At 63.6% G+C, this 55,975-nt stretch carries 54 protein-coding genes and 1 riboswitch (2 of these 55 cut by a window edge); of the genes, 20 read left to right on the top strand and 34 right to left on the bottom strand.

Going from position 1 to position 55,975, the window contains the following annotated elements; genetic code table 11:
* The 5 genes in view from ligD to CAF70_RS12670 are tightly spaced (at most 31 nt apart) and all read left to right on the top strand, a layout consistent with a single transcriptional unit that may run on beyond the window.
* On the top strand, positions 1–1,831 hold the 3' portion of the coding sequence (gene ligD / locus CAF70_RS12690; protein ID WP_085625046.1) for a DNA ligase D. It extends 662 nt beyond the left edge of the window; 1,831 of the gene's 2,493 nt are visible here — the last part of the coding sequence; the start codon falls outside the window, past its left edge; it ends in the stop codon at positions 1,829–1,831.
* Positions 1,832–1,862: 31 nt separating this feature from the next.
* Positions 1,863–2,906: an acyl-CoA dehydrogenase family protein gene (locus tag CAF70_RS12685; protein WP_085625044.1), complete on the top strand. Its 1,044-nt coding sequence runs from the start codon at positions 1,863–1,865 to the stop codon at positions 2,904–2,906.
* A complete protein-coding gene (locus CAF70_RS12680; protein ID WP_085625042.1) occupies positions 2,903–3,658 on the top strand; it encodes a PIG-L deacetylase family protein in 756 nt (251 codons plus the stop codon). The genes CAF70_RS12685 and CAF70_RS12680 overlap by 4 nt, the downstream gene beginning before the upstream one ends.
* Before the next feature lie 11 nt (positions 3,659–3,669).
* The gene (locus CAF70_RS12675; protein ID WP_085625040.1) at positions 3,670–4,269 is read left to right on the top strand and encodes a bifunctional 2-polyprenyl-6-hydroxyphenol methylase/3-demethylubiquinol 3-O-methyltransferase UbiG; all 600 of its coding nucleotides are present in this window, start codon (positions 3,670–3,672) and stop codon (positions 4,267–4,269) included.
* Entirely contained in the window at positions 4,266–4,925 is a 660-nt protein-coding gene (locus CAF70_RS12670) for a glycosyltransferase family 2 protein (RefSeq protein ID WP_085625038.1), read from the top strand. The genes CAF70_RS12675 and CAF70_RS12670 overlap by 4 nt, the downstream gene beginning before the upstream one ends.
* Before the next feature lie 144 nt (positions 4,926–5,069).
* Here the strand turns inward: CAF70_RS12670 and CAF70_RS12665 are convergent, their stop codons facing one another.
* The 11 genes from CAF70_RS12665 to CAF70_RS12615 form a co-directional block, all read right to left on the bottom strand.
* The gene (locus tag CAF70_RS12665) at positions 5,070–5,891 is read right to left on the bottom strand and encodes a Ku protein (RefSeq protein ID WP_085625036.1); all 822 of its coding nucleotides are present in this window, start codon (positions 5,889–5,891) and stop codon (positions 5,070–5,072) included.
* A 74-nt stretch (positions 5,892–5,965) separates the two neighbouring features.
* The gene (locus CAF70_RS12660) at positions 5,966–6,871 is read right to left on the bottom strand and encodes an SDR family oxidoreductase (RefSeq protein WP_085625034.1); all 906 of its coding nucleotides are present in this window, start codon (positions 6,869–6,871) and stop codon (positions 5,966–5,968) included.
* Positions 6,872–7,096: 225 nt separating this feature from the next.
* Positions 7,097–7,684 (bottom strand): nucleosidase, encoded by a 588-nt coding sequence (locus CAF70_RS12655; RefSeq protein WP_085625032.1) that lies wholly within the window; start codon positions 7,682–7,684, stop codon positions 7,097–7,099.
* 56 nt (positions 7,685–7,740) lie between these two features.
* On the bottom strand, positions 7,741–8,847 hold the full coding sequence (locus CAF70_RS12650) for a carboxylate-amine ligase (protein WP_085625030.1): 1,107 nt from the start codon (positions 8,845–8,847) through the stop codon (positions 7,741–7,743).
* Between the two features lie 6 nt (positions 8,848–8,853).
* Positions 8,854–9,807, bottom strand: a complete 954-nt coding sequence (locus CAF70_RS12645; RefSeq protein WP_085625028.1) for a class I SAM-dependent methyltransferase — start codon at positions 9,805–9,807, stop codon at positions 8,854–8,856.
* Complete coding sequence (locus CAF70_RS12640) at positions 9,807–11,141, bottom strand: iron-containing redox enzyme family protein (protein WP_085625026.1); 1,335 nt, start codon at positions 11,139–11,141, stop codon at positions 9,807–9,809. Before CAF70_RS12640 ends, CAF70_RS12645 begins: the two co-directional genes overlap by 1 nt.
* Positions 11,142–11,162: 21 nt before the next feature.
* Positions 11,163–11,360 (bottom strand): hypothetical protein, encoded by a 198-nt coding sequence (locus CAF70_RS27920; RefSeq protein ID WP_085625024.1) that lies wholly within the window; start codon positions 11,358–11,360, stop codon positions 11,163–11,165.
* A 60-nt stretch (positions 11,361–11,420) separates the two neighbouring features.
* Entirely contained in the window at positions 11,421–11,597 is a 177-nt protein-coding gene (locus CAF70_RS12630; RefSeq protein WP_085625022.1) for a general stress protein, read from the bottom strand.
* Positions 11,598–11,745: 148 nt separating this feature from the next.
* Positions 11,746–13,029: an NTP/NDP exchange transporter gene (locus CAF70_RS12625; protein WP_085625020.1), complete on the bottom strand. Its 1,284-nt coding sequence runs from the start codon at positions 13,027–13,029 to the stop codon at positions 11,746–11,748.
* Between the two features lie 4 nt (positions 13,030–13,033).
* Positions 13,034–13,942: an aldo/keto reductase gene (locus CAF70_RS12620; RefSeq protein WP_085625019.1), complete on the bottom strand. Its 909-nt coding sequence runs from the start codon at positions 13,940–13,942 to the stop codon at positions 13,034–13,036.
* Positions 13,943–14,031: 89 nt separating this feature from the next.
* A complete protein-coding gene (locus CAF70_RS12615) occupies positions 14,032–14,895 on the bottom strand; it encodes a Dyp-type peroxidase (protein WP_085625017.1) in 864 nt (287 codons plus the stop codon).
* A 184-nt stretch (positions 14,896–15,079) separates the two neighbouring features.
* On the opposite strand from CAF70_RS12615, the gene CAF70_RS12610 reads away from it, so the two are divergent.
* Positions 15,080–15,973, top strand: coding sequence for a bile acid:sodium symporter family protein (locus tag CAF70_RS12610; RefSeq protein WP_085625015.1), 894 nt, complete (start codon positions 15,080–15,082; stop codon positions 15,971–15,973).
* 25 nt (positions 15,974–15,998) lie between these two features.
* Here the strand turns inward: CAF70_RS12610 and CAF70_RS12605 are convergent, their stop codons facing one another.
* The gene (locus CAF70_RS12605) at positions 15,999–16,466 is read right to left on the bottom strand and encodes a sterol desaturase family protein (RefSeq protein WP_085625013.1); all 468 of its coding nucleotides are present in this window, start codon (positions 16,464–16,466) and stop codon (positions 15,999–16,001) included.
* A gap of 129 nt (positions 16,467–16,595) precedes the next feature.
* Between CAF70_RS12605 and CAF70_RS12600 the strand changes: the two genes are divergently transcribed.
* Complete coding sequence (locus CAF70_RS12600) at positions 16,596–17,165, top strand: GNAT family N-acetyltransferase (protein WP_085625011.1); 570 nt, start codon at positions 16,596–16,598, stop codon at positions 17,163–17,165.
* Positions 17,166–17,234: 69 nt separating this feature from the next.
* Here CAF70_RS12600 and CAF70_RS12595 read toward each other — a convergent pair whose 3' ends face one another.
* Entirely contained in the window at positions 17,235–18,803 is a 1,569-nt protein-coding gene (locus CAF70_RS12595; RefSeq protein WP_085625009.1) for a sensor domain-containing diguanylate cyclase, read from the bottom strand.
* 152 nt (positions 18,804–18,955) lie between these two features.
* Here CAF70_RS12595 and CAF70_RS12590 point away from each other — a divergent pair, with 152 nt between their 5' ends.
* Entirely contained in the window at positions 18,956–19,456 is a 501-nt protein-coding gene (locus tag CAF70_RS12590) for a DUF4142 domain-containing protein (RefSeq protein ID WP_085625007.1), read from the top strand.
* An 8-nt stretch (positions 19,457–19,464) separates the two neighbouring features.
* The gene (locus tag CAF70_RS12585; protein WP_013972652.1) at positions 19,465–19,716 is read left to right on the top strand and encodes a hypothetical protein; all 252 of its coding nucleotides are present in this window, start codon (positions 19,465–19,467) and stop codon (positions 19,714–19,716) included.
* 105 nt (positions 19,717–19,821) lie between these two features.
* On the opposite strand, the gene CAF70_RS27915 is transcribed toward CAF70_RS12585, so the two are convergent.
* Both CAF70_RS27915 and CAF70_RS12580 read right to left on the bottom strand, forming a co-directional pair.
* Positions 19,822–19,992: a DUF6021 family protein gene (locus CAF70_RS27915; RefSeq protein WP_256573284.1), complete on the bottom strand. Its 171-nt coding sequence runs from the start codon at positions 19,990–19,992 to the stop codon at positions 19,822–19,824.
* A 55-nt stretch (positions 19,993–20,047) separates the two neighbouring features.
* Complete coding sequence (locus CAF70_RS12580) at positions 20,048–21,034, bottom strand: DNA-binding protein (protein ID WP_085625005.1); 987 nt, start codon at positions 21,032–21,034, stop codon at positions 20,048–20,050.
* 238 nt (positions 21,035–21,272) lie between these two features.
* Here CAF70_RS12580 and CAF70_RS12575 point away from each other — a divergent pair, with 238 nt between their 5' ends.
* From CAF70_RS12575 to CAF70_RS12565, 3 genes are all read left to right on the top strand, one after another.
* The gene (locus tag CAF70_RS12575; protein WP_085625003.1) at positions 21,273–21,878 is read left to right on the top strand and encodes a transcriptional regulator; all 606 of its coding nucleotides are present in this window, start codon (positions 21,273–21,275) and stop codon (positions 21,876–21,878) included.
* A 135-nt stretch (positions 21,879–22,013) separates the two neighbouring features.
* Positions 22,014–23,015, top strand: coding sequence for a threonine/serine dehydratase (locus CAF70_RS12570; protein WP_085625001.1), 1,002 nt, complete (start codon positions 22,014–22,016; stop codon positions 23,013–23,015).
* Positions 23,012–23,959 carry an ornithine cyclodeaminase family protein gene (locus tag CAF70_RS12565; RefSeq protein WP_085624999.1) on the top strand — a complete coding sequence of 316 codons (948 nt, stop codon included), beginning with the start codon at positions 23,012–23,014 and terminating at the stop codon, positions 23,957–23,959. The genes CAF70_RS12570 and CAF70_RS12565 overlap by 4 nt, the downstream gene beginning before the upstream one ends.
* Before the next feature lie 13 nt (positions 23,960–23,972).
* Here CAF70_RS12565 and codA read toward each other — a convergent pair whose 3' ends face one another.
* The 3 genes from codA to CAF70_RS12550 form a co-directional block, all read right to left on the bottom strand.
* Positions 23,973–25,214 (bottom strand): cytosine deaminase, encoded by a 1,242-nt coding sequence (gene codA / locus CAF70_RS12560; RefSeq protein ID WP_085624997.1) that lies wholly within the window; start codon positions 25,212–25,214, stop codon positions 23,973–23,975.
* 87 nt (positions 25,215–25,301) lie between these two features.
* On the bottom strand, positions 25,302–25,964 hold the full coding sequence (gene tenA / locus CAF70_RS12555) for a thiaminase II (protein WP_085624993.1): 663 nt from the start codon (positions 25,962–25,964) through the stop codon (positions 25,302–25,304).
* Positions 25,961–26,608, bottom strand: a complete 648-nt coding sequence (locus tag CAF70_RS12550) for a TenA family protein (RefSeq protein ID WP_085624991.1) — start codon at positions 26,606–26,608, stop codon at positions 25,961–25,963. The genes tenA and CAF70_RS12550 overlap by 4 nt, the downstream gene beginning before the upstream one ends.
* 78 nt (positions 26,609–26,686) lie before the next feature.
* Positions 26,687–26,802, bottom strand: a riboswitch (TPP riboswitch).
* Positions 26,803–27,041: 239 nt separating this feature from the next.
* Here CAF70_RS12550 and CAF70_RS12545 point away from each other — a divergent pair.
* The 4 genes from CAF70_RS12545 (at position 27,042) to CAF70_RS28150 (ending at position 33,487) form a co-directional block, all read left to right on the top strand.
* Entirely contained in the window at positions 27,042–30,431 is a 3,390-nt protein-coding gene (locus CAF70_RS12545) for an Ig-like domain-containing protein (protein WP_085624989.1), read from the top strand.
* Positions 30,432–30,602: 171 nt separating this feature from the next.
* Positions 30,603–31,586, top strand: coding sequence for an SCO family protein (locus CAF70_RS12540; protein ID WP_085625185.1), 984 nt, complete (start codon positions 30,603–30,605; stop codon positions 31,584–31,586).
* Between the two features lie 94 nt (positions 31,587–31,680).
* Positions 31,681–32,631, top strand: coding sequence for a site-specific integrase (locus CAF70_RS12535; protein WP_143491589.1), 951 nt, complete (start codon positions 31,681–31,683; stop codon positions 32,629–32,631).
* A 157-nt stretch (positions 32,632–32,788) separates the two neighbouring features.
* Positions 32,789–33,487, top strand: coding sequence for an RHS repeat-associated core domain-containing protein (locus CAF70_RS28150; protein ID WP_085624985.1), 699 nt, complete (start codon positions 32,789–32,791; stop codon positions 33,485–33,487).
* A gap of 60 nt (positions 33,488–33,547) precedes the next feature.
* Here the strand turns inward: CAF70_RS28150 and CAF70_RS12525 are convergent, their stop codons facing one another.
* Positions 33,548–34,687: a glycerate kinase gene (locus tag CAF70_RS12525; protein WP_085624983.1), complete on the bottom strand. Its 1,140-nt coding sequence runs from the start codon at positions 34,685–34,687 to the stop codon at positions 33,548–33,550.
* A 128-nt stretch (positions 34,688–34,815) separates the two neighbouring features.
* Positions 34,816–35,913: a sugar diacid recognition domain-containing protein gene (locus CAF70_RS12520; RefSeq protein ID WP_085624981.1), complete on the bottom strand. Its 1,098-nt coding sequence runs from the start codon at positions 35,911–35,913 to the stop codon at positions 34,816–34,818.
* Between the two features lie 163 nt (positions 35,914–36,076).
* On the opposite strand from CAF70_RS12520, the gene CAF70_RS12515 reads away from it, so the two are divergent.
* The 3 genes from CAF70_RS12515 to CAF70_RS12505 all read left to right on the top strand — a co-directional run bounded on the left by CAF70_RS12515 (position 36,077) and on the right by CAF70_RS12505 (position 40,206).
* Positions 36,077–37,405: an MFS transporter gene (locus CAF70_RS12515; RefSeq protein ID WP_085624979.1), complete on the top strand. Its 1,329-nt coding sequence runs from the start codon at positions 36,077–36,079 to the stop codon at positions 37,403–37,405.
* A gap of 198 nt (positions 37,406–37,603) precedes the next feature.
* Complete coding sequence (locus CAF70_RS12510; RefSeq protein WP_085624977.1) at positions 37,604–39,124, top strand: FAD-dependent oxidoreductase; 1,521 nt, start codon at positions 37,604–37,606, stop codon at positions 39,122–39,124.
* Positions 39,125–39,195: 71 nt separating this feature from the next.
* On the top strand, positions 39,196–40,206 hold the full coding sequence (locus CAF70_RS12505) for an aldo/keto reductase (protein WP_085624975.1): 1,011 nt from the start codon (positions 39,196–39,198) through the stop codon (positions 40,204–40,206).
* A gap of 195 nt (positions 40,207–40,401) precedes the next feature.
* On the opposite strand, the gene CAF70_RS12500 is transcribed toward CAF70_RS12505, so the two are convergent.
* From CAF70_RS12500 to hisN, 14 genes are all read right to left on the bottom strand, one after another.
* Positions 40,402–41,094 carry a TraX family protein gene (locus CAF70_RS12500; protein ID WP_085624973.1) on the bottom strand — a complete coding sequence of 231 codons (693 nt, stop codon included), beginning with the start codon at positions 41,092–41,094 and terminating at the stop codon, positions 40,402–40,404.
* A 3-nt stretch (positions 41,095–41,097) separates the two neighbouring features.
* Entirely contained in the window at positions 41,098–42,174 is a 1,077-nt protein-coding gene (locus tag CAF70_RS12495; RefSeq protein WP_085624971.1) for a metal-dependent hydrolase, read from the bottom strand.
* Positions 42,175–42,305: 131 nt separating this feature from the next.
* Positions 42,306–43,556, bottom strand: coding sequence for an OprD family porin (locus tag CAF70_RS12490; protein WP_085624969.1), 1,251 nt, complete (start codon positions 43,554–43,556; stop codon positions 42,306–42,308).
* Between the two features lie 54 nt (positions 43,557–43,610).
* Entirely contained in the window at positions 43,611–44,810 is a 1,200-nt protein-coding gene (locus CAF70_RS12485; RefSeq protein WP_085624967.1) for a benzoate/H(+) symporter BenE family transporter, read from the bottom strand.
* A gap of 137 nt (positions 44,811–44,947) precedes the next feature.
* Entirely contained in the window at positions 44,948–45,862 is a 915-nt protein-coding gene (gene catA / locus CAF70_RS12480) for a catechol 1,2-dioxygenase (protein ID WP_085624965.1), read from the bottom strand.
* A 29-nt stretch (positions 45,863–45,891) separates the two neighbouring features.
* Positions 45,892–47,220 (bottom strand): MFS transporter, encoded by a 1,329-nt coding sequence (locus tag CAF70_RS12475; protein WP_085624963.1) that lies wholly within the window; start codon positions 47,218–47,220, stop codon positions 45,892–45,894.
* Positions 47,221–47,276: 56 nt separating this feature from the next.
* Positions 47,277–48,038 carry a 1,6-dihydroxycyclohexa-2,4-diene-1-carboxylate dehydrogenase gene (locus tag CAF70_RS12470; protein WP_085625184.1) on the bottom strand — a complete coding sequence of 254 codons (762 nt, stop codon included), beginning with the start codon at positions 48,036–48,038 and terminating at the stop codon, positions 47,277–47,279.
* A 144-nt stretch (positions 48,039–48,182) separates the two neighbouring features.
* Positions 48,183–49,193 carry a benzoate 1,2-dioxygenase electron transfer component BenC gene (gene benC / locus CAF70_RS12465; RefSeq protein ID WP_085624961.1) on the bottom strand — a complete coding sequence of 337 codons (1,011 nt, stop codon included), beginning with the start codon at positions 49,191–49,193 and terminating at the stop codon, positions 48,183–48,185.
* A gap of 72 nt (positions 49,194–49,265) precedes the next feature.
* On the bottom strand, positions 49,266–49,751 hold the full coding sequence (benB, locus tag CAF70_RS12460; RefSeq protein ID WP_004374327.1) for a benzoate 1,2-dioxygenase small subunit: 486 nt from the start codon (positions 49,749–49,751) through the stop codon (positions 49,266–49,268).
* Positions 49,748–51,106: a benzoate 1,2-dioxygenase large subunit gene (benA, locus tag CAF70_RS12455; protein ID WP_085624959.1), complete on the bottom strand. Its 1,359-nt coding sequence runs from the start codon at positions 51,104–51,106 to the stop codon at positions 49,748–49,750. The genes benB and benA overlap by 4 nt, the downstream gene beginning before the upstream one ends.
* Before the next feature lie 337 nt (positions 51,107–51,443).
* Positions 51,444–52,400, bottom strand: coding sequence for a benABC operon transcriptional activator BenR (gene benR / locus CAF70_RS12450; protein WP_085624957.1), 957 nt, complete (start codon positions 52,398–52,400; stop codon positions 51,444–51,446).
* Positions 52,401–52,866: 466 nt separating this feature from the next.
* Positions 52,867–53,619, bottom strand: coding sequence for an RHS repeat-associated core domain-containing protein (locus tag CAF70_RS28145; RefSeq protein WP_371915951.1), 753 nt, complete (start codon positions 53,617–53,619; stop codon positions 52,867–52,869).
* A gap of 167 nt (positions 53,620–53,786) precedes the next feature.
* On the bottom strand, positions 53,787–54,518 hold the full coding sequence (locus tag CAF70_RS12440) for a hypothetical protein (protein ID WP_085624953.1): 732 nt from the start codon (positions 54,516–54,518) through the stop codon (positions 53,787–53,789).
* A gap of 225 nt (positions 54,519–54,743) precedes the next feature.
* Positions 54,744–55,535 carry a histidinol-phosphatase gene (gene hisN, locus CAF70_RS12435; RefSeq protein ID WP_085624951.1) on the bottom strand — a complete coding sequence of 264 codons (792 nt, stop codon included), beginning with the start codon at positions 55,533–55,535 and terminating at the stop codon, positions 54,744–54,746.
* 147 nt (positions 55,536–55,682) lie between these two features.
* Here hisN and CAF70_RS12430 point away from each other — a divergent pair, with 147 nt between their 5' ends.
* Positions 55,683–55,975 carry the start of a universal stress protein gene (locus CAF70_RS12430; RefSeq protein ID WP_085624949.1) on the top strand. The gene runs 598 nt beyond the window's last position, so the window shows 293 of its 891 coding nt (coding positions 1–293); it begins with the start codon at positions 55,683–55,685; the stop codon falls past the right edge of the window.

Genomic DNA, 55,975 nt, shown 5'->3' with positions numbered 1-55,975 from the left:
CTTGGTCGACTCCCCGCCCAGTGGCGACTGGCGCTACGAGGTCAAGTTCGACGGCTATCGCATCCTGGCCCGCGTCGACGGTGACGATGTGCGCCTGTTCACCCGCAATGGCCATGACTGGAGCAGCAAGATGCCTCGGCAGGTTGCCGCCTTGCGTGCGTTAGGCATCGATTCGGGCTGGTTCGACGGCGAGGTGGTGGTGGCGGACGAAAACGGCGCGGCGGACTTCCAGGCGCTGCAGAACGCTTTCGACACCGAGCGTGACGAGCACATCACCTATTACCTGTTCGACCTGCCATTCCTCGGTGGCCAGGACCTGCGTCAGTTACCATTGCAGGACCGGCGTAGCACCTTGCAGCGCTTGCTCGAGCACAGTGAATCGGACGTACTCAAGTACTCCGCCGACTTTGACCAGCCCGTCGAATCCCTGCTCGACAGCGCCTGCCGGTTACAACTCGAAGGCCTGATCGGCAAGCGTGTCGACAGCCCCTACAGTGGCCGCCGCAGTCCCGACTGGATCAAGCTCAAGTGCAAGCAGCGCCAGGAGTTCGTGATCGTCGGCTACACCGACCCCAAGGGCAGCCGCAGCGGTTTCGGTGCCCTGCTGCTAGCCTTGCACGACAACGATAGCGGCGAGTTGCGCTATGCCGGCAAGGTCGGCACCGGCTTCAGTGCCACCACGCTGGCCAGCATCCACGCCCGGCTTGAACCGTTGGAAGTCGACAGGCCGGCCTTGCCCAAACCGCCTACCGGCGCCGAAGCCCGCGGCGTGCACTGGCTGAAGCCACAACTACTGGCCGAAGTCGCCTATGCCCAGATGACCCGTGACGGCATCGTGCGCCACTCGGTATTCCACGGCCTGCGCGATGACAAACCGGCTACCGCCATCGACCTGGAGCGCAGCATGCCCACCAAGCCCCTGCCCAAGCGCAAGCAGGCCAAGGCACCGGAAGCCTTGGGCGAGCTGCGCCTGACCCACCCCGAGCGGGTAATCGACGCCACCAGCGGCGTGACCAAGCGCGAGGTCGCCGAGTACTACGCCGCCGTCAGCCAGTGGCTACTGCCCCAGTTAAAGAACCGCCCGGTAGCGCTGGTGCGCGCGCCGGATGGCCTGGCCGGCGAGTTGTTCTTCCAGAAGAACGCCGGCCAACTGCATCTGCCCAACGTTCTCAGCTACGACAAGGCCGAGGCTGGCCAGGCGGCGATGGTCATCAACCGCGCCGACACCCTGCTGGGTGCCGTGCAGATGAACATGCTCGAACTGCACACCTGGAACGCCACCGACAAGGATTTCGACAAGCCTGACCGCTTCGTCCTCGATCTCGACCCGGACCCGGCACTGCCGTGGAAGGCCATGCTCGAAGCCACCCAACTGGCCCTGACACTTCTGGATGAACTGGGCTTGAAAGTGTTTCTCAAGACCAGTGGTGGCAAAGGCATGCACCTGGTCGTGCCGCTGACCCGGCGGGCTGACTGGGATGAAGTGAAGGCGTTCAGCCACGCCATCGTCGATTACCTGGCCAGGCTGTTCCCCGACAGACTAAGTGCCGTTTCCGGGCCGAAAAACCGCGTCGGGCGCATCTTCATCGATTACCTGCGCAATGGCAAAGGTGCGACCACCGCCTGTGCGTACAGCCTGCGCGCCCGCGAAGGCCTGCCGGTATCCGTGCCGATCTGGCGCGAGGAACTGCCGCAACTCAAGGGCGCCAACCAGTGGAACATCGGCAACGTGCTCGAACGCCTGGGTGATGTGAACGACCCCTGGGCCGATTATGGCAAGACAAGGCAATCGATCACCGTGGCCATGCGCAAGCAGCTGGGGCTGGCCTGATGAAGGCTAGCCTGACCAAGGAGCCGAGCCCATGAGCATTGTCCAGGATTTTGACCTGACCAACCTCGATCGCCTGCTGCGCGCGTTCGGCGAGCGGCAGCAACCGCTCAACCTGGATACCCAGTTGCCGCAGCTGATCCAGGCACTGCAAGCCGACCACCTCGACCTGTTACCCCTGCCCGGCCAGGGCAATACGCTGCGGCGCTGGCAAACCCTGGCCCGGGTGGCAGGCTGTGACCTGGCCTTGGCCAAGCTGTACGAGGGCCACACCGACGCGCTGGCGATCCTTGCCGAATGTGCTGCCGCACACCACGCTGCCGAAGGCATATGGGCCGTGTGGGCCGCCGAACCGCCGGATGCCCGCGCTTGCATCGTGGACCGTGATGGCGACCAGGTTCGCTTGTCGGGACGCAAGGCCTGGTGTTCGGGCGCACTGCAGATCGACCGGGCACTGATCACGGCCTGGGACCAGCACGACAAACCACAGCTGGTGGCCATCGAACTGTCCCATCCCAGCCAGGGCCTTGCCATTGAACGCTGGCAGGCTGTCGGTATGGCCACGACGGCCAGCGTCGAAATCGAATTCGACCACACCCCTGGCATCGCCATCGGCCGCCCCGGGCAATACCTGTCGCGCCCAGGGTTCTGGCACGGCGGTGCTGGGATTGCGGCCTGCTGGTACGGCGCTGCCGAAGCCCTGGCCGATTACCTGCGCGAACACTGCCGCAACCCCCGCCCCGACCCACATGCCGATGCTCACCTCGGGGCGGTCGACGCCGCCTTGTACGGTGCCAGGGCAGCGCTGCGCGAATGCGCGGCATGGATCGACCGCCAACCGGGCGCAGACGCCAGCTTCGAAGTACGCCGCACCCGCGCCCAGGTGGAACAGGCCGTGGAGCAGGTGATCCATCATGTGGGTCGGGCGCTGGGCGCTTCGCCTTTCTGCCGCAACAACCACTTTGCCCGGCTGAGCGCCGATTTGCCGGTGTTCCTGCGCCAGAGCCATGCCGAACGCGACCTGGCGGCGCTAGGCGAGCAGTCGGCGCAACAGCCCGCAGGCGTCTGGCAACTATGAGCGAGAACCTGATCCAGGCGAGCAGCGGCACGCCGTGGACGGCTTGGCAGCAGGCCGCGCACCTGGCCAGGGCGACCTGGATTACCCCGCAGCAGCTGTGCCCGCCGGGCCGCCGCCTGGTACTGCTCGCGCCGCATCCCGATGACGAGATTCTCATGGCCGGCGGGCTGCTGGCGGGCTTCCGTGGCCGGGAAAACGAGTTGGTACTGATCTCTGCGACCGATGGCGAAGCGAGCCACCCCGGCTCTCGCCACTGGAGCGAACACCGTCTGCGCCGGCAAAGGCCGCTGGAAAGCCGCCATGCGCTGCAACAGCTTGACCTCGACCTCGGCCACCTGGATTGGCGGCGGCTCCACCTCAAGGACGGCGCCTTGCCACGTGACGAGGCGTTTCTGCTCAACCATCTGAACCAGTTGCTCAGGCCTGACGATCTGCTGATGGCCACCTGGAGCGGCGACGGCCACTGTGACCACGAGGCGGTGGGCCGGGCTGCGGTGCAGGCGGCGCGGATGCGCAAGGCGCAATGCCTGGAGGTACCCGTATGGGCCTGGCACTGGGCACAACCGGACGACCCGCGCCTGCCTTGGCAGCGGGCCCACCGCATCCAGCTCGACGAGGCCAGCCTGGCCCGCAAGCGCAAGGCCTTGGCCGCCCATGTCAGCCAGCTCGAGCCGGATGGCCCGCGCCCGCCCGTACTGCCGCCGAACTTGCAGGAGTGTTTGCTGCAACCTTTCGAACTGGTGTTCCTGTAATTGGAGTTGTCATGAGCCTTGACTCACAGTATTTCGCCGACCTGTACGCCACCAGTGAAGACCCTTGGGCATTTCGTACCCGCTGGTACGAAAAGCGCAAGCGCGAGCTGGTCATGGCCAGCCTGCCGCGCCAGTGCTATCAGCGCGTTTTCGAGCCGGCTTGCGCCAATGGCGAGCTCAGCGCCTTGCTGGCCGAGCGTTGTGCCAACCTGTTGTGCCAGGACCTGGACCCTACTGCGATAGCACTGGCCAGTGAGCGCTTGGCCCAGCTGGGTAATGTCTCGGTGGAGCAGGCGCGGCTGCCGGCGGACTGGCCGGGCGGGAGTTTCGACCTGATCGTGCTGAGCGAGGTGGGATACTACCTCGACCCGACCGACTGGCTGCAGGTGATCGAACAGTCGGTGGCCAGCCTGACCTACGACGGCGGGCTGCTGGCCTGCCATTGGAAGCATCCTATTGCCGGTTGCCCGCAGGACGGGCGTGAAGTGCATCGCATGCTGGCCCGACACCTGCCGCTGCATCTGCAGTTGCAACATGACGAGGCGGACTTCGTGCTGGAATACTGGTCTTCTCAGCCCAGCGTGGTCGACCTTGACGAGACCTGCCCATGATTGCCGTTGTTATCCCGGCGCACAACGAGGCCCGGCGCCTTGGGCGCTGCCTGCGGGCAGTACTGGCGGCCGCCCGGCAGGCGCAGCAGGTGGGGTACCAGGTGGAGGTGCTGGTGGTGCTGGACCGCTGCAGCGATGGCAGTGCCGCCGTGGCAAGCCGTTTCGGTGTAACGGCGCTGACGGTGGATACCGGCAACGTCGGCATGGCGCGCCGGGTGGGTGCGGCATACATGGTCGAGCGCGGCGCGCAGTGGCTGGCATGCACCGATGCCGACAGCCGGGTGCCAGCGCACTGGCTGTTGTCGCAACTGGCCTGCAGGGCCGAGGTGGTGTGCGGAACGGTGCATGTCGAGTGCTGGCAGCCCTGGCAGACAGCGGCCTTGCGCAAGCTGTACCACAGCCGCTACCACGCACGTGAGGGGCATCGGCATGTGCATGGGGCCAATCTGGGGGTTTGTGCCGACGCCTATAATCGGGTGGGCGGCTTCAAGCCCCTGGCGGCGCATGAGGATGTGCAACTGGTCAGCGACCTGCAGGCCAGTGGCGCGCATATCGTATGGACCGCCAGGCATAGCGTGGCCACCAGCAGCCGGCGCGACAGCCGCGCCCGCGGAGGGTTTGGCGATTATCTGGTGGGGTTGCAGACACAGATCTGATGCTAGTTCGCACGCGGCGCGTACCCTGTGGGAGCGGCTTTAGCCGCGAAGAATTCAACTCGGTGCATGGCACCGGCTGCGCCGGTGTTCGCGGCTAAAGCCGCTCCCACAGGTACCTCGCTAATTCAATGAGTCATGAACATTTCAGGACGCCTTGCGTGTCTTCTTCGCCGGTTTCTTGCCACCCAGGCTGCGCTTGAGCAGTTCGGTAAGGTCGAGGATGTCCGCGCCTTTCCCAGCTTCCGTCGCCTCGCCCTTCTCCACGGTTTCGATCTTGCCCTTACTGGCCTTCTCTTCCACCAGGTCCATGATGGTCTGGCGAAACACATCCTGGTAGTCCGCCGGTTTCCACGGCCCGCTCATGTCTTCCACCAGCCGCTTGGCCATGTCCAGCTCGCGCTTGTCCACCTTGGCCTCGGTCACACTGCTGTCCAGTTCCAGTGTTTCCAGCCCGCGCACTTCCTCCGGCCAGCGCAGGGTGATCATCACCAACGCGTCTTCCAGCGGCCGCAGCAGCGCCAGGTGCTGGCGGGTGTGCAGCACCACCGTGGCCAGCGCCACCTTGTCGGTCTTGGCCAGGGTTTCGCGCAGCAAGGCGTACACCTTGCCGCCACGACGGTCGGGGGTAAGGTAGTACGGTGTGTCAAAATACTGCAGCGGGATCTCACCGGCTTCGACGAAGGAAAAGATGTCGATCGTCTGGGTCGCTTCGGGCCGGGCCTTGCGAATTTCCTCTTCGCTGATGACCACGTAGCGCCCCTTCTCGAACTCGACACCCTTGACGATATTGTCCTTGTCGATGTCCTTGCCGGTGACCTTGTTCACCCGTTTGTAGCCGACCGGCTCCATGCTGCGCTTGTCGAGCCAGTCGAAATCGACCCGCTCGGTGCGCACCGCGGTATTGAGGGCCACCGGTATGTGCACGAGGCCGAAACTGATGGCGCCTTTCCAGATTGCCCTAGCCATTGGTGGTGCTCCCAAGGTTGCCTGCCAGTACCTGAATCGACTGCAACGGGTGGCGAAGGTTTAGCCGCCCCGCCCTACGGCAGCGGGTTACCGCCTGTAACGCCGAACACTTCACCGGTGATGTAGCTGGACTCCTGGCTGGCCAGCAACACATACACCGGTGCACATTCGGCGGGCTGCCCCGGGCGTTTCATCGGCGTTTGCGCGCCGAAGTCGGGGATTTTCTCCGGCGGTTGCCCGCCACTGGGTTGCAGCACGGTCCAGATGGGGCCCGGGGCCACGGCGTTGACCCGGATACCGCGCTCGATCACCTGCTTGGCCAAGGCCTTGGTGAAGGCGACGATCGCGGCCTTGGTGGTGGCATAGTCGAGCAAGGTGGCCGAAGGCTGATAGGACTGGATCGAGGCGGTGTTGATGATGGTCGCCCCCGCCGGCATCAGCGGCACGGCTGCCTGGCAAAGCCAGAAAAGCGCATAGACGTTGGTTTTCAGGGTGTGGTCGAACTGCTCGTGGCTGACCTGGCTGATGTCCTTGCGCGCTTCCTGCTTGCCGGCGACGTTGACCAGGATGTCCAGGCCGCCGAGCTGCTCGTGGGCCTGGTCGACCAGTTCCTTGCAGAACTGCTCATCCTTCAGGTCACCGGCAATGGCCACCACCTTGCGGCCTTCGGCTTCGATCAGCTTGATGACTTCGCGGGCGTCGGGTTGTTCGATAGGCAGGTAATTGAGGGCAATGTCGGCGCCCTCGCGGGCAAAGGCGATGGCCACGGCGCGGCCGATGCCCGAATCCGCACCGGTGATCAGCGCCTTGCGCCCTGCCAGACGGCCAAAGCCCTTGTAAGTGGTTTCGCCGTGGTCTGGCTCGGGCTGCATGTTGGCATCCAGCCCCGGTGCTGGCTGGCCTTGAGCCGGGAACGGTGGGTGCGGGTACTGGGTCAGCGGGTTCTGCATGCTGAACTGGTCGTGGGGTTTGTTGGGCATGGGGGCCACTCCTCTGGTGAAACCGGTATAGGCCCTTCGCGGGTTTGCCCGCCCCCACAGGTCTTGAAGCTGGTGATAGCCCTGTGGGAGCGGGCAAGCCCGCGAAGGCTGCTCTACCGTTTTCGAGGTAAACCGCCATCGATGGTTTTTTCTGACTGGCCCCTACACCGACCAGCGGTCGATACGACAGTCAAAGTGATCAGTTGCGCACCTCGACAGCGTCGTTCACGCCTGGCTGAACAGCACCCGCCTGAAAGCTTCAGCCGCCAGGTGTACCTGCACCGCCCAGTCCTGCGCCGCGTCACTGCCGGCGTCATCGGAGATGTACTTCAGGCACACGAACGGGATGCCTTCGCTACGTGCGATCAGCGCCAGCACGTAGGCTTCCATGTCGACCACGTCATAAGGCGCATCGCCATGGTTGATCTCGAAGCTGTCGCCACTGCCGCAGGTTTCCAGGGGCAGGCCGGGGATCTGCGTGCCGTGCTCCAGCACCACCGGGATGTCCGACAAAGGCGTCTGGTAGCGGGCGAAGCCCAGTGGGGTCACGTCCATGTCGCGCTGCACGAAGCGGTTGCAGCACACCACCTCGCCCTTGCCATGGCGCTGGCTGCCGGCCGAGCCAAGATTGACGATCAGCCTGGGCCGGTGTGCGGCAATGGCCTTGGTCAGGGCGATGGCAGCATTGACCTTGCCGATGCCGGTGAACACCGTATTGAGGTCAGCGAATACATCGCCGGCCTCGGCTTCAAGGGCGAAGACAAACAACGTGTCGTCGAGGGAAACGTCGGGAAATTGTTTGATCAGCATCATGGCGCAGGGGGTTCCGAGTGGCTGCGAAAGGCGCGGCCATTTTCAGCCAACCCCGGCTAATTGCAAGCCCCGGCGGCCACCACGGCCCGTAACGCCTGCGCCCTGCCCAGGCCGGCAGCGCTGGCCTGCGCCAGGCACTGCAATTGCTGGTCGGCGTGGGTACCGTCGCGCAACAGGCAGTGTGCATGGTGGAAGGCGCGTTCGGCGTCTGCCGTGTCGATTGGCAACTGCTCCTGCAACTGGGCCAGCCACCCTACGGCCGTGACCGGCTGTTGCTCATGCAGGCCGATAAATTCACCCTGGCGCCCATGGCGCATGGCGCGCCAGTAGTTTTCCTGGGTGATCCAGCGCTGCTCGCGGTTGCAGGCCGCCGGGTCATGCCGGTACATGATGCTGTGCTCGACCAGGTGGCGAAACAGCGCGGCGATGCACAGCGCGTCCTCCAGCCGCGGGCAGCCATCGCAAATGCGCAGCTCGACCGTCGGGAAGCGCCGCGAGGGCCGGATCGCCCACCAGAAGTCGCCATCCGCGGCCAGCGACCCTGTACGTTGCAGCAAGGCACGGTAACGCTCGTAGGCGCTCCAGTCCGGCAAGGGCTCGGGCAGGCCCATGTGCGGCCACTCCCCGCAAATCACCCGACGGTAGCTCATGTAGCCGGTGCACTGGCCGGCCCACAGCGGCGATGACGTACTCAGCACCAGCAACAGCGGCAACCAGCCCAGTACACGGTTGATCAGTTGCATACGGTCACAGCCTGGGGGTACGCCCACGTGGACATGCAGGCCGTTGAGCAGGCTGCGCCGCGCCACATGCCGGTAGTCAGCGAACAGTTGCCGGTAATGCGCCGGGGTAGCCGGTTTCTGCCGCAGCCAGGCGGCATTGGGGTGGCTTGCCGCACCGTACAGGCCCATGCCCTCTTCGGCCAGGGCCGAATTCAACCGCTGGCGGCTATGCTGGAAGAACTCGCGCGCCTCGAACTGGTTGGCGAACACCGGTGAGGCCACCTCGATCTGGCTGCGGAACATTTCCTGGGCAAAATGCTGGCCCAAGGCCTCCCTGCAGCGCCCGATCAGGGCAGGCGCAGGTGTGGCAGGTACCTGCGCTGTGTCCAGGCTCACCAGCAGGTACTCTTCCTCGATGCCGAACGTGCAGGGTCGGGCCATGCTGCCTCAGCGATTGCGGGTGACAGTGAGCACCACGGCGGCGATGCGCTCGACCTGCTCGTAACCAGGTTCGTCCAGTTGTTCGCCAAACACGTCCGGGTCGATCTCCCGATACACCCAGGACCATTTCGGCCCCGCCAGGCGCAGGCGAATGGCTTCGAGCAAGGCATCCCGGCCTTCTATGATCGCCACGCCGGTATACAAAAGTAGCGTGCCTCCTGAACCAAGCCGCTCGCAGGCCTGTTCGACGATCCGCAGCGACAGCTGCGCGCCTAGCGAACCACCGCCATGCCGATAGGTGCGTTCGCCGGCATCCAGCATGTACGGCGGGTTGGCAACGACAAGGTCGAACAGCCCGGTAATGCCATCAAGCAGATCACTCGGTTCCACGGACACATTGCTCAGGCCCGCCAATGCCGCGTTGATCGCGGTGTAACGCAGCGCAAGCGGGTTTATATCCACGGCGCTGACATGGGCATGGGGCGCCCCGCGGGCAATCAGCAACGCGCCGACACCCGTGCCGCAACCAATATCCACGGCGTGCTCTACGCGCTTCGGGGTGCGTTGCAGATGATCCTGAATCACTTGGGCGAAACGGTAACTGTCCGGGCCGAGAAACACCGCGTCGGCGTCCTGGGTGGGGTATGCAGAATGCACCAGCAACAGGTCGTCGACCGTCGACCAGCGCACGGTACTGATCAGCAACTCTCCGTGCTCCTTGAGCACTTGGGCCAGCCGCATCTGATCCAGTTCATCGGCAGACACCAGTGACGAACGGAACGGGCGGCTCCAGCCGAATACATCGCGCACTGTCCTGGCCTGCGCAGCTTCCGGGCGCGCATTCACCCGAGCATGGGTTGCCGGGGTGACACAGGTGAAGCGATAGCCATCGGCGCGCAGGCGCCTGCCCAATTGCAGCAGTGCCTGGTCAGCCTGGATTTGTTGGGGATCGAGCAGCATCAGCGGGTGACCTCCTGAATCAGGCCGGTAGCACGCAAGTAGCGCCGGGTGGCCAGCAATCCTTCCGGTGTCGCATGGCGGTTGCCCGCCATCGTATCGATCAAGGTTTCGATATCGGCGTCCGGGGCAGGCTGCGCAAGCGTATCGTCCGACTGTGCTTGCACCTCCCAGCTGCCAGGCAGCACGCGGCGGCCCCGGGCTTGCCAACCCGCGGCGATCCAGTCGTGCCACAGTTGTTTTTCATACGCCGTGAACACGCCATACATGGGTGCCGACGGGCCGTCGATGAGCGCCCACCAGCGGCTGTTGACGGGTGGCTCACCGCGACGGATCCAGCCCTGCGCCTGCAGGGCCTGAAGAAACGCAGGCATGGCGCCGGGCTCGGCCAGCCATTGGTTGACGGTGCGCTTTTGCAAGCGGCAATGGTCGGAATGCATGAACTGGCCGAAGTTGCGCTTGTGCTCCAGTGCCGAAAGCAGCTCGGATTCGAGATCGAAGCTGCTGATCAGGCTGGGGGTATCGGGCCCCAGGTCGTTCAAGCGATACCCGTTGCGCACCCGCTGGTAGAACTGACCGGCGTCGTCGGCCGGGCATAGTTGGCGCAGCGCCTGGACAGACAGATGTGCATGCCCGCTGGCTGCGTTGTCGATGGTCACGTGAAGCTGGAAGTAATGGCCATCGATGCCCAGTTCCGCCAGTTCGTAGGTGGTAATCAGCAAATGCAACGGTGGCTGTTCATAGCCCAGGTTATAGCCGATCACCTCGGCAAGAAACTCATCACCGTGGCGCCCCAACGCCAGCTGTACGGCACCTTGCAGGTAACGCTGGTCGTCCAGTTCAGGCAGGTCCAGGCAACCCAGCCGGCTCAACAGCCTTTGGTAGATCAGTACATGGTTGCAGCGCGGGTCGCCGCCGCCCAGTTCTTCGATGTAGGTGCGAAGCAGGCCGTGGTAGCGCGGATCGCCCCAATGTCGCAAGGTACTGTGCAGCCATGCCCCGTCCACTGCCTTGGTGGGCGCCACTTGTTGCAGGAACCACAACGCCTGGGCGCGGTTGGCAAAATAGCGCCGTGGTGCGCCTTGGCGGCGTTGCTCGAGGTAACTGGCATAGGCTTCGGCCACCTGGCTGGCGTGACGAGCGCTCCAGGCATCCAGCAGAGCGGGATCGGCAGGCAGGTCATCCGGCAAACGCTGCGCGTGTGCCAATTGTTCGTTCAGCCACGAAGTGCTCGTGGTGTCGTGGCCTTCGAGCAACGTCTGGTAACGCTGCTTCAGGCTTGGCCCATTTGCCGAAGCCGGTATCACCGCGTCGGTCTTGCGGGTCATTACCGTCATGCCGTAGTCCTTGTCCACGTTTTATTGGCTGGGTTTCTGACCGGGCATCGGTTCAGGGTCTGGCGCAGGTTGTGAAGCAGGTTTGTCGCCAGGTTGCTGCATCTGCAAAGAGGGTTTGCTTTGGTCGGCATCCTTCGCCGGGTGATCGTTGTCCCGGTCAAAGCAACCACCCAGCAAACCAAGCGTGCCCACCAGGGCTATCAGAGGGATCAAGCGCATGGGGTTCTCCTTCTGTGCAAAATCGCAGTGCCCGATCACCCGGGCACTGCGTAGGCTCACTTACGAACGGCCGCCCTTGCGGCCCGATTCGCTGGTACGGCCACCACCGGAATGCTGGCCGCCCTTGCGCCCAGCTTCGGAGGCTTTTTCGCGGTCATTGGCAAAGTTGCCCGGGTTCTTGTTGCCACCCTGGCTGCCTTGCTGGTTGCCGGTGCGGCTGTTCTCTTTGTTGGCCATGGTCTTAAACCTCGTATGACTTAGGAATGCACAGCATTACCTGCCGTACACCAGTTCGGAGTTCGGTCATTTCTGCGGATTCGGTTTAATGCGAAGCGTTCGGACCAGCGGCATTAAATAAGCGGCACCCGCATATTTGGCGCCCCTGTCAGTCGCGCGATGTGCTATCCAGGCGTGCCTGTCGCCTTCCCAGCCAAGCGCCGGTCATTGCCCAGCCCAAGGCAATCAGCGTACCGATCAGCATCGCCAGCTGCGGATGCTCGCCCATTACGTCCAGCGCCCGCTTGAGCCAGCCACTCAAGGCATCACCGCCGCGGTAGATCACGGTGTCGATGAAGTTCTTGGCCTTGTACTTGTCCGCAGCGGGCAGCACGGTGAACAGCATCTCCCGCCCCGGCCGTACCAGTGCGTACTCCCCGGCCCGACGCACCACCATCACCACCACGAAAACCGCGAACACAGGGGCCAGTGCCAGCCAAAGAAAGCCCGCGGCGATTACCAGCGGCACTGCCACCAGCAGCACCCCCACCCCCAGCCGACCGGCCAGGCGACCGGTAAGGAACACCTGGGTGAGGATGGCCAGGGCCTGTACCACAGTGTCGATCAGGCCGAACACTTGAGTTTGCCGGGTACGGTCGGTGAAGGTTTCGCTGACGATGCGCGCCTGTTCGAAATACAGGAAGGTGCTGACACTGGCGAGCAACACCACGAACAAGGCAATGCCCAGCAGGTAGGGCGAGCGCAGCACGGCAGTGGCACCGGCGAACGGGTTGCCGCCCAGTGGCCGGGCATCCGCCCGCTCGGCTTGCGTCGGCAATGGATGGCGCATTCGCCAGCGTTGCAGGTACGACGCAGCGCCGACGCTGCCCAGCAGGAACGCCGCGGCCAGCACCAGCAACCCGGCATGGCCCAGCGGCACCACCAGTAGCGTGCCCAAGATGGGGCCACTGAGCCCGCCCAGGCTGGCACCGGCCGCCAGCAGGCCGAACAGGCGCTTGCCTTGCGCGGTGGAAAACACGTCGGCAAGCACACTCCAGGCCAGCGAGATGCTCAGCAGGTTGAATACCGACAACCAGATGTAGAAGGCCCGGGCCGTCCATGGAGCGTCAGGGTCGTGGGCAAACAGCATGGCGAACAGCAGCAGGTTGCTGGTGAAGAAGCCGTAGGTCCAGGGCAGGATGTGTCGGCGCTTTACCCTGGAGGCCAGCCAGCCAAACACCGGCAGGCACGCCAGGGTGGCAATGAAGGTGCCGGTGAACAGCCATTGCAGGTTGTCTACGCCGCCGGCGACGCCCATGGTTTCACGCACCGGGCGCAGCATGAAGTAGCCAGTGAACAACAGGTAGAACAGCAGCAAGCCGGCGATCACCGCCGGCCCTTCGCCGGGCTGGATGTTCAGCCCCTGGTCCAGGCGCCGCCGCCAGGCTGCCATGGTGTCAGGCAAACTGCTCGATCAGCGCCTGTTGCTGCGCCTGGGTCAGCAATGGCCCGTACCCGGCCTTGAGCTGGTCAAGTTGGCGCTCGGGCCGGCTGGTCGCGGGAATGACCGAGGTCACCGCGGGGTGGCTGATGGCGAATTTGAGAAACAGCTGCGCCCAGCTGCCGATACCCGCTTCTGCGGCCCAGCCAGGTAGGGCCTGGTCCTTGACCCGGGCGAACAGGCGGCCATCGTCGAATGCCCGGTTGATCAGCACGGCCACACCCTTGTCCTGGCACAGCGGCAGCAGTTCGCGGGCAGCGTCAGGGGCATTGACCGAGTAGTTGATCTGGATGAAGTCCAGCGCTTCGCTGCGCACGATGCGGGCGACCTCGTCCTGGCCACTGTTCAGGTAATGGGTAATGCCGACATAGCGGGCCTTGCCCTGCTGCTTCAATTCGCGGGCATAGGGCAGCTGGGTCTGCCAGTCGCGCAGATTGTGGATCTGCAGCAAGTCGACCTTGTCGGTACGCAGGCTCTTGAGGCTGCCGGCCCATTGCGCTTGGGCCTCTGCCCGGCTGTCGGCGGCGATCTTGGTGGCAATGAAGCATTGCCGGTGCCAGCCGCCCTCTTCCAGCAACTGGCCGAGAATGCTGTCGGCGCCGCCGTAGTTGGGCGAGGTGTCGATGACCCGGCCACCGCCTTCGAAGAACGCCTTGAGCGCGATTTTCAGCTGCTGGTACTGGGGCGAGCCAGCTTCTACCTCGAAACTGCCGGAGGTGCCGGCACCGATCACCGGCAGCGCTTCACCGGTGGTCGGCACTTTGCGGGTCAGCAAACCCGTCGGGCTGGCGGCGTGCAACCAGGGGCTGGCGGCCAGCAAGCCCAAGGTGGCACCCGCACGTAGGACATCACGACGTGCGTACATGGAAAAGCTCCCGTCATGAGGCGGAAACTTTCAAGGCTAGCCGCTATACCTCGCTGCGCCCGGTGTTTCTGTATCTGGATATTTAGCGATCAGGCTTGCAGCAGCACGCTCAGGTCGACCCCTGCCTGGTTCATCGGCGGGCACCAGTAGTAGCCACCGCTCAGTGGCCGGCTGAAGCGGTACAGGCCGTCGATGATGCCGTCCTCCAGGCCGCTCATGCGCCGCAACTGCACTTCGAACGCATCGAAGCTGTGACCAAGGGCCACGAAGGCCAGGCCAGCGCCACGCTGGTCTGCCCAGGCCACCGAACGACGGACCATGAACGCCTCTGGTTCGAAGCTCTCTTGCGCCGTGCGCTTGACGTGGGCGGACGCGGGAGCGTCGTCGAGCTCTTCGTTGTCGCTCAGGCGGCGCCCGATGATGTTGTCCTGGTCGGCCTGGGGCAGCGACTTGAAGTACTCAAGGTCGTGCTTCCACAACTGGAACGCGGCAAAGCTGGAGCCATCGGCACCAATGGCCGCCTGCACTGCCGCTTCGTCCACCGGGTTTTCGGTGCCGTCTTCATAGCCGGTCAGGTCATGGCCGCCACGGTGCAGGAAGCCGTCGACACTATCGGCCAGGCGCAGGGCTGGTGCCAGCAACCGTTCCAGGGCCTGGGCCCGCAGCAGCAGGTCGCCGCGCTCGTTGCCACGCAGCCACAGCCACAGGGCGTGTTGAGTGCTGGGGTTCTCCACAGCGGCATCCAGCTGCGGGAAGGCGCGCAAGCCAGGCACTTCACGGCCCAGGGCTTTGGCCAGCGGGGCGCCGACACCCAGGATCAGCTGTTCGCCATCGACCTGCGGCAGCAAGGCATGCAGCGCAGCAGGCAGGGCTTCGGGCGACTGCAGGGTAAAGAACAGGTGACGGGCGTGGGCCGGCACCGGGGTGGCAAGCAGACCTTGCTGGAACGGCATGACAGGCTAATCCTCGGTTAAAACGAGAATGCTACTTTGCCTGCAGGCCTACTGCAACGCGGCATGCAGCCTCACTGGCGGCTGCGCTTGGTAACAAACGGTTACCAAGCGCTGGCGCTTTGCAATTAGCTAGCAACCAGGGCCGGCCTACACTCCTCGGGATCCTTCGCCCGAGAGACCGCCCATGACCGCCTCGCCGTTGCTTACCGCCTTTCTGCCGCTGGCCTTGGGCATCATCATGCTCGGCCTCGGGTTGTCGCTGACCCTGGCCGACTTCGCCCGCGTGGTGAAGTACCCCAAGCCGGTAGTGGTTGGCCTGGTTTGCCAGATCCTGCTACTGCCGCTGGTGTGCTTCCTGATCGCCAACGGTTTTGGCCTGGAGTCGGCCCTGGCGGTGGGGCTGATGCTGCTGGCCGCCTCGCCTGGCGGCACCACGGCCAACCTGTTCAGCCACCTGGCGCATGGCGATGTGGCGTTGAATATCACCCTGACAGCGGTCAATTCGCTGATCGCGATCCTCACCATGCCTCTGCTGGTGAACCTGTCGCTGAGCTGGTTCATGGCATCGGACCAGGCCATCCCGCTGCAGTTTGCCAAGGTGATGCAGGTGTTCGCCATCGTCCTGCTGCCGGTGGCGCTGGGTATGCTGATACGCCGCTTCGCACCGGCTTTTGCCGCGCGCATGGAGAAGCCGATGAAGCTGGTAGCCGCGTTGTTCCTGGCGTTCACCATCGTCCTGGCCCTGGCCAAGGACTGGCAAACCGTGGTTGCGTACGCGCCGGTGGTGGGCCTGGCCGCGCTGTTGTTCAACCTGCTGAGCCTGGGTGTGGGCTACTGGGTCCCGCGCCTGCTGAACATTCCCAAGCGTCAGGCGATTGCCATCGGCATGGAGATCGGCATACACAACGGGACCCTGGCAATTGCCCTGGCGTTGAGCCCTTCGCTGCTGAACAACGCCACCATGGCGGTGCCGGCGGCGCTGTACAGCCTGATCATGTTCTTCACGGCGGCCGGGTTTGGCTGGTGGGTGAGCCGCGGGCATGTGGCGGTGCAGCCCAAAGGTGAAACAGTGAACTGAGGCGAGTTGCCTGTGAGAGCCCGGGTCACAACTGGCTGCGCTTACGCCGCAACTGCTGCTTCAGCACCTTCAGCGGCGGTGCATAGAAGAACCCGAACGACACACTCCCCGTGCGCCCCTTCACCGCATGGTGCAACCGGTGCGCGCGATGCAAACGCTTGAGGTAGCGGTTGACCGGCCGTGGCTTGCGCGGCCAGTGCCGGTGAAAGAACCCGTCATGGGCCACGACATACGCCACACCGTACCCCGCCACCCCGCCACCCACCCACTGCAAGGGCGCATGACCACCCTTGCCAAAGGCCACCAGCAGCGTGGCGATCAGCCCCAGGGCTAGCAGATACAGGTCATTGGTTTCGAGCATGCCCAGTTGCGGCTCATGGTGCGAGCGGTGCAGCCACCAGCCCCAGCCATGCATGATGTACTTGTGAGCCAGCGTGCCAACGCCCTCCATGGCCACCAGGGTGCCGAACAGCACGGCGAGATTGAACAGCATGGGACGGTCCGGGTGATGGCAAGGGAAGGCGCAAGGTTACCGATTGCCCGTGTTTTTTTCCATGCAGGCGTGACCGGCTGCAGGCCTGGTGCGACAGATCAGGACGGCCCCTTTGAAAAGGATTGACTCATGCGCATACGCCCTACCCTTGAACACGACATTCAATGCCTCCCGGACGTCGAGCGCTCGGCAGCTCAGGCCTTTGTTGCCTTGCCGGCGCTGGCACGGCTGGCACAGGGTGATGTGATGGGCCGCGACGCACACCGGGCTTTCGTCGACGTTGGCGGCAGCTGGGTGGCTGAGGACATGCAGGGGCGCATTCTGGGGTTTGCCTGTGCCCGGTTTGCGGGGCAGGCGCTGCATCTTCACGAAGTTTCGGTGCGGCGGGAGGCCCAGGGGCAAGGTGTCGGCCGCAGACTGGTGCTGCAAGTCGCCGATATCGCACGCCAGGCGGGAGCGAAGGAGCTGACCCTGACCACCTTTGCCGATGTGCCGTGGAATGCACCGTTCTATACGCGGCTCGGGTTCGAGGTGATTGATGACGGGCTGCTGGATGCGCGGCTGCGGGGTATTCTGGCCAGTGAGCTTGCCCATGGGCTACTCGGGCGCTGTGCGATGCGCCTTTGTGTAGGGGCTGAGGCCCAAGGGCTGCTGCGCAGCCCATCGCCGGCAAGCCAACTCCCACCTCGACCGCATTGACCTCAAGCCATGTGCAGTACCTGTAGGAGCTGGCTTGCCGGCTAGGCCGGTACCGGTAATTGAAAGAAATCATTCTTCCAGCCCGACCGCCATACTCCCCGCCACACAATACCCATCCCGGCCCTGGCGCTTGGCCTGATAAAGCGCCGCATCCGCCGCCGCCATAAGCCGCTCGGCCGTCACCTCCTCCCGCGCCGGGTCACCCACGGCAATTCCCGCACTGAACGATACCCGCCCCAGTGGGCTACCCGCATGCTCCAACAGCTGCCGGCGCAACAGTTGCTGCACCTCCTGCACCAGCAGTTCCGCCCCGCGAGTATCCGTATCGGGCAGCAGCAGAGTGAACTCCTCGCCCCCAAAGCGCACAGCCAGGTCGGCCGGCCGCTTCAGCGCCTGTTGCAGCAACTCGGCAAAACGCCGCAGGCACTGGTCGCCCGCTGGGTGGCCGTAACGGTCGTTGTAGGCCTTGAAGTAATCCAGGTCGAGCATCACCAGCGCCAGCGGATAGCCCTGGCGTCGCGCCCTGCGCAGCTCCGGCTCGAACACCGCATCCAGCCGCCGACGGTTCCCCAGGCCGGTCAGGCTGTCGGTCAGCGCCAGGGCCTTCAAGGTCTGGTGTGCCTGGTGCAGGGCCCGCTCGATGGCAATACGCTCGCGCAACTGGCGCAGCACCACACCACCAAAGGCCGCCAACCCCACCAGTAGCAGCAGCAAAACCGACACCGATTTGATCGCATCGCGGCGCCACGGCGCGATGATCGACTCCCGCGACAAGCCCGCCTCCACCACTAACGGATAGCTCGACAGCGCACGATAGCCATACAGCCGTGGCGTACCGTCCACCACGGCGACCGCCTCGACCACTCCTTCGTTTGCATGCGGCAAGTGGTTGCGGAAGATCTCACTGTTGCGCAGGCTGCGGCCCACCGCCTGCTCGACGAACGGCCGCCGCACCAGGATGGTACCGTCACGCTTGGCCAGCACCAGTGCGCCACGTTCGTCGATCTTGAAGTCGCCGTAGTAACGCACGAACCACTCCACCTTGATGGTGCCCAACAACACCCCGGCGAAACTGCCGTCGGCATGTTCCAGGCGCCGTGAAATGGGGATGATCAGGTCACCAGTGGAACGGCTGCGCACCACTGAGCCAATGTGTACCCCTCGGTCGGTATGCTCGCGGTGGTAGATGAAATAATCACGGTCGGCATTGTTGGCATTGGCCGGAACGTCCGCCTGGTCGGTGACGATCCAGCTACCATCCGGGCCATACACGAATAACCCGTGCAGTTGCGGCATGATGTTTTTTTGCTGGACCAGCAAGGTATGCAGGCGCGGCCGGTCGATATGCCCGAAACCGTCGCCTTCCAGCCGCTCGGCCAGCGCCGCGGTGATGGCGTCGACCTGGCGGATGGCGTCTTCGGCATGTTGCGCCGTGGCCCGGGCCAGGTTGGTAACCATGTTCTCGGCATTGGTGAAGGCGTGCCGGTAGTCGCGCCAGATACGCCAGCCTTCCACGACCGCGAAGGCCAGCATCACCACCAGCATGAACGCGACCACCAGGCGGAACAGCGCCACGGCGCGGCCCTCGCCGCTTACGGCGAAAAGTCCGTCCTCATCCTGTTTCCTGGTTGCACCCATTGAATTCCCTGGCCATACCGCGTTCGCCGCCTTTCACTATAGTTCAGCACCACCTGAGCGAAGCCGGCCAGGAAAAAGATTAAACCTTTGCCGCGCCTGCACCCTCAACCGTACGCGACACTGAGGTCGCGTCACGGTTTAAGGAGTGAAGCATGAGCAGTCTCTTCATCAAGCGAGTCGGTTTTTCCATGGTGCTGGGCCTGGCATCGGTACACGCATTGGCGGCGGGCTCCGATGACTTCGTCGAGGCGGCCACCGAAGCCGGCATTGCCGAGGTGGTCACTGGCAAACTGGCCCTGGAAAAAAGCCAGGATGCCGAGATCAAGACCTTCGCCCAGCAGATGGTCACCGACCACACCCAGGCCAATCAGAAGCTCGGCGACATTGCTCGCAAGCTGGACATTTCCGTACCCGACGAAGCGGCAATAACCGACAAGGTCAAGAAGATGATCCTGGAATGGCGGGAGGAATCGTTCGACAAGTCCTACGTCAACAACCAGGTCGACGCTCACGAAAAGGCGGTGGAGCTGTTCAAGAAGGAGGCGGCTTCGTCAGACAAGGCTGAGCTCAAGGCCTTTGCGAGCGAAACCCTGCCCAAGCTCGAACAGCATCTGGAGCATGCCAAGGCGCTTCAGGCCAAACACGGCAAGTGAGGCCCGCCATGAGCAACGATGCATTGAAAGCCGAAGTGCTGACTCGTCTGCTGCACGCTCACCCCCAGGGGCTGGGCAAGGAAGTGCTGGACAACTATCGGGGCGAGAAAGCCGTTGCCGGTATGTTGAAGACGCTGCAGGAGGCCGGTTTGATCCAGGATGGCAGCGTGGCGGTAAGCAGCGACCACCAGATCAGCGTGAATTATCCGATCAAACTCTCGGCTGCGGGCGTGGAGGCGGCCAGGCAGGCGGAGTCCTGAGTCGAGCGAGCCGGGCTTGCCTGGCCAAGGGCTCGAGCCTGCGGCCCTGGCAATGCCATCCCGATCGCGGGGGCCGCTGCGCGGCCCTTCGCGACACTGCCGCCTTCATGGGGATTTTTCGTCATCCCGCGGTGGCTTGGCAGGCCCTTGAGGGTCGACTTGTGGATCCTCCACATCTGGCGAATCAGGATCGAAACCCAAGTCCTCGCGCTTGTTCGCCTGCTCGGACGAATGGGGCCCTTGGGGGTGTTTTCCTGGTTGTTCTGCTTCAGGCATGAGGCTATCTCCGGTGCGTGTCTAGGGAAGAAACCACCGGCCGGGAAAAGTTTGATTAATCTGTTTTCGCGGCTAGCCGAGTACGGCATTGAACCAGCGCTTCATCACGTTCCTTCAGCTGTTCCTCGAGCCACTGCAGTTGGCGAGCCTGTTCCGCGCACACGTCGCGCCTGGCTTCAAGGCTCTGTGCCTGCACATCCAGCTGCCGACGCATCTCCTCGCTGGCGCCCTGTGCCTGAGCCAGGATTGTGCGCAAGCCCTGTATCTGCGCATCACGCTGTTCCAGCAGTTCATCCTGCGCCCTGCAGGCGCTGACGGCCTGACGATGTTCACCCAGCAAGCGCTCGTTGTCGCGGTGCAGGCGCGTCAGTTCGTCCTGCTTGACGATCATGCCCTGCTGCAGTTGACGCACTTCCACCTGCAACTGTTGCAGCTGCGATTCGTGGCGGCGCTGTTCCTGCTCACGCTGTTCGCGGCTGGCGGTGCGGTAGTGCTCCAGCGCGTCGCGGGCATGACGGTGCTTGTCTTCCAGTGATTTGACCTGCTCATCCTTGTCGGCCAGGCGCACCTGCAGCTCGCCCAGCGACTGGTTGAGGCTGGCACTGCGCAACTGTTCGGCCTGCAGCGTGCTTTGGGTGGAAAGCAGTTTTTCCGACTCGGCGGCCAGTGCGGCCACGTCGATCTGATGCTGCTGATGCGCCGCAGCCAGTGCCTGCTGGGCAATGGCCAGCTGTGCCTCCAGTTGTTCGCGCTGTCGAGCGAAGGCGCTTTCGGCCTGCTCGATCTTCAGGTCGGCCTCGTCCTGCAACTGGGTTGCCAGTTGCCCGACCAATCGGCTCAGCACATCGCTCAGCGCCATGCCGCCTTCGGCGGCCACAGGCTGCTGGCCGTTCAACTCTTTCAGGTAGCGGTGAATCGTGGTCTTGGACCCGGTGTTGCCCAGCTCGATACGTATGGCATCGATGCTGGGATTCTCGCCCCGGGCAATCAGCGCCTGACGCGCCTGCTGCACTACAACCTTGTTTATACCGCCCCGGGCCATGCTTGCTCCTACGATTTTGTACCGTGTTATGTACCATGTAATTACGTACCAATTATGCTGCCTCGCAATCTACCCTGCAAACATTTAATGAGGTGGAATAATCACGGCTTATCGCATGTGACAGGGAAAACAGAGCGGTTTCCAGCCGGGCGAATGTACCGACCCTGCCTGTAGCTGCCTTGTGTCGGTTGCGCTTTGCCGCCACCATGGGCGTCCAGCACCCGATCACCGACCGAAAATGACCCTGGAAAACTACAAGGCAATCGCCGACAGCATCGCCCTGCTGCTGTACCCGCACGCAGAAGTCATCGTCCATGAACTGCGCAGCCAGACGGTCGTGCACATCGCCAACAATTTCTCCCAGCGCAAACTGGGCGATGACTCGGCCATCGACCACGAACTGGGCGACCTGCTGAACGGTGCCAACCTTGGGCCCTACGAAAAGCTCAACTGGAACGGCCAGAAGATCCGCTCCATCAGTACCGTGCTGCGCAACAGCGACGGTGAAGCCGAGTTCCTGATGTGCATCAATCTGAACGTGTCGGTACTGGAGCAGGCCCGCGCGGCGCTGGAGGCGTTCTTCCAGGTGAGCCGGCTGGTGCCGCAGCCGGATTCGCTGTTCCGCAACGACTGGCAGGAACGCATCAACACCTTCCTGCATGCCTGGCTGCAGGAGCGCAACCTGTCACTGCAAACGCTGCAGATAAAAGACAAGCGCAGCCTGGTGCAAGCATTGCACGCTGAAGGCGCGTTCGAGGGGCGCAGCGGCGCCGACTACGTCGCTAACGTGCTCAACATGGGCCGGGCCACGGTGTACAAGTACCTGAAGGAATTCCGCACCTAGGCGACAACTCCTCCCCTGTAGCCCATTACGCGGGCGGCCGGTCTCGGGCGCCAACGGTTGCGCGCACCCTCTTGCCTGATATGGATTAATAGTCTACGGTGGACATGTTTTCCACGAATAGACAGGAATGCAGTCATGTCAGCCGCCACCGCTTCTCCTTCCGTTGTAGATACCCGTTACCTGGATGCGCTATACGAAGCGATCAAGGATGCCCATGTGGCGCTGCGCCCGGCCGTCAGCATCACCCCACTGACCTACAGCGCCCGCTTGTCGGCAATGAGCGGCTGCAACGTGCTGCTCAAGTGCGAACACTTGCAGCACACCGGCTCGTTCAAGTTTCGTGGAGCCAGCAACAAGATCCGTCTGTTGCCGGTCGACCGACACCAGCAAGGCGTGATTGCCGCCTCCTCCGGCAACCACGGGCAGGCACTGGCGCTGGCGGGTAAGCGGGCTGGGGTACCTGTCACCGTTTACACCACCACCTCTGCCTCTGCGTACAAGGTGGAAGCCATGCGTGCACTGGGCGCCGAAGTGGTCTGCCTGCCCACCGACCCGCTGAGTGCGGAACTGGAAGCAGCCAGCCAGGCCAAGGCCCAGGGCAAACCGTTCGTGTCGCCCTACAACGACCCGCAAGTCATCGCGGGCCAAGGCACCATCGGCATCGAGCTGTTCGAGCAGGCGCCAGAGCTGGACGCCGTGTTCGTTGCCGTGGGCGGTGGCGGAATGATTGCCGGTATTGCTGCGGCCTTGCGGGTACTCAAACCTGGCATCGACATCATTGGTTGCTGGCCAGAAAATGACCCCGCCCTGCAGCAGTCGCTCAAGGCCGGCAGAATCATCGACGTGGAAGCGACTGACACGCTGTCCGATGGCACGGCCGGCGGTGTCGAGCCCGGTAGCATCACCTTCCCGCTGTGCCAGGCGCTGCTGACCGACACCGTGCTGGTCAGCGAGGCCGAGATCAGGGCCGCCATGCGCGATGTCGCCAGCAGTGAGCGCTGGATCATCGAAGGTGCCGCCGCTGTTGCGGTCGCGGGCATGCAAAAGCTTGCCGAGCGCTACCGCGGCAAGAACGTGGCGGTGGTCGTGTGTGGCCGCAACATCCTGCTCGACAAATTCCTCGAGGCTGTCCAATGAAGGTTTTCAGCAAAGCGCAGATCACCGCCAGCCTGGACCCGGAAGCCGCGGTACGTTGCCTGGAACAAGGCTTCATCGCCTACTCCGAGGGCAAGGCGCAGGTCCCGCCGGTCCAGGGCTTTGCCTTCCCCGAGGCCAACGGTGACTGCTGCGTCAAGTCGGCTTACCTAGCGGGCAGCGCCACCTTCACGGTCAAGCTCTCGACCGGCTTCTACGACAACCCGTCCAGGGGCTTGCCGAGCAACGACGGTTTGATGCTGGTGCTGTCTGCGCTCACCGGGGAGCCGCTGGCCTTGCTGCAGGACGAGGGGTGGCTGACCGGTATGCGCACAGCCCTGGCCGGGCGTATCGCTGCGCGGTTGCTGGCGCCGACACAGATCAGCGCCATTGGCATCCTGGGTACCGGCATGCAGGCGCGGATGCAGCTTGAACAGCTGGGCGCAGTTACCGACTGCCGCCGGGTCATTGTCTGGGGGCGCCAGGACAGCGGGCTTGCCGCCTACAGCACCTTTGCCTCTGCGCTAGGTTACGAGGTGCGGACCACCCGTGATCCCGCAGAGGTCGCCGCGGCGGCAAACCTGATCGTCTGCACGACTCCGTCGCGCCAACCGCTATTGCGCAGCGAGTGGGTGCAGCCCGGCACGCACATCACCGCTGTCGGTGCCGATGCGCCAGGCAAGCAGGAGCTGGACCCGGCGCTAGTGGCCAGGGCGGATCGCGTCGTCGTCGACTCGATGGCCCAGTGCAGCCAGTACGGCGAGGTTGCCCATGCCTTGAACAGCGGCTTGATCGACGCAACCCAGCTGAGCGAACTGGGTGCGCTGCTGGCTGGCCGTGCCAAGGGGCGTGAGCATGATGACCAGATAACCCTGGCGGACCTGACCGGCGTAGCCGTGCAGGATGCGCAGATCTCAAGCTGCGTGCTGGCTGCGCTGGCCGCCTGAAACCACGCCGGCGTCAGGCAAAGCGTTGCACCTGCGCCGGCGTACGCCGCATCAGCACCTTACCGTTGCGTACCGACACCAGTGCATGCCCCTGGCTGCGCACCATCTCGTAATCGTCTGGCGCGGACAGCAGCAACAGGTTCGCCGGGCGCCCCACCTCAATGCCGTAGCGTTCGCCCAGGTTCAGGGTGCGGGCGCTGTTGTCGGTGATCAGGTCCAGGCAGCGTTGCAGGTCTTCGTAGCCCAGCATATGGCAGATATGCAGGCCGGCCTCGAGAATACGCAGGATGTTGCCGTTGCCCAGCGGGTACCAAGGGTCGACGATGGAGTCCTGGCCAAAACAGACGTTCATCCCGGCCCGGTCGAGTTCGGCCACGCGGGTGACGCCACGGCGTTTCGGGTAACTGTCGAAACGCCCTTGCAGGTGAATGCTTTCGGTCGGGCAGGAGACGAAGTTGATACCCGACTGTTTGAGCAGGCGAAACAGTTTGTAGCAGTAGGCATTGTCGTACGAGCCCATGGCCACGGTATGGCTGGCCGTCACCCGGGCACCCATGTCGCGCACCCGGGCCTCTTCGGCCAGCACCTCGAGGAAGCGCGACTGTGGGTCGTCGGTCTCGTCGCAATGCACATCCACCAGGCAGCCGGTGCGCTCGGCCAGGTCCATCAGGAACTTAACCGACGACACGCCCTGGTCGCGGGTGTTCTCGAAATGCGGGATACCGCCGACCACATCGGCGCCAATGGCCACCGCCTCGCTCATAAGCGCCCGACCATTGGCGTACGACTCGATCCCCTCCTGGGGGAAGGCGACGATCTGCAGGTCGAGCATGTCGCGCACTTCATCACGCACTTCGACCATGGCTTTGAGAGCGGTCAGGGTGGGGTCGGTGACATCGACATGGGTGCGCACATGCTGGATGCCATGGTCTACCAGCATGCCGATGGTCTTTTTCGCGCGGCGCTTGATGTCGTCGTGGGTGGTGATTGCCTTGCGCTCGGCCCAGCGCTCGATGCCTTCGAACAGGGTGCCGCTCATGTTCCATTGCGGCTCGCCTGCGGTCAGCGTGGCGTCCAGGTGGATGTGCGGTTCGATGAAGGGCGCCACCACCAGGTTCTGCCCGGCGTCCAGGTCATCGGCAGCGCACGCGGCCACCCCTTCGCCCTGGGGCACGATGGCGGCGATGCGTTCGCCGCTGAGCTCGATGCGGAACAGGCCGGGCTTGCCGCGCAGGCGTGCGTTGATGATGTTCATGATGCTTCTCCCTGGGCTTGGCTGATGGCCCTACCAGAATAGTGACGGAAATCGCATCTGCCCGGCTAGCGCGGACCGTGCAATACATTACTGGCTAGCCAACCCCATCTGCCAGAAGTCCGCCTCCAGGCTGGACGCCTGGCCGAAAATCCCCACCAGCTCGGCAAACCGCTGCTCGGTCATGCTTCGCGCCGCCAGTTCATCCAGATGCTTGCGCGCCGCCGCTGCAACACCTTGGTAGCCCTCACCGGCATACTCGGCGATCCACTCGCGGTACGGGTGGTTGCCCAGATCGCCAATGCGCTCGGACAGCGCCCGGCCAATCTCGGCATAGCCGATCACGCAAGGCGCCAGCGCCACATGCAGCTCCAGCAGGTCGCCCGCAGCGCCGCAGTCCAGCACATAGCGGGTATAGGCAACCGTGGCCTGGTGTTCAGGCGCGGCCTCGATATCGGCCTGGGTCAGGCCCCAGCGTGTGCACAGGCGCAAGTGCAGCTCGGTTTCATCCAGAATCGCCGCCAGCCCGGCCTGCGCAGCACGGATATCGGCCGGGCGGCGGCTTTTGTAGGCGGCCAGCGCCCATGCGCGGGCGAACTGGATGAGGAACAGGTAATCCTGTACCAGATAGGTACGGAAGGCGGCTTCGCTCAGCGTACCCTCGCCCATCCGGCGCACGAATTCGTGGTCGACGTAGCTGTTCCACTGCGGTTCGGCGGCCGCTTTGAGGCGGTCGAAGATATCCAGGCTCATTTGTCCTCCGGGTAGACGGCATCGAAGAAGGCCAGCTCCAGCGCCACGGTGCGCTGGTAGAAGTCACCTGCCAGCGCGGCTTCCTGCGGGCCGACGCGGTCAAGTTCGGCTTGCAGGAAGGCAACGAAGTCCTGGAATGCCGGGTTGTCGTGCAGGGTGATCCATTCGGCGTGGACGAAATTGTCCGGCATCGGTTTTGGCGCCTTCAGCGCCCAGTCCAGGTACAGGCCTTCGGCGACGTTGAGTACTGCCAGTGCGGCTGCATAGGACCTGGTGGCCGCCGCTTCGCGCATGATCGCCTTGAAACCTGCGGTTGGCACCGTGTCGGCCGGTTGGCTGCGTTGTGCAGCACCTACACCAAGGGCCTCGAAGGCGCGCAGGAAGTAGGTGTTCTCGTCACTGCAGATCATCCCGGCAAAACGACCGAAGCGCAGGCGCGCCTCGAACGTGTCGGCGGTGGCGATGGCTGCGCCCAGCAGAGTCAGGAAGCTGTCGAGGAAGCGGTGGTCCTGCACCAGGTAGTCGACCATGATCGGGTCCGGCAGGCTGCCGTCGCACAATCGGGTGACGAAGCGGTGGCCAACGGCCGCCGACCAGGTCGGCTCGCTGCGGCGGCGCAGGGACTGGCTGAAGCGTTCGGTCATGTTGCTGTCCTTGATGGTGGAGACAGCGAGACCACGATGGTTGGCATGGACGGGCCTCGCAGTGAGGCCGGCGAAAAGGCAGGTTGCAAGCCCCAATCCCTTCGCCGGCATGATCCGGATCAGGTTCGAAGGGTCACCGCGCTGCAGCGTTCAGCGGTTTCTCAGCCCTTGGCCGGGCTCCCCTTGGTGGCGCTCAGGTATACCCCAGGGCACCGCTGCTGTCACCCAATCTTTGGGCAATGGGTGACCCACTAGTGGGGCCCCTTACCCATTTTTGACGCCACGTTATTTTGCGCGCCATAGGCGCCGCAAGGATTTGTTTGGAAACACATTCCTCGCTTCTGGGTTGGCACACCCGTTGCTCTAGCCCCAGAAACGGGCAAAAAGCCATTGATGGCCGCAAGCCATGATGTCGCGAACGAGGCATACGGCAATGAAAACACCTGCCATGATCCACCCCGCCAGGCCTGCATTTCAGCTGTCCACCGTCACTACGCTGATGCTCGGCCTCGGGCTGATCACGGCTACCGCCGCTCCCCTCGATGACAACAGCATGCCTCCGCCGACCGACCCTTCGGCCTACACAGACCAGCCTGCGGACCCGACCCAGCCCTTGCTCGACCTGTACAGCATGCCGGAAGCCAACGGCGGTTCACTCGAATTGACCGATGGTGCATACGGCAACCGCGACACGGTTAGCGCCAATAATGTGCTGCCACCGGCCCTGCAAACCGACAACAAATACCCCACCAACGGCAAGCCCAGCCCGCTGTTCGGGGCGCTGCCGTTTACCCAGCAGTTACTGCTGTTCGAGGAATTTGGCACCGAAAAGCTCGACCCCACGCTGCCGCCGCCCGCCCTTACCTTCCCGGTGCCCACATTGGGCGCAGCACCGGCGCAGGACCCTGACGTGGTCGCTCGCAGTGGCCCTGCCGGTACGGCCCTGGAAGCCTTCCTCAAACAACCGGGCCTGTACCCGTTCCCGACCCAGTATTCCAACGTGCTCGACCGCAACCCATGGAAGGCGCAGATCGAGATGTTCCTGAACCGCAAGCCGGTTGGCTCGCCAGCGGAAGGCCGGCCACCAGGAAAAGGCTGGTCGCACCAGCGCTGGAACGAGTTCTACCCACAGGCGGGGTTCAAGACCGCCCAGGCCGGTGCACGCATCAACCTCGGCCTGCGTGACCGCAAGCAGCTGCACAACTATGCGGTCGGTGAGTTCGCCCCGGGCGGCCTGTATTACCAGACCTCCGACATCCCGAACACGCTGGGCACCACCAAGGGCATCGACACCCGCTTCCACCCGAGGATGCCACTGCAAAACCACAAGTCGCTATGGACCTTCGACGGTACCTTCCCGCCCAAACTGTTGATGGCGCGCTATGGCCAGCCGATCCTGATGCGCCATTACAACGCCCTGCCGATCGACCCATCGGCCAACTACGGCTTTGGCTTGCACACCCTCTCCACACACGAACACAACGGCCATTCGCCGGCAGAGAGCGACGGCTATGCCAATGCCTACTTCTTCCCCGGCCAGTATTACGACTACCGTTGGCCGCTGCAGCTGGCCGGCTACGACACCATCAACACCCTCGCCCAGGACGCGCGTGCGGCGTTCCCCTGCTCGCCGGGTGAAACCCTGTTCGTCAATGACGCCTCGCCCGGCGTGAAAACCTGCCAGAACGGCAGCATCAAGATACGGGGTGACTGGCGCGAAACCATGAGCACCCACTGGTTCCACGACCACATGATGGATTTCACGGCGCAGAACGTCTACAAAGGCAACGCCGTGATGATGAACTACTACAGCGCCCTGGACCGCGGCAACGAGGCCCTGCAGGATGGCGTGAACCTGCGCTTCCCCAGCGGCTCGGGCATGCCGTGGGGCAACCGCGACTACGACGTCAACCTGGTGATCGCCGACAAGGCCTGGGATGCCAATGGGCAGCTGTGGTTCAACCCGTTCAACACCGATGGCTTCCTCGGTGACCAGATCCTGGTCAACTGGCAGTACCGGCCCGTGCTGAAGGTACGTGCGCGCAGCTACCGCTTCCGTATCCTCAACGGCTCGGTGTCGCGCTACTTCAAGTTTGCCGTGGTGCGGGAAATTGCCGGTACCAGTGGTGAGTTCAAAGGCCCCACCGGCTCCAACCTGTCGTATGCACGGGTGCCGTTCCACATGATCGCCAACGACGGCAACATCATGGAACACACCGTGCCGTTCGACGGCACCATGGACCTCAACGGTGACGGCAACCTGCAGGACAACAACGGTATCCTGCCGCTGCAAGGCATCGCCGAGCGCTACGACATCATCATCAACTTCGCCAAGAACGGCATCAAGGTCGGCGACAAGCTGTATTTCGTCAACCTTGAGGAACACCAGAGTGGCAAGGGCCCGGAAGGCGCCATCTCGCTGGCCGACGTGCTGTCGGAAAAGTACAAGCCGGTGATCAAGCAGACCAGCAAAGGCCCGCGCTGGGAAAACGGCGACCCGGCAATCGGCAGGTTCCTGCAGCTTGTGGTACAGCCCTACAGCGGCCAGGACCTCAGCATGAACCCGGCAGCCTATGAACCGGCCAAACCGGGCAAGGCCGCAGGCATGAAGATGCTGCCGCTGCCCATCGACCGCAACTCTGCCACCGACCAGGCCAAACTCCAGGCTGCCCGACACCGCGAGTTCATCTTCGGTCGTTCGGACGGTACCGACACCCAGCCCTGGACCATCAAGACCGACGGCGGCTTTGGCTACAGCATGGACCCACGACGCATCAACGCGGCGCCGCAACTGGCCCAGCAGTCCACCGACGGCGGTTTCAGCGGCGACGGCACCCTGGAAGTGTGGAAGATCATCAACGGCGGCAATGGCTGGAGCCACCCGGTGCATGTGCACTTCGAGGAAGGCGTGGTCCTTAGCCGCGACGGCAAGGCACCGCCAGAATGGGAAAAATGGGCGCGCAAGGACGTGTATCGCATCGGGCCGGATATCGATTCTTCGGAAGAGGTGGAAGTGGCAATCCGATTCCGCGAGTTTGCTGGTACCTACATGGAACACTGCCACAACACCCAGCATGAAGACTCGTCGATGCTGCTGCGCTGGGACCTGGAGCACCCAGGCCAGTTCCAGGTGATGCCGACCCCTCTGCCAGGCTGGGATGGCGTGGAGTACGTCGCTTCGGTTGGCCTGCCGACCTTCCGCACCCAGGGCCGTGGCGAAGATCCGGCCAACAAACCGCCGGTCGCGGCCAACGACAGCGCGGCAACCACGGCCGGCAAGCCGATCACTCTCAATGTGCTGGCCAACGACAGCGATCCGGAAGGCAACCTGCCGCTGAAGGTCGTCGGCCTCAGCCAACCGGACTCTGGCCAGGGCAACACCAGCACAGATGGCACCACCGTGACCTACACCCCGCCGGCCACGGTCACCACACCGTTCACCGCCAGCTTCAACTACTCGGCGCGTGACAGCAAGGGCGCCGAATCGGTAGCGCCGGCCACGGTCAGCATCGCGGTGGGCGCGGCGGTGGCGATCGACCAGATCCAGGTCACCAGTGCCACGGTACAGGTGCTCAGCAGCAACCGCTTCACCTGGGAAATCGCCGGCACCACAACAGTGGCCACGGGCAACAGCATCACTGTGACCGCTGCCACTACCGGCGGCCCGGTGAACCTGGGCACCGCCACAATGACCGCCACGGGCAGCGGTGCCAGTTGGCGCTTGGTGGCAACCACCAGCGGCTATGGCCCGGCCACGCCGGCGACGGTGACCGTGAAATCGGCGCTGGGGCAGAGCGTGACCGCGCCAGTCAGGTACAAGTGAAGGTAAAGCGGGGGCCGCTGTGCGGCCCATCGCCGGCAAGCCAGCTCCCACACCGACCGTGTTGCCCTCAAGACCTGCGCATTACCTGTGGGAGCTGGCTTGTCGTGGCGACGAACCGCGTCGATGGGCTGCAGGGCAGCCCCCGATACCGTTATCGACGAGGGCCACATCATGCCTGGTTCATGGCGTTTTCTGCTGGTGCTCTCGCTGTTCGCCGCCAGCCTCCCGTTCTGGCCGCTGCAGCCGCAACAACCCGTAGCCGAGGAAGCGGCAACCCCATGGGGTGCCAACTACTTTCCCAACATCCCCTTGCTCACCCAGGACGGTGAAAAGGTGCATTTCTTCGACGACCTGATCAAGGGCAAGGTGGTCGCCATCAACTTCATCTTTACCGGCTGTTCCGACTCCTGCCCGGTGGAAACCGCGCGCCTGCGCCAGGTGCAGAAAATCCTCGGTGACCGGGTTGGCAAGGATATCTTCCTCTATTCCATCAGCATCGACCCCTACAACGACACCCCCGCCACTCTCAAGCGCTACGCCGAAAAGTTCGCCATCGGCCCCGGCTGGACGCTACTCACTGGCGAGCCGGCCGATATCGAACAATTGCGTCGCAGCCTGGGCCTGTACATCGATGGCCTGGAAAACGGGCGCTCCAAGGACCACAACCTGAGCCTTATCATCGGCAACCAGGCCACCGGCCGCTGGATGAAGGCCTCGCCCTTCGAAAGCCCGTATATCCTCGCCGACCGCCTGGGCAACAGCCTGCACAACTGGAAACAGGCCAGTACCATGGCCAATGACTACGCCCAGGCGCCCGAGGTACGCGCCCCCAGCAGTGGCGAGCAGCTCTTCCGCACCCGCTGCTCGTCCTGCCACACCCTTGGCAACGCCGAGCCTGGACAACCCGGCATCGGCCCTGACCTGCTGGGCGTGACCCGCCAGCGCGATGCCAACTGGCTGACCCGCTGGCTGAAGGAGCCCGACCAGATGCTGGCACAGAAAGACCCCCTGGCCATGCTGCTGTACCAACAATACAAGCGCCTGGCCATGCCCAACATGCGCCTGGGCGATGCCGAAGTCAGTGCGCTGATGAGCTACATGGAGGAAGAAACAGCGCGCCTGCAGACGCCCCTGGCAGACAAGGGAAACCCTTGAAGGCAGCGCGCCAGCAGTCAAGCTGAAAAGCACAGTCGGGACAGGCAGTCCATTTCGGTTTATCGTGTGCCCATCGCCCACCGACAGCTGCATCATGACCGACATCGAGCGCTACCTTCGCGCCGCCACCCGTGACAACACCCGGCGCAGCTACCAGGCCGCCATCGAGCATTTCGAAACCCACTGGGGCGGCTTTCTCCCGGCCACTGCCGAGAGCATCGCCCGCTACCTGGCCGATCACGCCGACCAGCATGCCGTCAGCACCCTGCGCCAGCGCCTGGCCGCGCTCAGCCAATGGCACGTTGCCCAAGGTTTCCCCGACCCGACCAAGGCGCCGCTGGTGCGCCAGGTACTGCGCGGCATCCGCACCCTGCACCCGACACCGCCCAGGCAGGCCGCACCGCTATTACTGCAACACCTGCAAAGCGCAGTGGAATGTTTTGAAGAGGAAGCCCGCCAGGCACGGGAGCGGCATGACCTGGCCGCCCTGCGCCGGGCCCGCCGCGATGCAGCCTTGCTGTTGCTGGGCTTCTGGCGCGGCTTTCGCGGCGATGAACTGGCACGCCTGCGCGTCGAGCACATCCAGGCCGAGGCCGGTGTCGGCATCACCCTGTTCCTGCCACGCAGCAAAGGCGACCGCGAAGCTTTGGGCGTGCAACACCGCACCCCGGCCCTCAAGGCCTTGTGCCCGGTCGCGGCCTACCTGCAGTGGCTGGAAGTGGCCGGCATCGCCCATGGGCCGGTGTTCCGCAAGCTCGACCGCTGGGGCAACCTCGGCGATACCGCGCTCAACAGCAACAGCCTGGTCGGCCTGCTGCGGCGCATGCTGGAGCGCGCCGGGGTACCGGCGGCGCTGTATACCGGTCACTCGCTACGCCGTGGCTTCGCCACCTGGGCCACGGCCAATGGCTGGGAGTTGAAGTCGCTGATGAGCTACGTGGGCTGGAAAGACGCCAAGTCGGCATTACGCTACATCGACGCGGCGCAGCGCTTTGGCGAACTGGCCATGCTACCGGCCAGCCAGGCTCAAAAGCTTGTTTCCTGAAACCCAGAAACGGCAAGAGCCGCCTTGATAGCCCGGTCGAAGCTGGCCCTGGTTCGCCGGACCTAACATTATTGACAGTAGTCGTGACTTTCGCCGCTCAGGATACTGGACATCACAACATGCGCTGTTGGATCAAATTTATAACGAAGGTCACACTATGGATTCCAAAAGTTCGATACTTCATGTGCCGGCTCTTACACAGCGTGCAAAGCAGCGCGCCTATTCAACTTACGGATATCATCAGACAGCCCTGCTGGGCCAGCCGTTGCTGGGGTTCAATGGTGAGCCCTTCGAGACAGCGTCAAAGACCTACTTGCTAGGTAAAGGATACCGGGCCTATAGCCCCAGCCTGATGCGTTTCAACTCACCAGACAGCTTGAGTCCCTTTATGGCCGGAGGGATCAATTGCTATTGTTTCTGTGGGAACGATCCGGTCAATCACACCGATCCGGACGGGCATATGTACAAGCGCAAAACGTCTCTCGGTAAGATTCCTGCCAAATCTGCAGGCTCTGGCAGCAGCAACGACAGTCTGACGCTCTATGTGCAAAAACCAGCAACCAATGAGGTGGTCTACCAACCTATTGCACCGCCTTACCCCGCGCCTCGTGCATCCACAGTCACAGAACAGAACAGGTCACCTCAGGGCCGGGCTCCGATACCGTTACCTGAGCAATCCCCCTGGGGAGATCGCGAGGAAACCCTCGATGAACTCTTCAGCAGGCTACTCAGTGCTCAGCAACGCGAAGGCACTCACCAGACCGATCTGATCCTGCCCTCCGCGCCCAGTGGCTATGCACGCATTCAAACCCCGCCAGATATCCAAAACGCGGCACAGACCACTCGACAGACTTAGGTACGGCCGCCCCAGCAGGCAGTATTCTGTGGGGTTAACACAATTCACCGATCAATCTGCTCAGATCTGCTTCGCGCAGCGCCAAAAGCGCCCGATATCACCCGCCCGCGCCCGCAGCAGGTCGGCCGCATTGGCACAGGCCTGCTCCAGGCTCATCGGCCCGCTGGCCAGGGCAAAGGCGGCATCGACCCCATGGGCATACAGCTGCTGGTACCCCTCACCCAAGGTCCCGGCCAGCACCACAACCGGTACCCCATGGCGCTTGGCGACCCGGGCAACGCCCATCGGCGTTTTGCCACGCAAGGTCTGGGCGTCGAAGCGCCCCTCGCCGGTGACCACCAGGGCTGCGCCCTGCACCAACGCATCCAGGCCGGCCAGTTCGGCCACCACTTCCACCCCGGGGCGGAACTGCGCGCCCATGAATGCCCGGGCCGCGAACCCCATGCCGCCGGCTGCGCCGCAGCCAGGGTAGTCGCGCACATCCTCACCCAGCAGCTGTGCGCAATGGTCGGCAAAATGGCCCAGGGCCTGGTCCAGCGCCTGCACCTGCTGCGGGTTGGCGCCCTTCTGCGGGCCGAAGATCGCCGATGCGCCGTTGGCGCCACACAGCGGGTTGTCAACGTCTGCTGCGACTTCGAATTGCACCTCGGCCAGGCGCGGGTCGAGGTCGCTGGCATCGATACGGGCCAGCTTGGCCAAGGCCAGGCCGCCCTCTTCCAGTGCTTGCCCGTCGGCGTCCAGCAGGCGCAGGCCCAGCGCCCGCAACATGCCGCTGCCAGCGTCGTTGGTGGCACTGCCGCCGATGGCCAGCACTATACGTTGCGCGCCAGCAGCCAGGGCGGCAGCAATCAGCTCGCCGGTGCCCCAGGTGCTGCTGCGGCAAGCATCGCGCTGGGCAGGCGGCACCAGTTGCAGGCCACTGGCCTGGGCCATTTCGATGATCGCCGTGCGGCTTTGCGGCAGCCAGCCCCAGCCCGCCTCCACACTTTGCCCCAACGGCCCGCGCACGGTCTGCAGCCGCAGTTCGCCGTGGCTGGCGGCGAGAATCGCCTGCATGGTGCCTTCGCCACCGTCGGCCATCGGGCACTCGACCAGCTCGGCCTCCGGCCAGGCCTCGCCCAGGCCAGCGGCGATGGCGCGGGCGACGCCGGCAGCGTCGAGGCTGTCCTTGAACGAGTCGGGGGCAATGACGATCTTCATGGGGTTTCTCCTGTCCAGATGAGCGGCATGCTGACAGGTGGCTGCAAAGGTAGCCTCGGTCAAATGCACAAAACGCCGGGCGGGTTGTTTGGGCGGATGCCTTCGTGGCTGCTCCTACAGGTCTCGTGTCAATCTGCAGGCAGCAACTGCAACCCGAGGTACAAGCTAAGCATGCCTTCCATACGCAGCGGGTCGACCTCGCCCAGTTCGGCAATGCGCTCCAGGCGGTAGCGCAGGCTGTTGCGGTGGATACCAAGGGCATCGGCACAGGCCTGGCTCTGACCGTCATGGGCACACCAGGCGCGCAGAGTGGTGAGCAACTGCCCACTGCCGTCCTTGCTGCGTATACGTTGCAAAGGCTCCAGCAACTCATCCAGCGCATCATCGTTGCGATGCCGCCACAGCAATGCCGGCAACCGGTAGCGCTGCAGGCTGAGCAGGCGCTCGCCGGGCAGTACCTCGCGCCCATAGGCCAACAGGTCGCGCACCCGGCGATAGCCGCGGCGCAACTGTTCCAGGCTTTGCGCGGCACTGCCCAGGGCCAGCCGCTCCACTTCCCAGCCATGGCGCTGCAGGCGCTCCAGCAGGCGAGGTTCGTCCAGCGCCACGCCTGCCGGGCGACACCACAACAACGACTGGCGGGCCGGGCTGACGCACCAACTGTCCGGGTAGCGGCTCATCAACCATGCTGCCAAGGCTTCGGCGGCGGGCCCCGAGGCCAGTTCGAACAGGCACGGCACCCGTGGCAACTGGGGTTTCAGCCCCAGTTGCCGGGCCTCGTCGAGCAACCGGGGAGAATCGCCACTGCCGCCCAGCAGCAAGGCCAGCAAGTCGTCACAGCGCTGCCGTCGCCATTGCTGGTCCGCCTGCAAATGGCGCTGGGCCAGTAGCATTTCCGCAGTCATGCGCACCAGTTCGCCATAGGTACGCACTTGTTGCGGGTCGCCGGTCAGACCAAGTACGCCCATCAACCTGCCATCAAGCATCAATGGCAGGTTCACCCCGGGCTGCACACCCTTCAGGCATTTGGCCGCGTCTGTATCCAGCTCGACGATGCGGCCGTTGGCCAGCACCAGTTGCGCGCCCTCGTGGCGGGTGTTGATGCGCTCCGGTTCGCCACTACCCAGGATCAAGCCCTGGCTGTCCATGACATTGACGTTGCATGGCAGAATGGCCATCGCGCGGTCAACGATATCCTGTGCCAGGTCATGGTCGAGTTCGAACATTGAACGGTCCTTTGGGTGTCAGGGTTTTGGGCTCGGGCACAGCAGCCCGGTGCAAGTGCTGTGCAAAAGCACAAAGACAGGCACGCCGCCGTCCCCGAGACTCGTCAGGGCGAGCGCCGGAACAGGCGACGCGGCGACAACCATAACAACAGAGAACCCGATCATGGCATACAGCCCCGCCCCTGACCAAGGCACGGACACCACCCGCAACGCGCTGTACCGGCGCATCACCCTGCGGCTGATTCCGTTCATTTTCATCTGCTACCTGTTCAACTACCTGGACCGCGTCAACGTCGGCTTTGCCAAGCTGCAGATGCTCGACGCCCTGAAGTTCAGCGAAACGGTGTACGGCCTTGGCGCCGGCATCTTCTTCATCGGCTATGTGCTCTGCGGCCTGCCGAGCAACCTGGCGCTCAACCGCTTCGGCCCGCGGCGCTGGATCGCGCTGATGATGATCGCCTGGGGCAGCCTCTCCACCTGCCTGCTGTTCGTCACCACGCCCACCGAATTCTACGCACTGCGCCTGCTGACCGGCGCCGCCGAAGCCGGCTTTTTCCCCGGCGTGGTGCTGTACCTTTCGCGCTGGTTCCCGGCGGCCCGCCGCGGCCGCATCATGGCCCTGTTCATGTCGGCGATCCCGGTGTCGGGCCTGCTCGGCGGGCCGTTCTCCGGCTGGATCCTCCAGCACTTCGCCGCTGGCCAGCACGGTCTGGCCGGCTGGCAATGGATGTTCCTGATCCAGGGCCTGCCGACCGTTGCGTTGGGGGTACTGGCAGTATTCCTGCTCAGTGACGGCTACCAGAAAGCCGCCTGGCTGAGCCCAGCCGAACGCCAGCTGATTGCCGCCGACCTCGACGCCGATGCTGCAGGCAAGCCGAGCACTACCGGCGACAGCGTGCTCGCCGTGCTGACCAACCCGCTGATCTGGACCTTCGGCTTCGTCTACTTCTGCATCCAGAGCGGTGTGTACGCGATCAACTTCTGGCTGCCTTCGATCATCAAGAACATGGGCTTCGACAACCCGCTGCTTATCGGCTGGCTCAGCGCCATCCCGTACCTGCTGGCTGGCGTGTTCATGATTCTCTGCGGGCGCTCGGCCGACCTGCGCAACGAGCGCCGCTGGCACCTTGTAGTACCGATGCTGATGGGCGCCATCGGCCTGCTGATCGCGGTGAACTTCGCCGGCAACCCGGCCATCGCCATCCTCGGCCTGTCGATCGCCACCATGGGCGCCCTCACCGGCCTGCCGATGTTCTGGCCGATGCCTACCGCGCTGCTCAGCGCCAGCGCGGCGGTGGCGGGCCTGGCGATCATCAACTCGGTGGGCCAGATGGCCGGTTTCCTCAGCCCCTATCTGGTCGGTTTCATCAAGGACCAGACAGGCTCGACCGACGCCGCGCTGTATTCGCTGGCGGCGTTGATCGTGCTGGGTAGCCTGGTGGCCTTGCGGGTGACCCGGGCCGGTGCGCTGAGTACTGCAAGGGCCAATTGAACCCATTCGCGGGCTTGCCCGCTCCCACGGGGATACCACAGCATTCGAGCCTGGGGTGATCCTGTGGGAGCGGGCAAGCCCGCGAAGAGGCCCGCTCAGGCCATACACAATTCACTCCCTCCACCGATCGTCAGCTCAACGCATCCCCTCACCGACCCAGGCGTCAAATGGTTCCAAAGGTCCCTTTGGAGAACCGCCATGACCCAGCACGCCGTGGCCCGCCTGGCCCAACTCGACGAACACCGCCCACTGCGCGTGCAGGCCGGCAGCGAGGAAATCATCCTCATCCGCCAGGGCGACCAGGTGCACGCATACCAGGGCAACTGTCCCCACGAAGGCGCCCCACTCAATGAAGGCGTGGTGTGCGGCGGCCTGCTGGTATGCCCCTGGCACAAGGCCGCGTTCGCTGTGGACGAGGGTGCGGTCTGCGAGCCACCGGCCCTGGCCGACCTGCGTCGCTATCGCACCTGGGTCAAGGGCGACGAGGTCTGGGTCGATGACCAGCCCCTGCCCAGAACCGAGCCGCCCCGCCACAGTGATGCCCGTTGTTTCGTGGTGGTCGGCGCCGGTGCCGCAGGCAGTGCCGCAGTCGCCACCCTGTTGGCCCATGGCTTTGCCGGCCGCCTGGTCTGGGTCGATCAGGAACGCCAGTCAGCCTACGATCGTACTTCCCTCAGCAAGTTCGTGATCGCCGGGCAGATGCCGCCCGATGAAGTGCCGGCCCTGCTTGAAGCCGACGCCCTGCGCAAAGGCCAGCTGGAACGCAAGCATGGCAAGGTGCGCACCCTGAACACCCAGAAACGCCAGCTCACCCTGGCCGACGGCCAGCAGATCGACTATGACGCCTGCCTGCTGGCCACCGGCGGCAAGGCGCTGCGGCCCGATATCCCAGGTGTGGAGTTGCCCGGGGTATTTACCCTGCGCTCACGGGAGGATGCCGCGCACCTGCTGGACGCTGCCGAGCCCGGCCAGCCGGCAGTAATCGTCGGCGACGGTTTCATCGGCCTGGAAGCCGCCTCGGCCTTGCGCAAGTACGGCGTGCAGGTGCACCTGGTCACCCGCCACGAGGTCCCCCTGGCCCGCCAGCTGGGCGAGCGCATCGGCCGTAGCATCCGCGAGTTGCACGAACGCAAGGGGGTCATCTTCCACGGCCCCACCGAGGTCGAACGGATCGAAGGCCAAGGCAAGGTCGAGGCGGTGCTGCTGGCCAACGGTGAGCGGCTACAGACGCCATTGGTGCTGCTGGGCACCGGGGTAAGACCGGCGACCGCTTTTATCCAGGGCGTGCTGCTGAGCGAAGACAAATCGGTGCGAGTCGACGCTGAAATGCGCGCTGCAGATGGGCTGTGGGCCGCGGGGGATATCGCCACCTTCCCCCTCAGCGGGCGCCCGGTGCGTATCGAACACTGGCGCCTGGCCCAGCAACATGGGGTCATCGCCGCCGCCAACATGCTCGGCGAGCAGCGCCGCTATGCCGATGTACCGTTCTTCTGGACCTACCAGCACGGCCGCACCTACGAAGTACTGGGCCATGCGCGGGACTGGAACCGTATCGAGTTCGTCGGCGAGCCGGAAAAAGGCGACTTCATTGCCTTGCAATGCGTGGATGAGCGGGTCGAGGCGGTCATCGCCAAGGGCTATTCCGACGCCATGGCGACGCTGTCGCAACGCCTGAAGCGGCCGTTGACCTTGCAGGAAGCCTTGACGCTGATCGGTTGAGGCTGCCTTTCATTGCGCCCCGGTTGTGTGTAAAACGAGTAGATCAGCCGATCGCACAAGGACCCACGCGCATGATCTACCGCCCTCTCGGCCACAGTGGCCTGCAGGTTTCCGCCCTTACCCTGGGCAGCATGATGTTCGGCGAGCAGACCAGCACCGAGGATGCCCTGCGCATCATCGACAAGGCCTGGGGCCAGGGTGTCAACTTCATCGACACCGCAGACGTGTACAACGCCGGGCGTGCAGAGGAAATCGTCGGCGAAGCAGTGGCCCGCCATCGCCAGGACTGGATCGTGGCCAGCAAGGTCGGCTTCGGCCCGGCCGATGGCCTGCCCAACCGCAGCGGGCTGTCGCGCAAACACATCTTCAACGCCCTCGATGCCACGCTGACGCGCATGGACATGGACTACGTGGACCTCTACTACCTGCACCGCGAAGACCACAAAGTGCCGCTGGAAGAGAGCGTGCAGGCCATTGGCGACCTGCTGCGCCAGGGCAAGATCCGCTACTGGGGCGTGTCCAACTTCCGCGGCTGGCGCATCGCCGAAGCCTGCCACATTGCCGAGCGCATGGGCGTGCCCAGGCCGGTGGTGAGCCAGCCGCTGTACAACATCGTCAACCGCCAGGCCGAGCCGGAGCAGCTCACTGCGGCGGCTGCCCACGGCCTTGGTGTGGTGCCATACAGCCCGCTCGCGCGGGGCGTGCTCAGCGGCAAGTATGCGCCAGGCGCAGTGCCAGATGCCGGTAGCCGTGCCGGGCGCCAGGACAAACGCATCATGGAGGTTGAATGGCGCCAGGAGTCGCTGGCCACCGCCCGGCAGATCCAGGCCTATGTTGAAGCCAAGGGCGTGGGTATCGTCGAGTTCGCTATCGCCTGGGTGCTGAACAACCAGCTGGTCAGTTCGGCGATTGTCGGGCCGCGTACGGAAGAACAGTGGGATACCTATGGCGGTGCGCTGGCGGTGAAAATCACGGCAGAGGATGAGGCGTTCATCGATTCATTGGTGACGGCGGGGCATGCGTCGACGCCGGGGTTCAATGATGTGGCGCATTATGTGAGTGGGCGGTTGGCCCGCAGCTGACTTTCCTCCTGTTCCGGCCTCTTCGCGGGCACGCCCGCTCCCACAGGATCACCACAGCCCGGGGAATTGTGGGATCCCTGTGGGAGCGGGCGTGCCCGCGAAGAGGCCAGCAGGGTTGAGCTCAGTTCAGCCAGGGCGCGCGCAGCACAGGCATGCGAACGCATGCCAAACTGGCAGGTGTGGCTGCCAGAGCGATCAAGCGAAGACCTTGATCACCAGTAAATGCACCGGATAGAACAGGTACCCCCAACGTCCCACTGCCGGCACTCGCCAATCATCATGGCGCAGCAACAGCAATCCGACCGGAATGGCCAATGCAGCAACAATCAGCGTCAGCACGGTAAAGGGCGTCAACAGATGTTCCCGCAACCAACTGTTGGTCAGGTTCCCACCCATCGCCAACAGGCACGGCAACAACCAGCTCACACCGCCCTGCCGCCGAGCCATCAAGCAGGCGCCCGGCAGCATCACCCCCGGAAGCCCGTACATCAACTGTTCGCTGAACAGCCACCCTGCAAGCAGACCGGCAAAGCCAAGCGCTCGCGCCGACCTCAACGGATGATGCACACCCCAGGCAACCAGCAACCCCAGCACCAGGGTCGGCATTACGCTGAACGTTGACGAACCACTGTCCAGCCAATGGTACGCAGGTTCCGACAGCACCGCGAACACCAGCATCAGCCCCAGGTAACGCAGGTTGCCGCGGGTATAGAGCGCCCCGCGCCTGGTGCGCGCCACATTCATCGCAATCGCCAGGCAAAACAGCGGAAACGCCAACCGGCCAAGAACGAACAAGCCAACGGCATCAGGCCACAGAAAACGCAGGTGGTCGGCGACCATGGTCAGCATCGCCGTCCACTTGACCAGGTCCAGCCCGGCTGAGCGCACGCCTCAGCGCCCGCGCTCGACTGTTGCGGGCCCCAGGTAACGATCAGTCCAGGCTGCCAGCGGCAAAGGTGGCTGCTGCTCGACGATCCGTCGCCAGATCAGCACCAGGTCGCTGCCATTGAACGCTGCCCCCGGACCTGCGCCCTTCCACATCGAAGGCACATCGGCAATCCAGTGCCCCTGGCTGTCGCGGTGGGCCATGCTGAAGCGGAACGTGTAGTTCCCGGGCAGGCCCATGCGCAGGTCGCTGACCACCAGCGCCTCGCCGACCTGGTCGTAACGCAGCCAGTCATCGGTGAACCAGCTCAAGCGCTGGTGCAGCGGGTCGTTGGCCAATGCTCGGGCCAGTTCAAGGTTACGCGGCAAACGCTGCATTTCTGGCACCTGCTGGTCGAACACACTGCTGATGCCTTCGTAGTAATCGCCATCCGGGGTCTTGGCCAGTACGCGCCATACCAGGCTGTTGAAGGCGATAGGCACGGCACGTACCTGGCTGACGGCGATACCTTGCTGGTCGAGTGCCGCCTGGAAACGCTGCTCGGCCGCCATGCGCCCGGCCAGGCCGAAACCCAGGTAGGCTGCGCCGAACACCAAGGCCAAGGTCAGTAACTGCATAGCCCTGCTCGTCAGCCCTTTGACAAGGGCGTAGCTCACCGCCGCCAGCAGCGGCACGGTGTAGATCGGGTCGATGATGAACACTGCTGCCCAGCTTTCCGGGGTGGCCTGCAAAGGCCAGAACAACTGCGTGCCGTAGACTGTGAAGGCGTCGAGCAACGGGTGGGTGACCAGCACCAGCCAGAATGCCAGGAACAACCTGGGCAAGGTATAGCCCTTGCCTGGCCAGCACTTGTTGACCAGCCAGGCCAGCAGCATGGCCAGCCCGGTGAGCACGAACAGGGAGTGGGAAAAACCGCGGTGGTAGGTCATCTGCGACACCGGATCGGCGTAGCGGATGATCACGTCAAGGTCGGGCAGCGTACCCAGCGCTGCGCCATACAGCAGCGAGCGGCGGCCCTGGATACGGCCGAGTACGGTCCCTTGCAGGGCTGCGCCGAGTACTGCTTGGGTGATGGAGTCCAAGGGAGCATTCCTGAAATCTTGGTTTCAGAAAGCTACCCTCATCCAGGGCTGATGCGCAATTCCCGTGTGTTTGGGCCGCTCCTACAGAGATCCCCGATACCCAGGGATTTCCGCGTGCACATGTGGATTATTCAGAACAACTGCCAGGTGTACACCAGCGTCAAGCGGTTCTCGTCGATGTCGCTGCGGTAGTTGGAGCGGGCCATGGCATTGCGTACCCGGATCCCCAGCCCCTTTAACGCTCCGCTCTGCACCGCGTAACCAATGTCCAGGTCACGCTCGCGGTCACGCCCTTCATAACCCAGCCCGGTATCGACATTGTTACCGGTTATGTAGCGCACGGTCGCAGTCAGCCCCGGCACCCCCATGGCCGCGAAGTTGTAGTCGTAACGCACCTGGTACGAGCGTTCGTCGGTGTAGGCGAACTCATAGGTTGGCACTTCGTTACCCAGCGGCGAGATGTTGGCGAATACCCGTGGAAACGGGCTGTCACCATAGATGCCCTGGTAGCCGGCATGGAAGCTGTGCCCGCCATGCCGGGCGGTGAACATGGAGAAGAACGCCTGGTTGTCGATGTTGCCGAGCAACGCATCGCCATCCTCGCGCGCGGTGAAATACCCCAGGTTGGCGCTGAGCACCCAGTTGCCTGCGGGCTGGTTGTGCTTGAGGCCGACAAAGCCCTGTTCGTAGATGTCCTCCAGCTGCCCATACCACAGGCTGACACTGCTCTGGTTGGCATTGAACGCATAGTCGCCGCCCAGGTAGCTGAAGGCGTCGCTCGCTGCCTGGCGCATCGGCACATGGCCGAGCATGGCGTTCATCTTGCCGTCGCCGCCTTCATTGCGCAGGTGGGTGCTTTTCAGGTGCCCGGCCTGCATGGTCAGGCCGTCGATTTCCGCCGAGCTCAGGCTTGCGCCCTGGTAGGTCGGTGGCAACAGGCGGATGTCGCTGAAGGTCAGCACTGGCAAGTTGGGTTGCAGTTCGCCGATGCGCAACTCGGTCCTGGACAGCCGGGCCTTGAAGGTAGGCGCCAGGCGGCTGTATTCATCGGCGGCCCGGCCATCGCTGTGTACCGGCAGCAACCCGGTGTTGGTGCGGTCGGGGCTGCTGTCGAGCTTGATGCCCAGCAGGCCCAGGGCATCCACGCCAAAGCCGACCTTGCCCGGGGTGTAGCCCGACCTGAAGTCGAGGATGAAGCCCTGGGCCCACTCCTCGGCCCTGGATTGCCGGTTGGCCCCGACAATGTCGGAGAAGTCGCGGCTGAAGTAGTAGTTACGGGCACTCAGGGTGGCCTTCGAATCCTCGAAGAAACCGCCTTCGGCGGCCAGCAACGGTTGGCTGAGCAAAGTCAGGCCCAGGGCGACGCAAGGGGTGTGGTTCATTCCGAAGCTCTCTTGATCTTGTTTTTATGGGTAAAGCGTTGGAAACACGGCGGTTCATGGGGTACGGCGCAGCACCTCCCCGGCCCGTGGCTGGCGCAGCCTGAGCAACGCATGGGCCAACAGGCCGAACAGCAAGCCCCAGAACGCTGCCGACAGGCCCAGGAAGGCCACCCCCGAAGCGGTGACCAGAAAGGTGAACAACCCGGCATCGCGCTCGGCCGGCTCCGCCAGGCTGCGGGCGAGCGCCTCGCTGATCGCGCCGTACAGCGCCAGCCCGGCCAGTGCTGCGATCAGGGCAGCGGGAAATGCGGCGAACAGCGACATCAGCGTGGCCCCGGCGATCCCCAGCAGCAGGTACAGCGCACTGCCCGCCACCGCCGCGACATAGCGCCGCTGGGGGTTTTCATGGGCTTCATGCCCAGCGCACAGGCTGGCGGTGACCGCAGCCAGGTTCAGCCCGTGGCAACCGAACGGCGCCAGCGCGGCACCGGCCAGCGCGCTGGCCCTGATGATCGGGCTGGCCGGCGTGGGGTAACCGGCGTTGCGCAGCACCGCCATGCCCGGCATGAACTGCCCGGTCAGGGCCACCAGCACCAACGGCAGTGCCAGGCTGAATACCGCTGCCAGGCTGAATTGCGGGGTGACCCACTGCGGCGACGCCAGCTCAAGCACCAACGCTTCGCTGCGAAACGCCCCGCTGGCCACGGTCACCACCATGCCCACGCACAGCACCGCCGCCACGGCGTAGCGCGGCTGCACCCGGCGCATCAGCACGTAGGTGACGAACATTGCCAGGACCAGCAGCGGCTGCACCGGCAAGGCGCGGAACACCTCGATGCCGAAACTGAACAGGATGCCGGCCTGCATGCCTGCGGCGATGGAACCCGGCAAACGCGCAATGATGCTGTCGAAGGCCCCGCTGATGCCGATCAGCAGCAGGACCAGGTTGGCCACCAGGTACGCGCCCACGGCCTGTTCCAGGCCCAGTTGCGGCAAGGCGGTGACCAGCAAAGCCGAGCCAGGGATCGACCAGGCGATAACCACCGGTACCCGGTAGCGCAGGCTGAGCAGTGCGCCGAGCACGGCACTGCCCATGGACACCGCCCACACCCAGGAAGACAGTTGCCGATGGGACAGGCCGGCGGCTTCGGCGGCGTGGAAGATGATCACCAAAGGGCCTGCGTAGGAGATCGTCGTGGCGATGCAGCCGGCGACCAGGGCCGACAGGGAGCAGTCCTTGATCAGGGTTTTCATTATTGTCTCGCAAGGCGGCGGCCGGCCTTCGTGGCTGGCTCTTGTTTTATGCTGGCTTCTTCGCGGGCTCGCCCGCTCCCACAGAGACCGTGAACCGGTGGGAGCGGGCAAGCCCGCGAAGAAGCCACCTCGGTGTATCAGGCCTCCTGCAAAGCCCGCGGGCGCCGATTGCGCTGCTCATCCGCGCAGCCCTGGGCCCGCTGCAACCGGAAGTCGAACTTCAGCTCGGCATGCCGCCCCGCCTCGCCTTCGACGAATACCACCTCGCCCACCAGCCCATCGCGCGTGGCATAGGCAAAGTCATCCCACAGGTACTTGTCCCCGGCCAGGTTGATCTGCGTGGTCAGGTGCCGATGCCCCGGCGCCGAGATGAAGAAGTGCACATGCGCCGGGCGCTGGCCATGGCGGCCCAGCAGGTCCAGGCATTCCTGGGTCGGCCCCTGCGGATCGCAGCCATAGCCCGACGGCACGATGGAGCGCGCACGGTAGCGCCCTTCCGCGTCGGTGACGATGCGCCGGCGCAGGTTGTACTCGGACTGGCTCTTGTCGAAGAACGAATAAGTGCCACGAGTATTGGCATGCCACAGGTCGACCGTGGCCCCCGGCAGCGGCCGGCCTTGCGAGTCGAGCACCTGGCCCTCCAGGTACATCAGCGTGGCCACGTCCTGCTCGCTGCCGTCGTCCATGCGCACTTCACCTTCGGCGATGGGCGCACCGGCCACGTACAGCGGGCCTTCAATGGTGCGTGGGGTGCCGCCGATCAGGCCTGCCTGCTGGTCCTTGGCATCCTGCAGCAGGTCGAGGAAGTGCTCGACGCCAAGCCCCGCCACCAGCAGCCCGGCCTCGCCACGGCCGCCCAGGCGGTTGAGGTAGTCGACGGCATGCCAGAACTCGTCCTCGCTGATTTCCAGGTCTTCGATCAGCCGCGCGGTGTCCTGCAGCACACGCTGCACGATGCGCTTCAGGCGCGGGCTGCCGGCATCGTTGCCGAAGCCTGCGGCCTCTTCGAAGAACTGCTTAACCTCGGCAGTGTGGGAAATTTTCACGGTCATGGTGGGTCACCTCATGTGTTGTTCAGGTATTACGCCTGCGCTGCAATGGCCTGGGCATGCCGACGGCCGCTGGCCAGGTGCACGGCCATGGCCAGCGCGGCAATGGCGCCCGGGATGGCGAAGGCGATGAAATTGAGTTGCAGGGGCAGGTTGATGCCCATCAGCGCACCACCCAGCAGCGGGCCGACGATTGCGCCGTTACGGCCGATGCCAGAGGCCCAGCCCAGCCCGGTGGAACGCACCGACAGCCCGTACAGCTGAGCGGCACCGGCATACAGCAGGATCTGCGTGCCGATGGTGGTGGCGCCGGCAATGAAGATCAGCAGGTACAGCACCGGCATCGGGCTGTTGACGCCAAGCAGGCTGATCGACAGCGCGGCGGCCATGAAGAACATCGCCTTGACCTTGACCAGGTTGTAGCGATCGCCCAACCAGCCACCCAGAATCGCCCCGGCCATGCCGCCGAAGTTCAGTGCCAGCAGGAACGACAGGCTCGAGCCCAGGCTGTAGCCGGCGTTGGCCATCAGCTTCGGCAACCATGAACTGAGTGCATAGACCATCAGCAGGCAGCAGAAGAACGCCAGCCACAGTGCCAGGGTGCGAATGGCCAGGCCGTTGCGGAACAGTTCCAGCACCGACGCCCCGGTGCCTTTGCGGTCGGCAGCCTGCAGCACGTCATCTGCCTGCACGTCGCAATCCGGGTCCAGCCGCTTGAGCAGCTTGCGGGCCTCGTCGGTACGGCCCTGGCGCACCAGGAAACCAATCGATTCAGGCAGGTAGCAGAGGATCACCGGCAACAGCAGCAGCGGTACCGCAGCGACGAAGAACATCGACTCCCAGCCGAAACGCGGCAGCATGAAGATGCCGACACCCGCCGAGAGCATGCCGCCCAGCGAGTAGCCGCTGAACATGATCGCTACCAGCGTGCTGCGCAGTCGCTTGGGCGCGTACTCGTTCATCAGTGCCACGGCGTTGGGCATGAGGCCGCCACAGCCCAGGCCGGCAATGAAACGGTAGATACCGAACTCGCTCGGGCTGCTGGCGAACCCGTTGAGGAGGGTCGCCCCGGAGAACAAGGCAAAACAGATGGCGATGCCCTTCTTGCGACCGATGCGGTCGGCAAGGCTGCCGAATGCCAAGGCGCCAAACATCATGCCGAACAGCGCATAGCTGCCCAGTGCACCGGCCTGCAACGGGGTCAGCCCCCACTCCTTCATGATCACCGGCAGTACCACGCCGTAGATGAACAGGTCATAGCCGTCGAAGATCAGCAGCAGGCCGCACCAGGCCATGACCATCCAGTGGTAAGGGGTAAAGCGCGCGTTATCGATGATCGGGTGTACGTCAAGGGTTCGCATGGCATCTGTCGCTCTTGTTTTTGTTGTGAAAGAAAGCTCTTGCCTTGGGGTGTCGATCAGCCGAGGTCGCCGCCCCCTACCGGCAAGGTCACGCCGGTGATGTACGAGGCTTCGTCGGAAGCGAGGAACAGGATTGCGCCCACCTGCTCGTCGATGCTGCCGTAGCGGTGCATCAGGCTGCTGTCGAGGGTCTGGTCGACGATCTGCTGGTACCAGCGCCTTTCCTGTTCGGTCTGCTCGGCACTGTTGCGTGGCACGCGCCGCGGTGGCGCTTCGGTGCCGCCGGGCGCGGTGGCGTTGACACGGATGCCGCGCCCGGCGGTTTCGAAGGCCAGGCACGCAGTCAGCGCGTTGACGCCGCCCTTGGCCGCGCCGTAAGGCACGCGGTTGACGCCACGGGTGGCGATGGACGAGACGTTGACGATGGCGCCGCTGCCACGTTCGAGCATGTACGGCAGTGCGGCATGGCAGCACCACAGGGTGGGGAACAACGAGCGGCGCACTTCGGCTTCGATCTGCTCCACTTCGTAGTGTTCGAAGGGCTTGGCCCAGATAGTGCCACCCACGTTGTTGACCAGGATGTCGAGGCGGCCGAACGCTTCAACCGCGCCGGCCATGACCCGGGCGCAGTCGCCATGCTGTTCCAGGTCGGCGGTGAGGGTAAGCATGCCCTCGCCGGCCAGTTCGTGAACCAGTTCGGAGCGGTCTACCGCGACCACTTGTGCGCCTTCGGCCTTGAGCCGCCAGCACACGCCACGGCCGATGCCCTGGGCGGCACCGGTGACCAGGGCGACCTTGCCTTGGAATCGGTTGTTCATGTCCATCTCTCCGGTTCGCCACAGTTCCTGTGGGAGCGGGCGTGCCCGCGAATGCGTCCGACCAGACAAAGTTGTTGAACCTGCTGGCCTCTTCGCGGGCACGCCCGCTCCCACAGGGCGGCGTATTGCTTGGGATAAAAGGAATCAGGCCGCCGCAGCGAACTTTTCGTAGTAGAAATTCGCCGGGGTTATGCCCTGCTCGCGCACGTACTGGCTGACCGCCTCGACCATCGGTGGCGGGCCGCACAGGTACACATCCACATCGCCGTCGTTGAGGTGGCGCGGCTCGATGTGCTGGGTCACGTAGCCCTTGTGCGGGTACTGGCTGTCCGGGTTGGCCACGCAGGCGCTGAAGGTGAAGTTGGGGATGCGCGCTGCCAGCGCCTGCAGGCGGTCGAGCTCGACCAGATCAAAGTCGTTGGTCACGCCGTAGATCAGGTGCAGTGGGTGCTCGCTGCCCTGCTCGGCGATCTTCTCCAGCATCGCCGTGAACGGCGCCAGGCCGGTGCCACCGGCCAGCAGTAGCAGCGGGCGCTGGATAGGCCGCAGGTAGAAGCTGCCCAGCGGCCCGGCCAGGGTCATGCTGTCGCCGGCCTTGGCCAGGTTGGTCAGGAAGCTGCTCATCAGCCCACCCGGCACGTTGCGGATCAGGAAGCTGACCTCGCCGTCCTTCTGTAGCGAGCTGAACGAATAGGCGCGGCTCTGCTCGCTGCCCGGCACCTTGAGGTTGACATACTGCCCCGGCAGGAAGGCCAGGCGGCTGAGGGCCTCGCCCTTTATCGACAGGGCAATGGTGCTGGCCGACAGCTGGCGGACATCGCTGATGGCGGCTTCGAAGCTTGCCTGTTCGGTCTTGCACAGCTGCGACGAAGCCGGGATGCGGATGACGCAGTCGCTTTCGGCGCGCATCTGGCAAGTCAGGACGTAGCCTTCGGCGATTTCGTCTTCACTCAGGGCGTCTTCGATGAAGTTGTCGCCCAGGTCATAGCGCCCGGACTCGGCCTTGCACTTGCAAGTACCGCAGGCGCCGTCGCGGCAGTCCAGCGGGATATTGATACCCTGCCGATAGGCGGCGTCGGCCACGGTTTCATGGCCGCTGGCCTCGATGAAACGGGTGACCCCGTCTTCGAAATTCAGTGCGATCTGGTAGCTCATGTTGCACCTCGCGGGCGAGCCTGGCCACGGCGTGTCGCAGGACGCACCGGGCAGCGCTCGCAATAACCTGGATCAGATGTGGTAGATGTCGATGACCTGGCGCACGTAGTCGTTCTTCAGCACCACCTTCTTGGCCTTGATCAGCGGCTGTTCGCCGCGCAGGTCGAGGGTATAGAAGCTGGTGCCGAAGTAGCTGTCGGTGGTCTTGTAGCGGAAGCTCAGGGTGTGCCAGTTGAAGCGCACCTGGCAGCTACCCTCGCCCTGCTCGACGATCTCGATGTTGCTGATGTTGTGCGAGGTACGGGTGTCGGGCACGGTCGCACTGGAGCGCTCTGTCTTGATGCGGAACACCCGGTCTTCCAGGCCGCCACGGTTGCCGTACCAGATCAGCGAGATTTCGCTTTGCGGGTCTTCGGTAAGGGTGTCGTCATCGTCCCAGCTCGGCATCCAGAAGCTGGCATCGCTGGCGTACAGTTCCAGCCACTGGTCCCACTGGGCGTCGTCGAGGTAGCGCGCTTCACGGTAGAGGAAGTCGCGCACGGTTTCATACAGGCTCATTGCACGGCCTCCACGGGGATCAGTTGCTGTTCGTCCTTCAGCGCCTGGATCATGGTTTCCTGCCAGTACTTGTGCTGCAGCACGAACAGGCCTTCGTCCTCGGTGCGCACGCCGGACAGCAGTGGCTTGAGCTCGATTTCCCTGGCCGCCTCGTCTGCGCCTTCCACCCAGTGGGCAGCGCCGCGGGACATGTCGTTCCAGCCGGTGCCGCCGCCGTAGCCGGTCTGGCACGAGCGGAACTCCTCCAGGTCATCCGGGGTGGCCATGCCGCTGACGTTGAAGAAGTCTTCGTACTGGCGAATGCGCTTGGCACGGGCATCGGCGCTCTCGCCTTTCGGCGCGATGCAGTAGATGGTGATTTCGGTCTTGTTCACCGAAATCGGCCGGGCGATACGGATCTGCGAACTGAACTGGTCCATCAGGTACACGTTCGGGTACAGGCACAGGTTGCGCGAGTTCTCGATCATCCAGTCGGCACGGGCCTGGCCGAAGTCTGCGGCCAGTTGGGCACGGCGCTCGTAGGCCGGGCGGTCCTCGGGGTTGGCCCAGCGGGTCCACAGCAGTAGGTGGCCGTGATCGAACGAGTAGAAGCCACCACCCTGCTTGGCCCAGGCGCCCGCACTCATGGTCTTGATCTCGTCACCCGCCTCGCGCTGCTTGCGTTGGTTCTGGGTGGCGGCGTAGTTCCAGTGCACGGAGCTTACGTGGTAGCCGTCGGCGCCGTTCTCGGCGGTGAGCTTCCAGTTGCCTTCGTAGATGTACGAACTGGCACCGCGCAGCACTTCCAGGCCTTCTGGCGACTGGTCGACGATCATGTCGATGATCCTGGCCGATTCGCCCAGGTGCTCGACCAGCGGTTTCACGTTGGCATTCAGGCTGCCGAACAGGAAGCCGCGGTACGACTCGAAGCGCGCGACCTTGGTCAGGTCGTGGGAGCCGTCGCAATTGAAGCTTTCGGGGTAGCCGGCGTTGCTCGGGTCCTTCACTTTCAGCAACTTGCCGCTGTTGTTGAAGGTCCAGCCGTGGAACGGGCAGGTGTAGCTGGAGCGGTTGCCGCGCTTGTGCCGGCACAGCATGGCGCCGCGGTGGCTGCAGGCGTTGAGGAAGGCATTGAGCTCACCGTCCTTGTTGCGCGCGATGAAAATCGGCTGGCGCCCCATGGTCAGGGTGAGGAAGTCGTTTTTCTCAGGGATCTGGCTTTCGTGGGCCAGGTAGATCCAGTTGCCCTCGAAGATGTGTTTCATCTCCAGGTCGAACAGGCGGGGGTCGGTGAACATCTCGCGCTTGCAGCGGTAGATGCCCTTTTCACGGTCGTCCTCGAGCAAGGCATTGAGGTAGTCGAATCCCAGGGACATGGCCAGGGTCTCCCTTGTTATTGTTTAGACCTGGTCAGGTTAGGGAGACGGCTGGCGGGGGACTATCCGGATTGTGCAGAGTGCTATCCAGCTTTGCCGGGATCTCGCACGTTCGGAATTTGCCGTTTGGGGTCATGTAGCCAACTGATGGCACTAGGAGTATTTTTGGCGAGCTTCATCTTTTCATAGAGAGGAACGAGCACGCTGATCGCCTCGCTTAGTCGACTCTGCGAACTGATAGGTGCTGCAGCTTGGCTGACTGACATAAGACAAATGGTGTGTTGTGCATGAAATGCAAACAACTGGCAGAAATATCAGGTGGCCAAGCGGGCGGGTGTCATCTCCGCCGCTTGAACGTCTGTGACGGCAACTCACCAAACTGCTGCCGATAGACCTCGGAAAAACGCCCCAGATGAAGGAAACCGTAATCCAGGGCAAGCTCCGTCACGCTGCGCACGCCACACGTCGGGTCGCTCAGGCATGCATGCACCCGCTCCAGCTTGCGCTGGCGCATGTAATGCTTGGGCGTGGTGCCCAGATGCTGGTCAAATAACCCATACAGCGAGCGCACGCTCATACAGGCCTGCTCCGCCAGTACTTCAGCCGACAACTCCAGCTTCAGGTTGCGCTCGATGTAGTCAAGAATGCGCTCCAGCCCTGCTTGCGGTGCACTCAGGCATTCCCGGCGGATATTGGTGCTCATCAGGGTCAGCAGCTTGCTGGCAACGATCTGGCTGTAATGGCCCTGCACCCTGGGCAGTGAGTCGCTCACCTCTGCCTCATGGCAGACCATGGCCAGCAGGTTGACGAACCCGTCCAGCTCGTCCAGCCGGTAATGGTTGCGCAGGAACCGGACGCCACCTTCAGGCCGGTGCCAGCGCTGTTCATCGCAAATCGAATCCAGCAACCGGGTCGGCACCTTGAGGATGAACTTCTCGCAGTCTTCCGAGTAAGTCAGGTCTACCGGATCGTCGGGGTTGATCAGCAACAGCTCGCCGGGCACCAGATGATGCTCACGCTTGTGCCCGCGCCACAGGCAGTTGCCGTTCAACAGCACCTGCAGGTGGTAGATGGTTTCCAGTGCCGGCGAGGTAACGCGAACGCTGCCGCCGTAGCTGATGCGGCACAGGTCCAGCTCAGCGAACTTGCGGTGGCTGAGGCTGGCTTGCGGATGAGTGGTGCGCGACAGCCCGATGCAATGCTGGCCGACATGCTGGTTGACATAATCGGACACAGCATAAGGGTCGGCGTGGTGAAACACGCTACTGCGCTCGCTCAGCAGGCGGCTTTCCATAGGCAAGGCACTCGGTATCGTTATTGTTCTGGTCGCCGCTTCCTACCGCCTTTTGGGCTGTGGTTGCGGTCGTCACGGTCATTGTATCGAGCCGGTTGCGGGTCACGGGGGCAGGCGACAACCGGTGGATGGGCACACTACAGCAAAAAGCGGGTGGTTGGGCAATGCGGCAATGGGATTGGATGGGCGGATGGCGGACATTTAACAAGCGAACAGTGTTCGGTTATCGAACGCTACTTTTCCTGAGCCTGCCCTTTCGCGGGCGCGCCCGCTCCCACAGGCTCACCTCCGCCATCTAGACTGGTGCAAAACCATGTGGGAGGGGGGATGTTCGCGAAGAGGCCAGAACAGGCAACCCATATTCTCCAAAAACAGCTTGCAACATAAAGCCTCGGTACGCCTATCCGTCCATACTGCAATAACAGCATAACTGCGGGCATACCACTCATTAAAACCGCATTAACTTTCATATTAATTTGTAATCTTTAAAGTCGCCGACCTGCCTAATCCATTTCATGAGTTTCTTGCCATCTGATGGATTCATACCAGACTTAATAGCGCCCGGAATAGCGTCGAGCAGCGCGCCCTCAGTACGAGGCATAACGTGATCCAGAAATTCACTCACCCCATAAATAAACTGCCTATGTTTCGGCAGTACTTCTCTCCACTGCACTGTTACGCCTAGCAGTATATCTAACGCCGCTGAACGCGACATGGCCTTAACTTGTGGCTTTAGTTCTGGACGAGAAGCCACTATATCTTGAGCATTCACATTTCTCACTAGCTGTTTATAGTCTTTGGCAGGCTGACCACCCCAAATCCCATTCAAATCCAGCGGAATGGTGCCCATTATCTTCCCTTCAGAACGGCTCGCTGCATCCAAGAGTGGGCTTTCTGTCTTCGCGAGTACATTTTGCGCCAATCGCTTTAGCGTGGGTACCTTGAACCTTTTAATCCTGTTAGTACCCATGGGGTCAGAGAAATTTAAAGGGTCTCCTTCACAGTACGCATATGGGTTCAGCCCACCGCTCAAAAATGGGCTAAAGTTGTCAGGCGATGCAAAGCGCATTAGTCTGAACAAGTACATTCTTCTGCCCAGCCCTAGATGATAGCCGCCAGCACAACCATCCAACATCTCACCATTGAACTTGAGCCTCCAGCCCGAGGGTGAGGTGGAGGCCGTCCCGTAAGGTGTGTAAGCCCATGAATGTGTCATCATCAATTCTCCGCTAGACGTCGCAAGCGTAGGCATTTCCATGACTTCAGGAAACTAGCAAAAATATCAGGTGCAGCCCCAGCAACGTGTCGTGGTGACTGAGATCCGGGGCCGCCACGCGCCACTTTCGCGACGCTCGCTCCTACAACGGGCCGGCGTAACGGCCATTGTCACTGTACGGGCAGGAAGTTCATCAGCAGCAGACTCTGGGCATAGTTGAGCCCTATCCGCCGATACCGCTCATCCAGCAATTCCGCCAGTAAATCCAGCCGCGCCACGATCTTGCCAAACTCCACGGCAAAACTCAGGTTACTGCCCTCCTCCGAAATCTCATTGGAAAACAGCAGCAGCACCCCATTGGCATCCTGCCGCTGGCTGAGCATCCAGGTAGCCTTCTCGATATTGCGCGCCGCATTGTTGACGAACAGCGGGTCGATGGTATCAGTCATGTAGAACTCGGTACGGCCGCCGTGCGCGGTGATCAGCATGCTGCCGATGGCGTAGATGAAGGCGCCGACCCGGTCACCGCGAAACTCGGGACTCAGGGCGTAGCTCAAGGCTGCAAGATCACGACGGTTGCCCAATTGCGGCAAGGGCTGGCGTTGTTCGATGGCGATACGGATCTGCTGCTCGGCAGTGGCAGCGTCCACGTAACCGGACAGCTTCCACTGGTTGGGGTTGCGCAGGTACAGCTTGTTCATCAGCAGGTACAAGCTCTGCAGGTTGTCGCGCATGGACAGCGTGGCCATGCGGTCGACGCTGGTCTGGAACAGCTCGCTGGGCTTGCCGTTGCCGAACTGATCGAGCATGTCACGGCCCTGCTGCTGGGTACAGGCGCACAGGCATGTGAGGGTGCCTGCCAGCAGCAGGCGAGAGAAGGCATTCGGTTTGCTTGCAACCATCGGCACCGGGTCGATATTCGGCGGCCGCACCGGGGATCAGAGCGGCCTGGCCAAGCATAGAGCCCGGAAACGGGAAAAAGTGCGGTGGTTGGAGAGGATGGATAGCGGTGCCGGCCTTTTCGCGGGCTTGCCCGCTCCCACAGACTCACCACAGATGTCGAGAACTGTGGGGTCCCTGTGGGAGCGGGCAAGCCCGCGAAGAGGCCTGTACCGGCAACACATGAATCACATGGCGTGCCGCAACATCTCCACCATCTGCGCATGCAGCGCCGGGTCACCACAGGCCACCACGCACCCACCATTCTGCGCGCTGCTGCCATCCCACGCGGTGATAACCCCTCCCGCGCCTTCGATGATCGGCATCAGTGCCTGCACGTCATACGGCTGCAGGCTGGCCTCGACGATCACGTCGACAAACCCGGAAGCCAGCATGCAGTAGGCATAGCAGTCGCCACCGTAGCGCATCAGCCGCGCCTTGCCGGCAACAGCCTCGAAGGCTGCCTTGCGCGCGGAGGTATCGAACATGTCCGGCGTGGTGCACATCAGCGTGGCCGAGGCCAGGTCGGCGCAGGCGCGGGTCTTCAGCGGCGTACCGCTGCGCCAGGCACCTTCCGGCGTGCCGACAAAGCGCTCGCCGGTAAACGGCTGGTTCATCACCCCGACCACCGGGCGTGTACCGTCGTTCAGCGCAATCAACGTGCCCCACAGCGGCAGGCCGGTGATGAAGGCACGGGTGCCGTCGATCGGGTCCAGCACCCAGGTCAGCGGGCTGCTGCCGACTGCCACACCGGCTTCTTCGCCAAGAATGCCATGCTCGGGATAGCGGGCCTGGATCAGCGCGCGCATGGCGTCCTCGGCGGCCTTGTCAGCCACGGTTACCGGGTCGTACAGGCGCCCCCCCTTGTCCTCGACGTCCAGGCTGGCGCGAAAATATGGCTTGATCGCCACGGCAGCGGCATCGGCCAGCTGCTCGGCGAAAGCGCGGAATTCGCCGATCTGTTCAGCACTCAGGGACATGGGGCGGGCCTCGTGAAAATGATGGGGCCCGCATCATACCCGACACGTCGTGCCGCGCCAGCATCCGTCAGGTGCTCATGCCGCCCTGCGCGGTCTAGACTGAACAAGACCAAGTCACCGGGGGGCTGCCACACGTGGAGGTGTGAGATGAGCCAGTTCAAGCGTCTGTTCGTCATGCTCGGCCCGCAGATGCGCCACACGCCGGCGCTGCAACGCGCTGCGGCGCTGGCGGAATCCAGCGGGGCCTTGCTGGATATCAATGTGTTCGTCGACGATGTCGACACCTTCGGCCTGATGAGCGATAGCCGCGAGCGTGAACGGCTGCTCAGCGACAACCGCCAATGGCTGGCGGACGAAGCCGAACAGCTGACAAATGCCGGCCTGGATGTATCTACCGAATTGCTGCTGACCCGCGACCCGCTGCGCAGCGTGCTGGAGCG

It is taken from the genome of Pseudomonas sp. B19(2017) (assembly GCF_002113165.1).
In the GTDB taxonomy this organism is placed as follows: Bacteria; Pseudomonadota; Gammaproteobacteria; order Pseudomonadales; family Pseudomonadaceae; genus Aquipseudomonas.
This window is presented reverse-complemented; position numbering and strand designations above follow the sequence as displayed.

Coding starts and splice junctions, on each gene's coding strand:
- CAF70_RS12585 (WP_013972652.1), top strand. CDS start 19,465: ATGAGCAACGATGCATTGAAAGCCGAAGTGCTGACTCGTCTGCTGCAC.
- CAF70_RS12510 (WP_085624977.1), top strand. CDS start 37,604: ATGACCCAGCACGCCGTGGCCCGCCTGGCCCAACTCGACGAACACCGC.
- CAF70_RS12605 (WP_085625013.1), bottom strand. CDS start 16,466: ATGCTGTTCAATCTCGCCGTGCTGTTCGGCACCCTGGTGGCCATGGAG.
- CAF70_RS27920 (WP_085625024.1), bottom strand. CDS start 11,360: ATGCGCTTGATCCCTCTGATAGCCCTGGTGGGCACGCTTGGTTTGCTG.
- CAF70_RS12670 (WP_085625038.1), top strand. CDS start 4,266: ATGATTGCCGTTGTTATCCCGGCGCACAACGAGGCCCGGCGCCTTGGG.
- CAF70_RS12470 (WP_085625184.1), bottom strand. CDS start 48,038: ATGAACAACCGATTCCAAGGCAAGGTCGCCCTGGTCACCGGTGCCGCC.
- benB (WP_004374327.1), bottom strand. CDS start 49,751: ATGAGCCTGTATGAAACCGTGCGCGACTTCCTCTACCGTGAAGCGCGC.
- CAF70_RS12590 (WP_085625007.1), top strand. CDS start 18,956: ATGAGCAGTCTCTTCATCAAGCGAGTCGGTTTTTCCATGGTGCTGGGC.
- CAF70_RS12525 (WP_085624983.1), bottom strand. CDS start 34,687: ATGAAGATCGTCATTGCCCCCGACTCGTTCAAGGACAGCCTCGACGCT.
- catA (WP_085624965.1), bottom strand. CDS start 45,862: ATGACCGTGAAAATTTCCCACACTGCCGAGGTTAAGCAGTTCTTCGAA.
- benA (WP_085624959.1), bottom strand. CDS start 51,106: ATGTCCCTGGGATTCGACTACCTCAATGCCTTGCTCGAGGACGACCGT.
- CAF70_RS28150 (WP_085624985.1), top strand. CDS start 32,789: ATGGATTCCAAAAGTTCGATACTTCATGTGCCGGCTCTTACACAGCGT.
- CAF70_RS12610 (WP_085625015.1), top strand. CDS start 15,080: ATGACCGCCTCGCCGTTGCTTACCGCCTTTCTGCCGCTGGCCTTGGGC.
- CAF70_RS28145 (WP_371915951.1), bottom strand. CDS start 53,619: ATGATGACACATTCATGGGCTTACACACCTTACGGGACGGCCTCCACC.
- CAF70_RS12485 (WP_085624967.1), bottom strand. CDS start 44,810: ATGAAAACCCTGATCAAGGACTGCTCCCTGTCGGCCCTGGTCGCCGGC.
- CAF70_RS12440 (WP_085624953.1), bottom strand. CDS start 54,518: ATGGTTGCAAGCAAACCGAATGCCTTCTCTCGCCTGCTGCTGGCAGGC.
- CAF70_RS12565 (WP_085624999.1), top strand. CDS start 23,012: ATGAAGGTTTTCAGCAAAGCGCAGATCACCGCCAGCCTGGACCCGGAA.
- CAF70_RS12645 (WP_085625028.1), bottom strand. CDS start 9,807: ATGCTGCTCGATCCCCAACAAATCCAGGCTGACCAGGCACTGCTGCAA.
- CAF70_RS12685 (WP_085625044.1), top strand. CDS start 1,863: ATGAGCATTGTCCAGGATTTTGACCTGACCAACCTCGATCGCCTGCTG.
- CAF70_RS12615 (WP_085625017.1), bottom strand. CDS start 14,895: ATGCCGTTCCAGCAAGGTCTGCTTGCCACCCCGGTGCCGGCCCACGCC.
- CAF70_RS12665 (WP_085625036.1), bottom strand. CDS start 5,891: ATGGCTAGGGCAATCTGGAAAGGCGCCATCAGTTTCGGCCTCGTGCAC.
- CAF70_RS12660 (WP_085625034.1), bottom strand. CDS start 6,871: ATGCCCAACAAACCCCACGACCAGTTCAGCATGCAGAACCCGCTGACC.
- CAF70_RS12475 (WP_085624963.1), bottom strand. CDS start 47,220: ATGCGAACCCTTGACGTACACCCGATCATCGATAACGCGCGCTTTACC.
- CAF70_RS12650 (WP_085625030.1), bottom strand. CDS start 8,847: ATGGCCCGACCCTGCACGTTCGGCATCGAGGAAGAGTACCTGCTGGTG.
- CAF70_RS12630 (WP_085625022.1), bottom strand. CDS start 11,597: ATGGCCAACAAAGAGAACAGCCGCACCGGCAACCAGCAAGGCAGCCAG.
- CAF70_RS12595 (WP_085625009.1), bottom strand. CDS start 18,803: ATGGGTGCAACCAGGAAACAGGATGAGGACGGACTTTTCGCCGTAAGC.
- benC (WP_085624961.1), bottom strand. CDS start 49,193: ATGAGCTACCAGATCGCACTGAATTTCGAAGACGGGGTCACCCGTTTC.
- CAF70_RS12520 (WP_085624981.1), bottom strand. CDS start 35,913: ATGTTCGAACTCGACCATGACCTGGCACAGGATATCGTTGACCGCGCG.
- CAF70_RS12575 (WP_085625003.1), top strand. CDS start 21,273: ATGACCCTGGAAAACTACAAGGCAATCGCCGACAGCATCGCCCTGCTG.
- CAF70_RS12620 (WP_085625019.1), bottom strand. CDS start 13,942: ATGTACGCACGTCGTGATGTCCTACGTGCGGGTGCCACCTTGGGCTTG.
- tenA (WP_085624993.1), bottom strand. CDS start 25,964: ATGAGCCTGGATATCTTCGACCGCCTCAAAGCGGCCGCCGAACCGCAG.
- CAF70_RS12570 (WP_085625001.1), top strand. CDS start 22,014: ATGTCAGCCGCCACCGCTTCTCCTTCCGTTGTAGATACCCGTTACCTG.
- CAF70_RS12505 (WP_085624975.1), top strand. CDS start 39,196: ATGATCTACCGCCCTCTCGGCCACAGTGGCCTGCAGGTTTCCGCCCTT.
- CAF70_RS12515 (WP_085624979.1), top strand. CDS start 36,077: ATGGCATACAGCCCCGCCCCTGACCAAGGCACGGACACCACCCGCAAC.
- CAF70_RS12680 (WP_085625042.1), top strand. CDS start 2,903: ATGAGCGAGAACCTGATCCAGGCGAGCAGCGGCACGCCGTGGACGGCT.
- CAF70_RS12535 (WP_143491589.1), top strand. CDS start 31,681: ATGACCGACATCGAGCGCTACCTTCGCGCCGCCACCCGTGACAACACC.
- CAF70_RS12675 (WP_085625040.1), top strand. CDS start 3,670: ATGAGCCTTGACTCACAGTATTTCGCCGACCTGTACGCCACCAGTGAA.
- CAF70_RS12490 (WP_085624969.1), bottom strand. CDS start 43,556: ATGAACCACACCCCTTGCGTCGCCCTGGGCCTGACTTTGCTCAGCCAA.
- CAF70_RS12550 (WP_085624991.1), bottom strand. CDS start 26,608: ATGACCGAACGCTTCAGCCAGTCCCTGCGCCGCCGCAGCGAGCCGACC.
- CAF70_RS12580 (WP_085625005.1), bottom strand. CDS start 21,034: ATGGCCCGGGGCGGTATAAACAAGGTTGTAGTGCAGCAGGCGCGTCAG.
- CAF70_RS12600 (WP_085625011.1), top strand. CDS start 16,596: ATGCGCATACGCCCTACCCTTGAACACGACATTCAATGCCTCCCGGAC.
- CAF70_RS27915 (WP_256573284.1), bottom strand. CDS start 19,992: ATGCCTGAAGCAGAACAACCAGGAAAACACCCCCAAGGGCCCCATTCG.
- codA (WP_085624997.1), bottom strand. CDS start 25,214: ATGAACATCATCAACGCACGCCTGCGCGGCAAGCCCGGCCTGTTCCGC.
- hisN (WP_085624951.1), bottom strand. CDS start 55,535: ATGTCCCTGAGTGCTGAACAGATCGGCGAATTCCGCGCTTTCGCCGAG.
- CAF70_RS12625 (WP_085625020.1), bottom strand. CDS start 13,029: ATGGCAGCCTGGCGGCGGCGCCTGGACCAGGGGCTGAACATCCAGCCC.
- benR (WP_085624957.1), bottom strand. CDS start 52,400: ATGGAAAGCCGCCTGCTGAGCGAGCGCAGTAGCGTGTTTCACCACGCC.
- CAF70_RS12655 (WP_085625032.1), bottom strand. CDS start 7,684: ATGATGCTGATCAAACAATTTCCCGACGTTTCCCTCGACGACACGTTG.
- CAF70_RS12540 (WP_085625185.1), top strand. CDS start 30,603: ATGCCTGGTTCATGGCGTTTTCTGCTGGTGCTCTCGCTGTTCGCCGCC.
- CAF70_RS12545 (WP_085624989.1), top strand. CDS start 27,042: ATGAAAACACCTGCCATGATCCACCCCGCCAGGCCTGCATTTCAGCTG.
- CAF70_RS12640 (WP_085625026.1), bottom strand. CDS start 11,141: ATGACGGTAATGACCCGCAAGACCGACGCGGTGATACCGGCTTCGGCA.